Origin of the sequence: uncultured Tateyamaria sp., assembly GCF_947504105.1 — a bacterium.
GTDB lineage: Bacteria > Pseudomonadota > Alphaproteobacteria > Rhodobacterales > Rhodobacteraceae > Tateyamaria.
The window spans coordinates 1-50665 of the sequence record NZ_CANNGP010000033.1; the positions used below are offsets into that span (position 1 = coordinate 1).

General features: G+C 58.7%; 59 protein-coding genes and 3 pseudogenes. 25 read left to right on the forward strand and 37 right to left on the reverse strand.

Annotated elements, in window-relative coordinates:
- Positions 1-117, forward strand: a pseudogene (locus Q1A75_RS17340) (nicotinate-nucleotide diphosphorylase (carboxylating)); the annotation flags it as partial.
- 124 nt (positions 118-241) lie between these two features.
- Here Q1A75_RS17340 and Q1A75_RS17345 read toward each other — a convergent pair.
- The gene (locus Q1A75_RS17345) at positions 242-1645 is read right to left on the reverse strand and encodes a DUF4158 domain-containing protein (RefSeq protein ID WP_299555875.1); all 1404 of its coding nucleotides are present in this window, start codon (positions 1643-1645) and stop codon (positions 242-244) included.
- Between the two features lie 203 nt (positions 1646-1848).
- Between Q1A75_RS17345 and Q1A75_RS17350 the strand changes: the two genes are divergently transcribed.
- Positions 1849-4077, forward strand: coding sequence for a hypothetical protein (locus Q1A75_RS17350; protein ID WP_299555877.1), 2229 nt, complete (start codon positions 1849-1851; stop codon positions 4075-4077).
- A 147-nt stretch (positions 4078-4224) separates the two neighbouring features.
- Entirely contained in the window at positions 4225-4461 is a 237-nt protein-coding gene (locus tag Q1A75_RS17355; RefSeq protein ID WP_299555879.1) for a helix-turn-helix domain-containing protein, read from the forward strand.
- A 247-nt stretch (positions 4462-4708) separates the two neighbouring features.
- Here the strand turns inward: Q1A75_RS17355 and Q1A75_RS17360 are convergent.
- Positions 4709-5029: pseudogene (locus Q1A75_RS17360) on the reverse strand (lytic transglycosylase domain-containing protein); the annotation flags it as partial.
- Between the two features lie 666 nt (positions 5030-5695).
- Between Q1A75_RS17360 and Q1A75_RS17365 the strand changes: the two are divergent.
- Positions 5696-5842 (forward strand): annotated as a pseudogene (locus Q1A75_RS17365) (integrase core domain-containing protein); the annotation flags it as partial.
- 128 nt (positions 5843-5970) lie between these two features.
- Here the strand turns inward: Q1A75_RS17365 and Q1A75_RS17370 are convergent.
- On the reverse strand, positions 5971-6396 hold the full coding sequence (locus Q1A75_RS17370) for a hypothetical protein (protein WP_299548695.1): 426 nt from the start codon (positions 6394-6396) through the stop codon (positions 5971-5973).
- Between the two features lie 277 nt (positions 6397-6673).
- Between Q1A75_RS17370 and Q1A75_RS17375 the strand changes: the two genes are divergently transcribed.
- On the forward strand, positions 6674-7612 hold the full coding sequence (locus Q1A75_RS17375; protein ID WP_299548698.1) for a heme o synthase: 939 nt from the start codon (positions 6674-6676) through the stop codon (positions 7610-7612).
- Positions 7613-7657: 45 nt separating this feature from the next.
- Here Q1A75_RS17375 and Q1A75_RS17380 read toward each other — a convergent pair whose 3' ends face one another.
- The 16 genes from Q1A75_RS17380 to ffh all read right to left on the reverse strand — a co-directional run bounded on the left by Q1A75_RS17380 (position 7658) and on the right by ffh (position 19606).
- Entirely contained in the window at positions 7658-8008 is a 351-nt protein-coding gene (locus Q1A75_RS17380; RefSeq protein WP_299548701.1) for a cytochrome C oxidase subunit IV family protein, read from the reverse strand.
- Between the two features lie 9 nt (positions 8009-8017).
- Entirely contained in the window at positions 8018-8725 is a 708-nt protein-coding gene (locus tag Q1A75_RS17385; RefSeq protein ID WP_299548703.1) for a heme-copper oxidase subunit III family protein, read from the reverse strand.
- 9 nt (positions 8726-8734) lie between these two features.
- Positions 8735-9418: a hypothetical protein gene (locus Q1A75_RS17390; RefSeq protein WP_299548705.1), complete on the reverse strand. Its 684-nt coding sequence runs from the start codon at positions 9416-9418 to the stop codon at positions 8735-8737.
- Entirely contained in the window at positions 9415-11181 is a 1767-nt protein-coding gene (locus Q1A75_RS17395; protein WP_299548707.1) for a cbb3-type cytochrome c oxidase subunit I, read from the reverse strand. The genes Q1A75_RS17390 and Q1A75_RS17395 overlap by 4 nt, the downstream gene beginning before the upstream one ends.
- A 61-nt stretch (positions 11182-11242) precedes the next feature.
- Positions 11243-12073, reverse strand: coding sequence for a cytochrome c oxidase subunit II (locus Q1A75_RS17400; protein ID WP_299548709.1), 831 nt, complete (start codon positions 12071-12073; stop codon positions 11243-11245).
- Positions 12074-12306: 233 nt separating this feature from the next.
- On the reverse strand, positions 12307-13173 hold the full coding sequence (locus Q1A75_RS17405; RefSeq protein ID WP_299548711.1) for a DUF2189 domain-containing protein: 867 nt from the start codon (positions 13171-13173) through the stop codon (positions 12307-12309).
- Between the two features lie 514 nt (positions 13174-13687).
- On the reverse strand, positions 13688-14314 hold the full coding sequence (bluB, locus tag Q1A75_RS17410; RefSeq protein ID WP_299548713.1) for a 5,6-dimethylbenzimidazole synthase: 627 nt from the start codon (positions 14312-14314) through the stop codon (positions 13688-13690).
- Positions 14315-14329: 15 nt separating this feature from the next.
- Positions 14330-14734 (reverse strand): 30S ribosomal protein S16, encoded by a 405-nt coding sequence (rpsP, locus tag Q1A75_RS17415; protein ID WP_299548715.1) that lies wholly within the window; start codon positions 14732-14734, stop codon positions 14330-14332.
- A gap of 41 nt (positions 14735-14775) precedes the next feature.
- A complete protein-coding gene (locus Q1A75_RS17420; RefSeq protein ID WP_299548717.1) occupies positions 14776-15072 on the reverse strand; it encodes a chorismate mutase in 297 nt (98 codons plus the stop codon).
- The gene (locus Q1A75_RS17425) at positions 15065-15667 is read right to left on the reverse strand and encodes a GNAT family N-acetyltransferase (RefSeq protein ID WP_299548719.1); all 603 of its coding nucleotides are present in this window, start codon (positions 15665-15667) and stop codon (positions 15065-15067) included. Before Q1A75_RS17425 ends, Q1A75_RS17420 begins: the two co-directional genes overlap by 8 nt.
- On the reverse strand, positions 15667-16230 hold the full coding sequence (locus Q1A75_RS17430) for a GNAT family N-acetyltransferase (RefSeq protein ID WP_299548721.1): 564 nt from the start codon (positions 16228-16230) through the stop codon (positions 15667-15669). The genes Q1A75_RS17425 and Q1A75_RS17430 overlap by 1 nt, the downstream gene beginning before the upstream one ends.
- Positions 16227-16754 (reverse strand): GNAT family N-acetyltransferase, encoded by a 528-nt coding sequence (locus Q1A75_RS17435; protein WP_299548724.1) that lies wholly within the window; start codon positions 16752-16754, stop codon positions 16227-16229. Before Q1A75_RS17435 ends, Q1A75_RS17430 begins: the two co-directional genes overlap by 4 nt.
- Positions 16751-17272, reverse strand: coding sequence for a GNAT family N-acetyltransferase (locus tag Q1A75_RS17440; RefSeq protein ID WP_299548727.1), 522 nt, complete (start codon positions 17270-17272; stop codon positions 16751-16753). The genes Q1A75_RS17435 and Q1A75_RS17440 overlap by 4 nt, the downstream gene beginning before the upstream one ends.
- Positions 17269-17781, reverse strand: coding sequence for a GNAT family N-acetyltransferase (locus Q1A75_RS17445; RefSeq protein WP_299548730.1), 513 nt, complete (start codon positions 17779-17781; stop codon positions 17269-17271). The genes Q1A75_RS17440 and Q1A75_RS17445 overlap by 4 nt, the downstream gene beginning before the upstream one ends.
- Positions 17778-18110, reverse strand: coding sequence for an NIPSNAP family protein (locus Q1A75_RS17450; RefSeq protein WP_299548733.1), 333 nt, complete (start codon positions 18108-18110; stop codon positions 17778-17780). The genes Q1A75_RS17445 and Q1A75_RS17450 overlap by 4 nt, the downstream gene beginning before the upstream one ends.
- Complete coding sequence (ffh, locus tag Q1A75_RS17455) at positions 18107-19606, reverse strand: signal recognition particle protein (RefSeq protein ID WP_299548735.1); 1500 nt, start codon at positions 19604-19606, stop codon at positions 18107-18109. The genes Q1A75_RS17450 and ffh overlap by 4 nt, the downstream gene beginning before the upstream one ends.
- A 337-nt stretch (positions 19607-19943) precedes the next feature.
- On the opposite strand from ffh, the gene Q1A75_RS17460 reads away from it, so the two are divergent.
- Complete coding sequence (locus Q1A75_RS17460) at positions 19944-20396, forward strand: DUF2267 domain-containing protein (protein WP_299548738.1); 453 nt, start codon at positions 19944-19946, stop codon at positions 20394-20396.
- 66 nt (positions 20397-20462) lie between these two features.
- On the opposite strand, the gene Q1A75_RS17465 is transcribed toward Q1A75_RS17460, so the two are convergent.
- Entirely contained in the window at positions 20463-20861 is a 399-nt protein-coding gene (locus Q1A75_RS17465) for a cytochrome c (RefSeq protein WP_299548741.1), read from the reverse strand.
- Between the two features lie 116 nt (positions 20862-20977).
- Between Q1A75_RS17465 and Q1A75_RS17470 the strand changes: the two genes are divergently transcribed.
- The gene (locus tag Q1A75_RS17470) at positions 20978-21538 is read left to right on the forward strand and encodes a DinB family protein (protein WP_299548744.1); all 561 of its coding nucleotides are present in this window, start codon (positions 20978-20980) and stop codon (positions 21536-21538) included.
- Here the strand turns inward: Q1A75_RS17470 and Q1A75_RS17475 are convergent.
- Both Q1A75_RS17475 and Q1A75_RS17480 read right to left on the reverse strand, forming a co-directional pair.
- Positions 21535-21999 (reverse strand): hypothetical protein, encoded by a 465-nt coding sequence (locus tag Q1A75_RS17475; protein ID WP_299548747.1) that lies wholly within the window; start codon positions 21997-21999, stop codon positions 21535-21537. The two genes, Q1A75_RS17470 and Q1A75_RS17475, sit on opposite strands and share 4 nt — an antisense overlap.
- Positions 22000-22095: 96 nt before the next feature.
- Complete coding sequence (locus Q1A75_RS17480; RefSeq protein WP_299548750.1) at positions 22096-22668, reverse strand: NAD(P)H-dependent oxidoreductase; 573 nt, start codon at positions 22666-22668, stop codon at positions 22096-22098.
- 122 nt (positions 22669-22790) lie between these two features.
- Between Q1A75_RS17480 and Q1A75_RS17485 the strand changes: the two genes are divergently transcribed.
- Entirely contained in the window at positions 22791-23672 is an 882-nt protein-coding gene (locus tag Q1A75_RS17485) for a LysR family transcriptional regulator (protein ID WP_299548753.1), read from the forward strand.
- Positions 23669-24556, forward strand: a complete 888-nt coding sequence (locus tag Q1A75_RS17490; protein WP_299548831.1) for a DMT family transporter — start codon at positions 23669-23671, stop codon at positions 24554-24556. The genes Q1A75_RS17485 and Q1A75_RS17490 overlap by 4 nt, the downstream gene beginning before the upstream one ends.
- Before the next feature lie 91 nt (positions 24557-24647).
- Here the strand turns inward: Q1A75_RS17490 and Q1A75_RS17495 are convergent, their stop codons facing one another.
- Complete coding sequence (locus Q1A75_RS17495) at positions 24648-24953, reverse strand: hypothetical protein (RefSeq protein ID WP_299592605.1); 306 nt, start codon at positions 24951-24953, stop codon at positions 24648-24650.
- A gap of 541 nt (positions 24954-25494) precedes the next feature.
- Positions 25495-25830, reverse strand: coding sequence for a metalloregulator ArsR/SmtB family transcription factor (locus Q1A75_RS17500; RefSeq protein ID WP_189368186.1), 336 nt, complete (start codon positions 25828-25830; stop codon positions 25495-25497).
- Positions 25831-26185: 355 nt separating this feature from the next.
- Between Q1A75_RS17500 and Q1A75_RS17505 the strand changes: the two genes are divergently transcribed.
- The 6 genes from Q1A75_RS17505 to Q1A75_RS17530 all read left to right on the forward strand — a co-directional run bounded on the left by Q1A75_RS17505 (position 26186) and on the right by Q1A75_RS17530 (position 29899).
- Positions 26186-27088, forward strand: coding sequence for a LysR family transcriptional regulator (locus Q1A75_RS17505; RefSeq protein WP_299548758.1), 903 nt, complete (start codon positions 26186-26188; stop codon positions 27086-27088).
- Between the two features lie 186 nt (positions 27089-27274).
- On the forward strand, positions 27275-27610 hold the full coding sequence (locus Q1A75_RS17510) for an AtpZ/AtpI family protein (RefSeq protein ID WP_299548761.1): 336 nt from the start codon (positions 27275-27277) through the stop codon (positions 27608-27610).
- Between the two features lie 15 nt (positions 27611-27625).
- Complete coding sequence (locus Q1A75_RS17515; RefSeq protein WP_299548764.1) at positions 27626-28384, forward strand: F0F1 ATP synthase subunit A; 759 nt, start codon at positions 27626-27628, stop codon at positions 28382-28384.
- 62 nt (positions 28385-28446) lie between these two features.
- Positions 28447-28671 (forward strand): F0F1 ATP synthase subunit C, encoded by a 225-nt coding sequence (locus tag Q1A75_RS17520; RefSeq protein ID WP_015496525.1) that lies wholly within the window; start codon positions 28447-28449, stop codon positions 28669-28671.
- A 111-nt stretch (positions 28672-28782) separates the two neighbouring features.
- Positions 28783-29319 carry a F0F1 ATP synthase subunit B' gene (locus Q1A75_RS17525; RefSeq protein WP_299548767.1) on the forward strand — a complete coding sequence of 179 codons (537 nt, stop codon included), beginning with the start codon at positions 28783-28785 and terminating at the stop codon, positions 29317-29319.
- 4 nt (positions 29320-29323) lie between these two features.
- The gene (locus Q1A75_RS17530) at positions 29324-29899 is read left to right on the forward strand and encodes a F0F1 ATP synthase subunit B (RefSeq protein ID WP_299208166.1); all 576 of its coding nucleotides are present in this window, start codon (positions 29324-29326) and stop codon (positions 29897-29899) included.
- Positions 29900-30043: 144 nt separating this feature from the next.
- Here the strand turns inward: Q1A75_RS17530 and Q1A75_RS17535 are convergent, their stop codons facing one another.
- Positions 30044-30811 (reverse strand): FCD domain-containing protein, encoded by a 768-nt coding sequence (locus Q1A75_RS17535; protein ID WP_299548770.1) that lies wholly within the window; start codon positions 30809-30811, stop codon positions 30044-30046.
- A gap of 249 nt (positions 30812-31060) precedes the next feature.
- On the opposite strand from Q1A75_RS17535, the gene Q1A75_RS17540 reads away from it, so the two are divergent.
- Together Q1A75_RS17540 and smc are read left to right on the forward strand one after the other, a co-directional pair.
- The gene (locus Q1A75_RS17540) at positions 31061-31465 is read left to right on the forward strand and encodes a hypothetical protein (RefSeq protein ID WP_299548773.1); all 405 of its coding nucleotides are present in this window, start codon (positions 31061-31063) and stop codon (positions 31463-31465) included.
- Between the two features lie 128 nt (positions 31466-31593).
- Positions 31594-35049: a chromosome segregation protein SMC gene (gene smc, locus Q1A75_RS17545; protein WP_299548776.1), complete on the forward strand. Its 3456-nt coding sequence runs from the start codon at positions 31594-31596 to the stop codon at positions 35047-35049.
- A 298-nt stretch (positions 35050-35347) separates the two neighbouring features.
- Here the strand turns inward: smc and Q1A75_RS17550 are convergent, their stop codons facing one another.
- From Q1A75_RS17550 to cobD, 3 genes are read right to left on the reverse strand one after another with little or no spacing between them, the layout of a single operon-like run.
- The gene (locus tag Q1A75_RS17550) at positions 35348-36520 is read right to left on the reverse strand and encodes a lytic murein transglycosylase (RefSeq protein WP_299548779.1); all 1173 of its coding nucleotides are present in this window, start codon (positions 36518-36520) and stop codon (positions 35348-35350) included.
- Positions 36508-37428, reverse strand: a complete 921-nt coding sequence (gene cbiB, locus Q1A75_RS17555) for an adenosylcobinamide-phosphate synthase CbiB (RefSeq protein WP_299548782.1) — start codon at positions 37426-37428, stop codon at positions 36508-36510. Before cbiB ends, Q1A75_RS17550 begins: the two co-directional genes overlap by 13 nt.
- Positions 37425-38366 carry a threonine-phosphate decarboxylase CobD gene (cobD, locus tag Q1A75_RS17560; RefSeq protein ID WP_299548834.1) on the reverse strand — a complete coding sequence of 314 codons (942 nt, stop codon included), beginning with the start codon at positions 38364-38366 and terminating at the stop codon, positions 37425-37427. The genes cbiB and cobD overlap by 4 nt, the downstream gene beginning before the upstream one ends.
- A gap of 183 nt (positions 38367-38549) precedes the next feature.
- Between cobD and Q1A75_RS17565 the strand changes: the two genes are divergently transcribed.
- The gene (locus Q1A75_RS17565) at positions 38550-38909 is read left to right on the forward strand and encodes a response regulator (protein ID WP_299548785.1); all 360 of its coding nucleotides are present in this window, start codon (positions 38550-38552) and stop codon (positions 38907-38909) included.
- Here Q1A75_RS17565 and Q1A75_RS17570 read toward each other — a convergent pair.
- Positions 38902-39885 carry a glutathione S-transferase family protein gene (locus tag Q1A75_RS17570; protein WP_299548788.1) on the reverse strand — a complete coding sequence of 328 codons (984 nt, stop codon included), beginning with the start codon at positions 39883-39885 and terminating at the stop codon, positions 38902-38904. The genes Q1A75_RS17565 and Q1A75_RS17570 overlap by 8 nt on opposite strands.
- Before the next feature lie 222 nt (positions 39886-40107).
- Here Q1A75_RS17570 and Q1A75_RS17575 point away from each other — a divergent pair, with 222 nt between their 5' ends.
- Both Q1A75_RS17575 and Q1A75_RS17580 read left to right on the forward strand, forming a co-directional pair.
- Positions 40108-40464 (forward strand): hypothetical protein, encoded by a 357-nt coding sequence (locus Q1A75_RS17575; protein WP_299548791.1) that lies wholly within the window; start codon positions 40108-40110, stop codon positions 40462-40464.
- Between the two features lie 772 nt (positions 40465-41236).
- Positions 41237-42364: a Hint domain-containing protein gene (locus Q1A75_RS17580; protein ID WP_299548794.1), complete on the forward strand. Its 1128-nt coding sequence runs from the start codon at positions 41237-41239 to the stop codon at positions 42362-42364.
- 389 nt (positions 42365-42753) lie between these two features.
- Here Q1A75_RS17580 and Q1A75_RS17585 read toward each other — a convergent pair whose 3' ends face one another.
- Positions 42754-43923 (reverse strand): MalY/PatB family protein, encoded by a 1170-nt coding sequence (locus tag Q1A75_RS17585; RefSeq protein ID WP_299548797.1) that lies wholly within the window; start codon positions 43921-43923, stop codon positions 42754-42756.
- Between the two features lie 99 nt (positions 43924-44022).
- Here Q1A75_RS17585 and def (Q1A75_RS17590) point away from each other — a divergent pair, with 99 nt between their 5' ends.
- Genes def (Q1A75_RS17590) through Q1A75_RS17610 form a run of 5 tightly spaced genes read left to right on the forward strand, consistent with a single transcriptional unit; the run spans position 44023 to position 46684 of the window.
- On the forward strand, positions 44023-44541 hold the full coding sequence (gene def, locus Q1A75_RS17590) for a peptide deformylase (RefSeq protein ID WP_299548800.1): 519 nt from the start codon (positions 44023-44025) through the stop codon (positions 44539-44541).
- Positions 44538-45038, forward strand: coding sequence for a peptide deformylase (gene def / locus Q1A75_RS17595; protein WP_299548802.1), 501 nt, complete (start codon positions 44538-44540; stop codon positions 45036-45038). The genes def (Q1A75_RS17590) and def (Q1A75_RS17595) overlap by 4 nt, the downstream gene beginning before the upstream one ends.
- Positions 45035-45529 carry a peptide deformylase gene (gene def, locus Q1A75_RS17600; protein ID WP_299548806.1) on the forward strand — a complete coding sequence of 165 codons (495 nt, stop codon included), beginning with the start codon at positions 45035-45037 and terminating at the stop codon, positions 45527-45529. The genes def (Q1A75_RS17595) and def (Q1A75_RS17600) overlap by 4 nt, the downstream gene beginning before the upstream one ends.
- Position 45530: 1 nt before the next feature.
- Positions 45531-46436, forward strand: coding sequence for a methionyl-tRNA formyltransferase (gene fmt / locus Q1A75_RS17605; protein WP_299548808.1), 906 nt, complete (start codon positions 45531-45533; stop codon positions 46434-46436).
- A gap of 11 nt (positions 46437-46447) precedes the next feature.
- Complete coding sequence (locus Q1A75_RS17610; RefSeq protein WP_189368226.1) at positions 46448-46684, forward strand: hypothetical protein; 237 nt, start codon at positions 46448-46450, stop codon at positions 46682-46684.
- A 498-nt stretch (positions 46685-47182) separates the two neighbouring features.
- On the opposite strand, the gene Q1A75_RS17615 is transcribed toward Q1A75_RS17610, so the two are convergent.
- From Q1A75_RS17615 to Q1A75_RS17645, 7 genes are all read right to left on the reverse strand, one after another.
- Positions 47183-47491: a hypothetical protein gene (locus Q1A75_RS17615; protein ID WP_299548811.1), complete on the reverse strand. Its 309-nt coding sequence runs from the start codon at positions 47489-47491 to the stop codon at positions 47183-47185.
- 256 nt (positions 47492-47747) lie between these two features.
- On the reverse strand, positions 47748-48203 hold the full coding sequence (gene rnhA, locus Q1A75_RS17620; protein ID WP_299548814.1) for a ribonuclease HI: 456 nt from the start codon (positions 48201-48203) through the stop codon (positions 47748-47750).
- Positions 48196-48786 carry a class I SAM-dependent methyltransferase gene (locus tag Q1A75_RS17625; RefSeq protein ID WP_299548817.1) on the reverse strand — a complete coding sequence of 197 codons (591 nt, stop codon included), beginning with the start codon at positions 48784-48786 and terminating at the stop codon, positions 48196-48198. The genes rnhA and Q1A75_RS17625 overlap by 8 nt, the downstream gene beginning before the upstream one ends.
- Positions 48786-49235: a DUF3429 domain-containing protein gene (locus Q1A75_RS17630; protein WP_299548820.1), complete on the reverse strand. Its 450-nt coding sequence runs from the start codon at positions 49233-49235 to the stop codon at positions 48786-48788. Before Q1A75_RS17630 ends, Q1A75_RS17625 begins: the two co-directional genes overlap by 1 nt.
- A complete protein-coding gene (locus Q1A75_RS17635; protein WP_299548823.1) occupies positions 49232-49684 on the reverse strand; it encodes a YdeI/OmpD-associated family protein in 453 nt (150 codons plus the stop codon). The genes Q1A75_RS17630 and Q1A75_RS17635 overlap by 4 nt, the downstream gene beginning before the upstream one ends.
- On the reverse strand, positions 49681-50295 hold the full coding sequence (locus tag Q1A75_RS17640; protein WP_299548826.1) for a LysE family translocator: 615 nt from the start codon (positions 50293-50295) through the stop codon (positions 49681-49683). The genes Q1A75_RS17635 and Q1A75_RS17640 overlap by 4 nt, the downstream gene beginning before the upstream one ends.
- Positions 50296-50419: 124 nt before the next feature.
- Positions 50420-50665: hypothetical protein (locus Q1A75_RS17645; RefSeq protein WP_299592608.1), on the reverse strand; the 246-nt coding region annotated here is incomplete at its 5' end.

Sequence of the window (50665 nt, forward strand, 5' to 3'; positions counted from 1 at the left end):
AATGTGAAACTGGACCGGGTCGCCTCGATTGCGGCGACGGGTGTGGACTACATATCGTCCGGCGCGCTGACACATTCGGCGCGAGCCGTGGATCTGGGCTTGGACTTCCCAGAGTAAAACACATCCGCAGGTAATGTGGTTCAACATGGATGTTTGCAGTCGCGTCGCAAATAATGTGGTTACATTCGCAAGTAACTCGGTCCCAGCCATTCCGATAGATGCAGTTATTCTGGTCGGAAAATCACGATGTTTGCAGTTCAGAGCGATTATGAATGCAGTTCGCTACCCATAGCCGGTCCCTGTTGGTTTCCGGATTCCGCAAGTGGCCTCGCCATTTTGACTGCGGTTTCAGAAACGGCGATGACCGGCTTGGGATATCTTGCTTGTCGCGGATCACATCTGTCGCTGCAAGCAAGGGTTCCGTCACGCTGGCGCTGGCTATGTCCAAGGCCGCCAGCATTCGCGGGGCATAGAGCTTGAAGCGATGATAGCCTTTCTCGACATAGGCCAGTGCATCCGCCTTGACCGTTTTGCCAAGTGTTCCAGCCCTTGCGACGAGATTTTCCAGCACGCCCCAACCACAGGACGCATCCACAGCACCGGCGACAGCCGCTTCATCGCCTTTTGCCAGCAGTAATGTCGTGCCCAAAGTCTCGAACCCGGCCAAAGTCGCAGCGATCTCTGATTGCGCCTCGGCAACACGGGCATCGCAAATCTTCTTTGCTTCCCGCCAGATCGACCCCACGATCCGATCATGGGTTTCGACGACGGTATCTGCAATGGCAGCTGACCACTCCACGATGCAGGTGGCAAGGATGGCCAAACGGCGATCACTGGTGATGTCTCGAAGTCCATCCGTGAAATACCTTTCGCCTTGGCGGCGCAACTGCGCAACCCGGTGCGCCGGAATGTCGTCTAGGATTGCTGACGGCAACGCTATCCGTTGCAAAAATTCCAAACGGTCGAGCTGGCGGTTGAGATCGGCAGAGTTCTTGCCCACCTCGAACTGTCGCAACCAGATGAACCGGCTGACCCGCCCATCCACCTCTTCGATCAACAGGTTGTCGAGTTGGGTACGCATTTTCGCATCGAGACGAGCGGCAATGCGGGCCTCAATTCTACGTTCAGCGGCGACCAACGCATCTGCACAGTGGCGTTCGATGACCGAAGTTCCCGGCAGAATAATCTGCTGTCTGCGGCATTCTTCTACGAAGCCACGCACCAGAGCCTGACTGGATTGCGCGGCTTCAGCATTTCGGTCCAGCCAGCCCCGCATTTTCTTGGTGCGCTTGCCCGAAAACATCTTGTAACCATACATCTTGCGCAGAGCATCCAGATGTTCCCGGCGGGTCTTTTCCCGTGCGGCATATGGCAGGAGATCATCCGGTTTTAATCCGAGTTGTGCGGCCACAAAGCGGGAAACGGGTTCAGGAATGACTTCACCAGCTTTCAGCAAGCGACCCGGATACCGAAAGGCACAAAGCTGAAGCGCAAAGCCGAGCTGATTTTCAGGTCGCCGCCGGGTGCGGATGTGCTCGATGTCTTCATCATCCAAGGTGTAGTGCTTCAACAGCGAAGCTTCATCGGTAGGAAGATCGAAAAGCGCCGCGCGTTGTCGCGCAGTCAGAACCGCTCGGTGTGCCATCGGATTGTTCTTTCGGTCTTTGAAAGTAGAGCTTCGCGAAAAGCGCGCAGCCGGAACGCTGATCAAGGATTTGATGGCTCACTACAGCCTCTCAAAGGCCACCATCTATCGATATCTAGGCGCAGGAGAAAAATGAGGACCGGTCATCTTTTGTAAACTACAAAACACCAGCCACCACGGAAATCACGCTATAAAGAATATGTATGACTTTTTTAGTCAGGAAATGGTCTATGCACGTTATAACTGGTAGCGAGACTTATAAATTGACACGCATAGAAAACTCTCCACCACCAGCGCTAAATCAAGCGCATCCTTCATCTGTGGAAACAACGCACGAATGGTTGCGGCAGCCTCCTCCGGGTTCAAATCAAGGGGCATCATCTTCTCAAAACCTGGCGATTATGAATATTTTTAAGCGCCTTGAACGGTCAGGAACCCCACAGCATCAATTGGCACAAGCCACTCTGCATGAGTCAAGTACAGCGCAGTTAAATGTTACCGAAGCAGAAATTCAAGCGGCGTTGGAGGCTTATAGTCCCGGGTTAAACAGCGTTTTTTCTGCTCGCACCGCTGGACAGAGCTCTGCGCAAGATCAAATGGTGCCACCCGATGAGGCTAGTGGCATCACTGGAGTAACATCTCGCGAAGCGCTTGATCACGAAATTACACCAATGCAATCAAACCGTGTGGGGACCAGCACCCAAAATAGCACCTCACTATTTGTGCAAAATGTCGTCCAGGACATTCGGGCCACAACAAGCACTGGCACGCTTGCTTCCTTGTTTGGCGATGTTCAAGAAGCTGTTCGAAACTCGGTGAGCCCTGTGATCCGATCCGCTCAAACCATTGGTTCAGCCATAAAGCATTTGATCACTGACGAAATTCCAAAGGACTTCAAAAACGCAGGCCAGTACCACGCGGACTTCGCAATCTTAGAAAAACTTAGTGGCACTCTTTCTGGTGGCGATCCCGAGAATGGTGAAATTGTAACGTTGGAAACCACTGTAGATCGCCTCAGGACTGCGAAAGACAGACTGAACACACTGACCAACCGCAACCGAACCTTAAAGAACAAACTTTCAAAACATATCGATACAACTATTGATCAGCTGCAAAAGCTCAAAGCCAACAGAAACCGCACACCGCAGAGGATCGCTGGCGCTTTAATGGCCGCTACACTCATCCCGGTTGTATCAATTTACGCGTTTGATCAGGGCAAAAAATTGATTGGAAAAGAACCTTCGTTCCGGGGGCCTACAATCATGAATATGGTTGCTAAAGCCCCCCTCAGCGCCGCACGCTTGTGGAGTGCATCCAACTCACCAGCAGCACGAATGGATAGTCTATGGAATACGTTTCGGGATCGGCATGCTTTTGATCTTGTGAAAGCCGCTGTATTTGGAACCCTCAATCTGACAAACAACGAACCTCAACCCTTCGATAAAGAAACTGGAGAAGGCAGCGATGCAGCTGTAATTGGCTTGGCAACTAGCATGGGAGCTGCTCTCTTTGGGTTGTTGACTTACACACAAATGAAGGACGCTGCAGGACACGTTATCAATGCTGTTTTTCGAGGCAGCCAAGAGCCTGATGTAAAACAAGCTGCACAGAACCTATCTGACAGCGGCGCTAATTTATCAGAAGAAGACCGTCTGTCGGTACAAGAGGAGCGGCAGGCATTGCAAGACGTTGGTGGAATACTCAGAGATGTCAATGACTTAATGGGTTCCTTGTATGACAAAGCGGGCATATCCGAAGACGAAGCGAGTGGTGCGAGCAAAGTGCTTCGAGGTCGTATCGGTACTATCAAAACTAATACAACAAACGCATTGCAGACAATCGAAACGGTGCTTGGTCAACCTGTTGGCGAACGACCCGCAAACCAAGATGTTAGTGCAAAAATCGCCTATATGGCAACTGGACTGTCAATTTTGGTCACCAATGCAGCCGTTCAGTTAAACTCCGATCTGACCAATGCTCCTGGTGAATTTGCCAATGCAGCTGTTACGGCAGGCATCATGGGACTTGATGTTAAAAATCCAGATTTGGACCAAAGAGGTATGAGCGAAACCCTCGCCAATTGGGTAGGTTATCAAAGCCTTACTATGATTTTGAATGCGATCAACGGTGGTCAAGAAAGCGCCGAGAAAGGCTCTGGCTTTTTGAGAGATGCAGGTGTTGCAGCGGGAAGTGGCCTCGCAGTTGGACTATTTGGATCAACCGTCACGAGAATAGGGGCGGAGCTTCTGGACAAAATTGTTTCTGCGGTTCGCGCACAGATGCCAGAAATTGATGCCCATGCCGCCCTGGAAGCATTTGCGACCATGTCAAGGCAGCAACCAGTAACCATGCCGGTCGTGTTAACTCAACAAATCACGGACTTTGGCAACGCAGTGTCTCAACAATTCATCCACCGCGCCGCACATCAATGAAACGTTAGACCGATGTTAAAACCAGCTTTGTCTCATCTCGCATTTCTGGCGGCAATAGTTCTTTCTGAAAGAAGAGTAAATTCAGCGAAAATGCCAAAATTCAATGCCTAAAGGGGTTTTCTGCACTCAGCCCCACTCGACCCCAACATGCTCGGAGCCATCGGTCAGTTCGAAACCGAAATCCGCGCCGAGCGTCAAATGGACGGCATCAGAAAAGCAAAGGACAGAGGGGTGCGGTTCGGTAAGCAGCCTGCACTGAACAGCGAACAAATCACAGAACTGCGCGAAAGGCGGGCCCAGGGCACCCTGATCCGAGATCTTATAGTCCGCTACGGCCTCTCAAAGGCCACCATCTACCGATATCTGGCCGAGAACGAAGCCTGATACCCATTCCCGTATCCGCAATCGGGCTTAGCGCCCTATTTTGCACTCAGCCGCACTCGACCCCAAAATCAGTAAATTTTGGCCCCTCCCCTATCGGGGACCGCGCCCTAGGCTGCGGCCGGCAGGCGGCCTCCGCCCCGAGCCTCTACCCCCTGCCCTCCCTGCAGCCCAGGTGCGGTGCGCCCTGTCTCTCTGAGCCAGCGCGCGCCGCGGCCACATGGTCGTTCAGGGGCCAGAGTCTCTTCACAACATAGTTTTGTGTTTCTTTGAAGGGGGGAATACCGCCGTACTTTTGAACCGCTCCTGGACCCGCATTATAGGCAGCGAGGGCGAGTTCAATCGTACCGAACTTGTTGAGTTGTGTAAGAAAGTAGCGCGCGCCGCCATCGAGTTGAAGCTGTGGGTCTTCATAATAGGCTGGGTAGATCCCGAGATCTTTCGCTGTTCCGGGTATGATCTGTGTCAAACCAAATGCAGCCTTCGGGCTACGCGCTCCAATGCTGAAATTGCTTTCCTGCTTGATCAGTGACTGAAACCAAATCCGAAATTCTGTTGGATTGATGCCCGCAAGCGCCGTCAAGAGCGGACCAAGTGAGCCGATATCAACATTGAGGATGGTAGACGTGGGGCCTTTCCGCCAAAGCGCAGTGCGTTGACCCGGAAACTGGCCGCCGAGAAGGTACCCTGCGCAAAAGAAAGCAATAGCGTGCGCAAACCGATGTTAAGGCATCAATAAATCCGCCATATTTTTATAAATTATCATTTAATTACATATATTTAACCTGGTCACGGTTCAAATTTGGCATTTCTTTGAACATGCGCTCTTACCGGCGATTTGACAGTTGATGTTCAATCGCCTTCTAAGGGGCACAGCAGGTTCCGGAACCTTTCATACTTCATAGTCCCGACTTCAATGGATCGTCGGGTGACCGTGCAGGCCCTGCCTGCGCCATGAAAGGTAGCTGGCATGACCCAATCGCAATCCAAGATTCTGTTTCACAATCTGACTTTCCACGACGACCTGCCTAAGCGGCGCGATGTCGAGGCACGGCTCACGAAGTTTCTCAGAACCACCCGCGAGAAAGCGCAGCGCCGTGAGATCGAGGCTGGCCGCATGACAGACGACGACAGGGTCTATCCGTATGACTTGGTAGATGAGGCCGACATGACCCGCATCAAACGCCGAACGATGTGGTTTCTTGATCGCAAGCAAGCTTCAACGGGCATGCACCATCTGACTGAAGATGTTCGTGTCATCGCCGCATGGCGCACCGACTTCAACCACCACCGTCCGCACTCAAGCCTCGCTGGCCTGACACCCGCGGAATATGTTAACCGGTCAAAGAAAGACCAAAACCTGAACAGAGCTAACCTAAAATAGCGGACTCAAGGGGGAGCAGGTCAGTGGCAACAAACTCGCGATCACGGCCGAACAATTAATCAAATTGCAGGAGCCGATACAGGAAAAAGACCGACTCGATGGTAACATGGACCAAAGACAGAGTGATCTTATCCCGGCGTAGCAAAACCACAAAACTTAGTTTCAGTTCCTGAGACTCTTCCCCTCTGAAGAAGCAGGCGGGCCACTTCATTGCGGCCCGCCACGTTCCCGAGCTTCCCAACTGCCGAAGTTGCCGCTTTGGTAGGCAAGAAGGCCGGAGCCAATGATGGCACCCAGCACAGGAGCGGGGCTGATGGGTCGACAACACCAATCAACCCCTGTCTAGCCAAGGCGTCACGGCCCAGATCGAAGCTGGCGAGTTGATAGAGGTCCTTCGTGACTACACACCTCATCGACCGCGCCTTTGTCTGTACTTTCCAAAGCAGCTTAAAGAGATGACCAGCCTTCGAGTGCTCATCGACCGCTTTGCGATTAGTGCTTAAATCATAATACGGCTTTTTTCGCTTTTCAGACATTCGTGCGAACCGCAGCATGAGGTAAAAAGGGCTCTGAGCGAACCTTGGCCGCAATATGCACCAAGGACCGCACAGCCGGACTTAGTTGCCATTCGCCGCATTTGCGCCAGCGTCTGCTTGATGACGCTTCCCTATCGAGCGCTACCATCGAAGAACACTTTGGAATCAGCGCGGTGCATCGTCGCATCACTATCGAAAGCCCCCCATTTGGTTTGTGCTACGGACGACTGGATCAAGAAAATTGCCGCTGGGCCACTGATGCGTTAAGATGAAGTGCCTCGGGAGGAGCGATTAAATGCCGATCGCGGACGGCTTTTTTGCACGTACTGTGCTTAAGTTCAGGTTCAGTCGGGCGGCCCACTTCATCGCGCTTACAAAGCCAAGAGTCATGTCGCTTGCGATCTTCACGGCACTTGTCGGCATGGCTTTGGCCTCGGGGGATTTGTCTTTTGGCAGAGCTGTCATTTCGATTTCGGCGATCGCAATAGGTGCCGGCGCCGCCGGGGCGCTGAACATGTGGTATGACGCACCCATTGACGCAAAGATGGCACGGACTTCGAACCGGCCTTTGCCAGCTGGGGTGGTTTCGTCCACCGAAGCGCTCGTTTTCGGTATGGGACTCGCCACGATCTCCGTCATCGTGCTCGGCTTCTATGCCAACCCGCTTTCCGCAGGTCTGCTGGCGGCAACAATCATCTTTTACAGCGTCTTTTATACGATGTGGCTCAAGTTCGTTACTCCGCAAAACATCGTGATTGGTGGCGCTGCGGGCGCTTTGCCGCCGGTGATCGGATGGACCGCAATTTCGGGTTCGCTGGACTGGGAACCATGGCTGCTGTTTCTGATCATTTTCCTTTGGACGCCGCCACACTTTTGGGCTCTCGCCCTGCTCAAGTCGACCGATTATGCGGCCGCCCGGATACCGATGCTACCTGTTGTGGCGGGTGAGGCTGCGACCAAAAGACAGATTTTTGCCTACACTATTGTGCTTTCCCCCATTGGTGCTGCACCGTCGTTCGTGGGCATGGCGGGACCATTGTACGGCATACTTGCAACAGCGTTGGGCATTGAATTTCTGCGCCGCGCGTGGGTGCTCTTTCGAACACCGATTGATGTATCGCGCGCGCCGGCAAAGTCACTTTTTGTCTTCTCGATCATTTACCTTTACGCCGTCTTCACCGCACTTCTTGTCGACGCAGCCGTCCGATGGCTGTTGCGGTCCGGAGGCTTTTGAAGAGGAGACTGACGCCTCTGAACTTGTTGATCCGATCTGCCCGCCTCAGTGTCCGGAGAAAACGGATATCCGGGTTGCAAGGGTGTAGTCGGACTCGAAAGTCATGATCGCAAGGAAGGCCAAAACGGCCAGCGGCGGCAGCAGGATAGCATAGGCAAGGGCCAGCCGTTCCCACGCTATGTGCATGAAAACGGCAACGATCAGGCCCGCCTTCAAGAGCATGAAGACAATAATCAAGGACCACCGAGCCAACCCCTGCAAGCCAGCGTAGTCGACAAGATAAGAGAAGGCGCTGAGAACGAAGAGTAACCCCCAAACAAGGAAGTAGAGTTTGAGAGGATGTTGCTGCCCCTCGACGTGAGCTGTTGGTGGCTTAAGCGTTGTCGTGTCTGTCATGACCGTTCCTTACCAAAGATAGAAAAACGCAAAGATGAAGACCCAAACCAGATCAACGAAGTGCCAATAGAGCCCCATGATCTCGACCGCCTCATAGTCGCCGGCATCCGATTTTAGCCACGTTCGGCCGGGCCGGTCGAACTCACCTCTCCAGATCTTGGTCGCGATGATGATCAGGAACAGGACGCCGATCGAAACGTGTGTACCGTGGAAACCGGTTATCATGAAAAAACTGGCGCCGAACTGTTCTGCGCCGAAGGGGTTGCCCCAGGGGCGGACACCTTCCTGGATCAGCTTGGTCCATTCGAAAACCTGCATGCCGACAAAGGTCGCGCCCAGAAGTGCAGTAAGATACATGAGCCCGGCAGTCGCCTTGCGCGCGCGGGCATAACCGCACCTCACGGCCATCGCCATTGTCCCGCTTGATGAAATCAGGACGAAAGTCATTATCGCAATCAGAAGAAGTGGCAGGTCTGCGCCGCCCACATGCAATGAAAACACTTCGCTGGTATTGGGCCAGTCAGATTTGGTGGACATGCGGGCCGACATGTACCCGATCAGAAAGATGCTGAAGACGAACGTATCGCTTAGCAGAAAAATCCACATCATCGCCTTGCCCCAAGACACCCGCTTGAACGTGCGCTGGTCCGAGCTCCAGTCCCGTACAAACCCGTCGAGGCCTTCTGGGTGGTCCGTTTGCAAAGTGCTCTCAGCCATAGTGTTCCCTCACGTTAGAATGGTGCGACAGATGTCGAGCAACTGGTTGGCCAGTCCCATGAATAGAAGCAGCAGCCCAATCCACACGACCAGAAGGAAGTCCCAATATGTGGCACAAAGACCTACGTTGAATTTGGTCCGGACTGGGTCGCCTCCACTGCGCGCTATCAAAACACCAAGTGCGAGGATGCCGCCGAGGATATGCAGTCCATGCAGACCGCTCAGCATGTAGAAGAAGCTTGCTGCGGGGCCGGACGCAAGCCCATCTCCCACCACCTGCAACTCTCGCCACGCAAGGAGTTGTCCAACCAAAAAACCGCCGGTCGCCAATCCGGCAATGGTCGTGTCCCGCGTTAGCCGACGCGTATCGCTGCGACGTGTGGCCAGACGCAGGAAAATGCTCGCTATCACCAACAGCGCAGTATTGATCCAGACAACCGGTGGCAGGGTCAACGAGGGCCAGATTTCCAGATCCATCCGCATGATAAATGCGCTGCCGAAAAGGGCGAAAAGCGATCCGATCACAACAAGGAAGACGCCAAGCCCGAGACGCTCGACTGGAAAGCCGGACCTGCCTGCCGCTTCATCCATGGGTCCTGTTTCAAGCCAGGGCTTGGACATCACACCTTGTTGGAGCAGCCACCAGAGTGCCAGCGCAATGATCATTACCAAAAAGGCGAGTATTACGGTCATGTTGGTGCCGTTTGCTGCACCCACGGATCGTCCTGCGCAATGAAATCCTCGGGTGCGCCGGGCACGCTGTAGTCGTAGGCCCAGCGATACACGACGGGAAGTTCATCAGCCCAGTTGCCGTGGCGCGGAGGTGTTTGCGGTGTCTGCCATTCGAGCGATGCCGCACGCCAGGGATTGCCGCCAGCGTCCCGACCGTTACGTGCGCTCCATGCAATATTGAACAGAAACAGGATTTGCGCTGCGCCGACGATGAAGGCGGCAATGCTGATGAATGCGTTCAGACCGTCCACTGGCGTCGTGATGAATGCAGGATCACCAATCTCGGGGTAGCGCCGTGGCACACCGACCAGACCAACGTAATGCATCGGGAAAAAGATCGCGTAGGTTCCGATGAATGTGACCCAGAAATGGATTTGCCCCATGGCCTCGTTCAACATGCGACCGGTCATCAGGGGGTACCAGTGATAAATTGCGCCAAAAATGACCATCAGCGGCGCAACCCCCATCACCATATGAAAGTGCGCGACGACAAACATGGTGTCGGACAGCGGCACATCAACCACCACATTTCCGAGGAAGAGACCAGTGAGACCGCCGTTGACGAAAGTGACCACGAAACTGAGGGCAAAGAGCATGGGCAATGTCAGATGAATGTCACCGCGCCAAAGCGTCAACAGCCAATTGTAGACCTTGATCGCCGTTGGCACCGCGATGATCAGCGTCGTCGTGGCAAAGAAGAAACCGAAATACGGATGCATCCCCGAGACATACATGTGATGCGCCCAGACGATGAAGGACAGTGCACCGATGATAACAATGGCCCAGACCATCATCCGGTATCCGAACACATTCTTACGAGCATGTACGCTGATCAGGTCCGACACGATACCAAAGGCCGGGAGTGCCACGATGTAGACTTCGGGGTGACCGAAGAACCAGAACAGATGCTGGAACACGATCGGGCTACCGCCTCCGTAAGACAGCTGCTCACCCATTTCGACAAGCGTTGGCATAAAGAAACTTGTGCTAAGCAGGCGGTCGAATAACATCATCACACAAGCAACAAACAAGGCCGGAAATGCGAGCAATGCCATTACCGTCGCGGTGAAGATGCCCCAAACTGTCAGCGGCATCCGCATCAAGGTCATGCCACGGGTCCGTGCCTGAAGAACTGTCACGACGTAGTTCAGACCGCCCATCGTGAAGCCGATAATAAAGAGGATCAGTGAAAGCAGCATCAGAATGATACCTGCATCCTGTCCACCCGGTGTCCCGCTCAGGATCGCTTGTGGTGGGTAAAGCGTCCAGCCCGCCCCCGTGGGGCCGCCGGGCACAAAGAAGCTCGCGACCAGCACCAGAACGGCCAAAAGGTAAACCCAGTAGCTCAGCATGTTCACGAAAGGGAACACCATGTCACGGGCCCCGACCATTAGCGGGATCAGGTAGTTGCCAAAGCCGCCAAGAAAGATCGCGGTCAGCAGGTAGATCACCATGATCATCCCGTGCATAGTGATGAACTGATAATAGGCCTCGGCCGAGAATGAAAAAACGTCCGGAAACCCCAGTTGCAGGCGCACCAGCCAGGACAGGACCAAGGCCACCAACCCTATCGCGATCGCAGTGGCTGAGTACTGGATTGCGATGTATTTCGCATCTTGCGAGAACACCCACCGCCCGATCCACGTGTGCGGATGCGGTGGATGGACGTCCGGCACTTCTGCCGGCGGGACCTGTTCATCGGGCCGATAGGGGATATTGGCCATTTATGCTCCTCCTAGCCGAAACGGCTTGGCTTGTCGGGCGGCGGAGCAACTTTGAAAGTTTCTATTGTTCAGGGTCGCTGCTCGCGGTCCTAACCCTTCTTTCCTCCCAAAGCTCTGCAAAGGTTCGCTGCTCCTGCAGCCAGGCTTGATACTCTGTCTCCTCTTGGATTTGCACGTAGCCGCGCATGTGGCCGTGACCGACACCGCACAGTTCTGCACATAAAACCTCGAACTCACCGATCCGCGTCGGCGTGAACCAGAAGTAGGTGACCATCCCGGGCACCATATCCATCTTGGCGCGAAACTCGGGCACGTAGAAATTGTGAAGAACATCGACCGACCGAAGAACCATCTTCACCGGTTTCCCAATCGGAAGGTACAAATCGTCTGATTCAATGATGATATCGTCCTGCCCAAAGCGGTCGAATGGACTGATCCCGAGAGGATTATCCGGACCGACCAAGGCCGCATCCGACGTCCCCAGACGGCCATCCTCACCAGGCAAGCGAAAACTCCACGACCATTGCTGCGCAAAAACCTCAACTTCGGTGGCATCATCCGGAACGGTCACAAACTGCTTCCAGACGACAAGGCCCGGGGCCAGCATCGCGGCCACTCCCAACCCTGTGACCACGGTCAGCCAAATCTCCAGTCGCCTGTTTTCCGGCTCGAACGCGGCGACCCGCCCCGGTTCGTGACGAAACCGCCAAACACAATACGCCATGAATAGGATGACGGCCGTTAATACAAACCCGGTGATCCAGAAGGTGATAACGAGGGTCGCGTCGATATATTCCCAGTTTGACGCAATAGGGGTCCACCACCATGGGCTAAGCAGGTGGAACAGGATTGACCCTACAACTACGACAACCAGAGCGATTACGACGACCATGACGCGCCTTTCCTCAGCTCAACCGCGCACAGGCACATAAGCCATCTGTCGCGACTGTTGCGCCAAATTGTATCACAAATCGTGAATTCGGGGTACCTCAGAAGTAAGGCGCTGAAATAAATGAGAAAAGATGCGTCGTGTTGAGGCGTTCGCGGCCATATCGGCGATCCGTGCCAACCTTCCTAGATGAACTTCCCAAAGTCACCATTTGGCGGTTTTCCTGAGCGTTCAGCCTATTGGGCTACCGCCCGTCGATATAGGTGCCACGTCGCATGTCCGAGGATCGGGAAAGCGAAGATAAGCCCAAGAAACAATGGTATCGTCCCTATGGCAAGGAATGTCGCCACAATAAGCCCCCATACCGCCACGGTCACCGGGTTCTTTCGCGTCAGTTCCAACGACGTTGCGATTGCGACGGGGACACCAACATGGCGGTGCAATGCCAGCGGTATCGAGACAACGGTCATTGCAAGCGTAGCTGCCGCAAAGACAAACCCCGCTGCGCAACCGACGATCAGCATCGTCCACCCAGGACCGGTCGTGAAGACATCCACAAAGAACGTCCGTGCGGAAGCAGGTGCCTCTGGCCCCAAGGTCAAGCTAAAGATCAGATAAGCTGTCAACATCCAGGCTATGAACATTAACACCAGACCAAGACCTATCGTGAGCACGGCTGCTATGGCCGGTGATCCCATGACACCAAGAGCGGCGCGAAAGCCTGCCGGCTCTCCTTTTTCTCGGCAACGGCTCATCTCGTATAGACCAACGGCGGCAATCGGTCCCAGCAACGCAAAACCTGACATCAGCGGGAACAGTAAAGGCAGTAGTTCGCGCTGGAAGGCGAAGGTTGCAAGGCAGAGCCCGACAATGGGATAGAGAATAACGATGAAAAGCACATCCGTGCGAAGCGCCCCAAAGTCTTCCGCTCCTTTCCTGAGCGCAACCCGTAGATCTTCGATGCTTATCTGGTTCACTGTTGGGTGTGCTTGCGGATCACCCCCAATTTCATGAGCCGCATCCTGGGTATAATGTGAAGCATTGCCGAGAACGTGCAGCGCCCAAGAAAGGGGATTTCCGATTGTTTTGATTGGCTTCACCATTTGCAGACCCCTCCTCTCGAGAGTAGGTAGGCGCCGACCGATCAAATCGTACGCCGGTCGAACACCGGTTACTTACATGATACCATGATGCGACCGATCGGCACACCCAAATTTCCACGATGTCGTTGGATCCGCTCAAACCGAACCTCATTCAGTCGCCAAAACCGCCACTCTCCCGGACAAAATTTCAGTAGATCTGACAGCACACTGTATAATCAAACACATGCTAATGATGTCCTCAGTTGATGCAAATTCTTGGCAAACGTTTTGAGGTACCACGCTGCTCCGTCCACATCGACACTGTTCGACTGAGGAGGCTTGGCGTGGCTGCTTCCTGAATGGTGAACCCGATATTCCGGCCCTGATCTGATACGCCGATGTTGGGTTTCTGATCCTTTTAGAGCGCTCACGCGCCTTGCACCTGTTTTGTTAGGTGCCTGGCAACTAGGCGAAAGTCATCACCAGAAACAGTGTTTGATGTGCGAAAACCCTTGGCCCGTACAGACCTGGCTGGTCAGCGCGTCTCTATGATCAGGTCGTGCCGGTGTTCCCATCCGACGCGTTCGAGTTCGGGCGTGTCGGATTGTTCCTCGGGCCAGCCGACGCACATATAGGCGACCAGAGACCAACCCTTGGGTACGCTGAGATCGTGGCACAATTGGACGGGATCAAGGATCGACACCCAGCCCATTCCCAAGCCTTCTGATCGGGCCGCGAGCCACATGAGTGTGACGGCCCCCACCACGGAATAGCGTCGCATTTCGGGCATGGTGCCTGCGCCAAGGCCGTGGCCTTGTTCCGTGCTGTCGTTGCAGAAAATAGCAAGATGTTCTGGTGCTTCGGCCATGCCGGACAGTTTGAGTTGGCTGTAGCTGGCGGCCTGTTCGCCATCGTACCCGGCCAGCGCTTGCGCGTTGGCGGCTTTGTAGTTCTCAAGCGCTGCGGCGCGGGCCGTTTCGCTTTGCACGCGGATGATGCGCCAGGGTTCGGACAGGCCCACGGAAGGGGCCAGCCGAAATGTGTCGAGGCAGCGCATCAGCACTGCCTCGTCCACGGGATCGGTGCGGAAGCGGCGCACATCGCGCCGCCACGCCATCAGGTTCAGAAGCTGGCTGCGAAACTCATCTGGAAATGTGTCCACAGCGCCAACCCCTGATTACTCTGCTGTTTCTTCGGCCGGTGCTTCTTCGGCAGGCGCTTCTTCAGCAGGTGCTGCGGCAGCTTCAGCAGCCTTGGCGGCTTTCTCTTCCGCGCGCTCTTTGGCCTTGGCGCCGGGCTCACCCTTGTTGGGGTTGTTGCGTTCTTTTTTCTCAAGCACGCCTGCGGCTTCCAGCATGCGGCTGATGCGGTCGGTGGGCTGTGCGCCCTCACCCAGCCAGTACTGAATGCGTTCCATGTTCATTTTCACGCGCTCTTCGCTGTCTTTGGGCAGCAGGGGGTTATATGTGCCCAGCTTTTCGATGTAGCGGCCGTCGCGTGGCATGCGGCTGTCGGCCGCCACGATGCGGTAGAAGGGACGCTTTTTCGAGCCACCACGGGCAAGACGGATTTTCATGGCCATTGTTGTTTCTCCTTTGAATGGCGTTTCAGGCTACCAGCCTGTTATTCTTGGTGTTTCTTGTGGTGCTGAATGACTTCAGCGATGATGAAGTTCAGGAACTTCTTGGCGAATTCGGGGTCCAGATCGGCCCGGTTCGCCAAATCTTCGAGCCGAGCGATCTGCGCGGCTTCGCGCGTGGGATCGGAGGGCAGAAGGTCGTGTGTGGCCTTGAGTTTCCCCACGGCCTGCGTGTGTTTGAACCGCTCGCCCAGGGTGTAGACGAGGATGGCATCGAGCCGGTCGATGCTGGCGCGGTGGTCGGCCAGCACTTCGGCGGCCTTGGAAATGGCATCAGTCAAGCGCCCATCCTTTCGGTTTGAACATCGGGTCGGCGTAGTGGCCGATTTCCATTTCGATCCCGTGCGCCAGTTGGCTGCCATCAAGCGCTGCGGGTGTGGGGTGGCGGTAGACGGCGTCAGAGCCGTCGATGGTTTGCGCGTCCTTGTCTTTGACCGCGCCCAACCGTTCGGCCAACCGGATGCTGTCGAGGTTCATTGGGTCGATATAGCTGACCGCACCGTCCCAACCGCCCGCGTAGTAGTGCGCGCGTACGGCATGCGTGGCTTCAAGCGCATAGCCCTTGCCCGCCTTGTCGGGCCAGATGATCCAGGCGATTTCCCGTTCGGGCCAGCCCGCAGGCTGCCAGCCCCCGGCCATGCCATAGGTATCATCCGTATCCTTGTCGTGGATCATCCACATGCCGAAGCCGCGGATGTCCCAGTGCCCGATCTCGGCAGCATAGAGCATCCATGCCTCGTAGGGGTTCAATGGCCCCCCCATGAAGCGGGAGCGGTAGGAGGCGAAGGTCGCCTTGAAGTTCGGATAATCCTCGGGCTGTGGGCCGCGCAGGACCAGCCGCCGGGTTTCGATGGTTGGGATAGAGGTGTGGGACATCACATCACCTCTCGCACATAACGGTAGATCAGCGTCGTTTCGCCATCTTCCGTGATCTCGCCATCGGGCAAGCCGCCGAGGCGTTGCGCCAGTTTGATCGAACGTGCGTTGGCGGGGTCGATGTAGCTGACCAGTGTGGACCAACCGAGTGTATCGAAGGCGTGGGTGAGGGCAGCTTGGGCAGCTTCAAAACCGATGCCCATGCCTTCGGCTTTTTCGGTGAGCATAAAGCCCAGTTCCGGTTCCTGATCGCCCGCTTCAAACCCCAGCAAGACAAAGCCGGAAATGTCGCCGGCATGGCCGATGGTCCAGAGACCGTGTCCGTGCAAGAGCCACGTGGAGGTCATCTGGGAGAAGTCGGTCCATGCGTCTTCGCGGCTCATCGGGCCGCCGATGTGCTCGCCACGGCCCGAGCAGGCGATCTGCGCATATGTGTCGAAATCGGTCACGCGGGGCGCGCGCAGCAGCAGCCGGTCGGTCGACAGCGTGGGCAGATGGCCTTGCAGAGCGATGGCAAACAGGGCTGCTGGCCCGTTGCGCGGTGTTTCGCAGGGAAGGGTCATGCCCGCCCCTCCGGTCCCGGGTGGCGCCACAGCTGCATGGGGCCGTGGCGTTCGTGGGTGAAATCGCTGTCATACGTGGCGCCCAGGCGTTCAGCCACGCGGCGCGACCCTTCGTTGTCAATTGCGATCAGGCTTGTGAGTGTCGTCCATCCCAGCGTGTTGTAGGCGTAGCTGCGGGCTGCGATTGCGGCTTCGGTCGCATAACCTTTGCCCGTTGCGCCATCAAACAAGTCCCAACCCAGTTCACGCTCGGGGAAGCCTTCGGGGTGCCAGAGACCAACGATGCCCAAGGGGGTGTTTGTTGTTTTTTCGATCAGGGTCCAACGGCCAAAGCCGCGCAGCACCCAATGCCCTGCTTCCAGCGCCAGTGCGCGCCAGCTAAGCTCGCGGCTTTGCGGTCCGCCGACGAAACTGGAACGAGGCGAGGCATAGAATGCGGCCAGCGCATCAAAGTCCGACAGCTCGGGCGCACGCAGGATCAGGCGCTCGGTCTCGAGCGTGGGGGCGGAGAACGTAACGGTCATGCCGCGGGCCCCGGGTGGCGGTAGACATAGGCCTCTTTGCCCGGCTCTTCGGCGGTGTCATCGCGTACAGCACCGAGGCGTTCGGCAAGGGCGACCGAGGCGTCGTTGCCATGGGCGATGTAGCTGACGATGGTGTCCCATTTCAGCGTTGTCCAAGCGTGGTCGATACAGGCGGTTGCCGCTTCGAATGCAATGCCTTTGCCTTCGTGCTTGGCGTCGAAGAGGCCCCAGCCGACTTCTTTTTCGGGCCATGTGTTTGGATACCAGTGGCCGACGATGCCAAGGGGTGTGTCGTCATTGTGGAACGTGACCACGAACATGCCAAAGTCGTTCATCACCCAGTGGCCTATTTCGGTGCAGAAGAAGTTCCAACCTTGTCGGTCGGTCATGGGGCCGCCCACGAATTGGGAGCGGTCGGTTTTGTAGAAGTCGATGAAGGGTTGCGCGTCCTGCGGTTGTGGCGCGCGCAGGGTCAGCCGTTCAGTTGTAAGGGTTGGGGTGCCGGTGAGGGTGATCATGCGCCCCTCCGGTGACGGAAGACCGCCGTTTCTGCGGGCGTTTCGCCGTCGGGTAGGGGGGCGTCTGGGTCGTGCGTTGCACCGAGCTTGGCGGCGAGGGCCTCGGACCGGGTGTTGCCGGGCGTGATGTAGCTGACGACGCTTTGTGCGTCGGTGTTGGTCCAATACCAGTTCCGGGCGGCGCGGGCGGCTTCGGTGGCGAACCCTTTGCCTTCCGCCGCGCCTGTCAGGGTCCAGCCGAGTTCCGGCTCAGGGAAGCGGTCGGGATGCGAGATACCGACGTCGCCCATGAACGCACCAGTGTTGCGATCTGTGATCATCCAAACGCCAAAGCCGTCGAGCGGCCAGCTGGCAAGGTTCATGGCAAAGAGCCGCCACGCGGCGGCGCGGTCAAAGGGGCCACCCATGAACACGGCGCGGTCCGAGGCGAGCATGTCAGCGAACGCGTCGAAATCGTCGCGCCGCGCGCCGCGCAGGATCAGCCGGTCTGTGGTGACGGTCGGGATCATAGGCCCAGTTCCTCGACCGTTGCGCCTTTGAGCAGGGGCTTGGTGAAGGAGCGATCGTAGCGGCGGATGCACTTGGCTTCTGTCGCGAACTTGTAGGCCTTGAGACAATCGGGATCGTCCCACATGGCCGCGCGGTAGGCTTCGTAGTCGGCAAGCGAGGCAAAGGAAAAGTGGCAATAGGCGATGTCGTTCGGGCCCTCATAGGGCATGTGATAGCCGTGATGGGTGCCGCCCATTTCCGGGATCTTCTTCAGCCAGAACCGCGCATAGATCTCGAAGGCGTCGAGCTTGTCGGGGTTAATTTCGTATCGGACGGTGCAGGAGATCATTTCTTCTTCCCGAACCCGCTGAGACCCGGGGGCAGGGGCATACCGCCGCCAAGGCCCGGCAGACCGCCGGGCATCTTGCCGCCAAGCTGTTTGGCTGCCGCCTCAAGCTGGGCCTGATCCATGTTGCCCATGTCAGGCATGCCGCCGCCTTTGCCCATCATGGCCTGCATGGCTTTCTTCATCATGCCGCCTTTGCCCTTGCCGAGCTTTTTCATCATGTCCGACATCTGGCGGTGCATCTTGAGCAGCTTATTGAGGTCGCTGACCTGCATGCCTGAGCCTGCAGCGATGCGTTTCTTGCGGGACGCTTGCAGGATCTGCGGCGCGGCGCGTTCCTTTTTCGTCATGGACTGGATCATGGCGATCTGCTGCTTGAGGATCTTGTCGTCAAAGCCCGCGTCCTGCACCTGTTTGGCCATTTTGCCCATGCCGGGCATCATACCCATCATGCCTTCCATGCCGCCCATCTTGATCATCTGTTCAAGCTGCATCTTCAGGTCGTTCATGTTGAACTGACCTTTGGCCATGCGCTTCATCATCTTTTCGGCCTGTTCGGCCTCGATGGTTTCCTGCGCTTTTTCGACAAGGCTGACGATGTCGCCCATGCCGAGGATGCGGCCCGCGATGCGTTCCGGCTCGAAGGTTTCGAGGGCGTCCATCTTTTCGCCCAAGCCGACGAACTTGATGGGCTTGCCAGTGACGGCGCGCATCGACAGGGCGGCACCACCGCGCCCGTCGCCGTCCATCCGGGTGAGCACAACGCCCGAGATGCCGATGCGGTCATCGAAGTTCTGGGCGGTGTTCACCGCATCCTGACCGGTCAGGCCGTCCACCACGAGGATGGTTTCGCGGGGTGTTGCGACGTCGCGGACTTGTTCAACCTGCGTCATCAACTCTTCGTCGATGGAGAGGCGACCGGCGGTGTCGAGCATGTAGACGTCGTAGCCGCCCATGCTGGCCTGGGTCTTGGCCCGTTTGGCGATCTGGACGGGGTTCTCGCCCTTCACAATCGGCAGGGTGTCGACGCCGATCTGCGCGCCGAGGATTGCCAGCTGTTCCATGGCCGCGGGGCGGTTCACGTCGAGCGACGCCATAAGCACGCGCTTGCCATCGCGTTCGGTCAGGCGTTTGGCCAGCTTGGCGGTCGTTGTCGTCTTACCGCCGCCCTGCAGGCCGACCATCAGGATCGGGGCAGGGGGGCTGTCGATTTTCAGAGCGCCGGGGTCACCCTCGCCCTTGAGCGTGTCGATCAGCGCGTCGTGCACGATCTTGACGACTTGCTGGCCGGGGGTGACGGATTTGGTGACGGCCTGGCCTGTTGCCTGTTCCTGCACGGCCTTGACGAAGTCACGGGCGACGGGCAGCGACACGTCCGCTTCCAGCAGGGCCACGCGCACCTCGCGCAGGGCGGTTTTGACGTCTTCCTCGGACAGTGCACCCTGTTTGGTCAGCCGGTCGAAGACACCGGAGAGGCGTTCGGAGAGATTTTCAAACATGGGCCATCATCCTTTCGACCGTTGACGTTTGCCTGACAGGTAAGTGCAGGCGGTGCAGACCCCAAGGAAATGGCCCAAACGAAAAGCACCCCCGTGGGCGCAACGCGCTGACGGAGGGCGATCCCGGGATATCCCAAGGGACCGGAAGCTTACGAACTTCCGGGTGTTGTGGGGGGCAATAGGCCCCGCGCGCGGTTGAGTCAAGCATTGCAACATCGGGCAGGCCATGGTTGCGCACAAGGGCGCGCCCGCCCTTCCCGACATCGACAGTTTGGGCTTGGCTTCGCTACACTGTTCAACGTCTAAACATGCTGCGGGGTCGAATTTGTCAATGCCAATGCCGTGGACATACAGGCACGCCTCAAAAGAGTGGCGCGCTTTTCTGAATGATGTGAAGGAGCGCATGTCGCTTGCTTCGGACAACATGGCGTACACTGCCGTGGACGGAGTGCTGCAGGTGTTTCGACGCCGCTTGACCGCACAGCAGGGTCTTTTGTTCGCCGGTGTTCTGCCCAGTGTGCTGCGCGCAATCTTCGTTCAGGGGTGGGACATCACTGTGCCTCCCTTTCCGTTCCCAGAGCGTTCAGATTTGATTGAAGAGGTCAAGCAGGTCCGGCCACACCACAATCTGACGCCGAACAATGCGATCGACGCAACGGCGTGGGCCATCCGGCGGTGCACCAGCGCAAGGGATTTCAACCGTGTCCTGGAGCGATTGCCCGTCGGTTCGGTTGCCTTTTGGCATGTCGATGTGGATGACCCGGCCGAGTTGGAACAACGGATCATTTGACTAGGGCTTAGCCTTTTGCCGTCAGGTGAGCACGATGTCGCGCTCAACAGGTGCCCGGCACGCAATCTATTCCTGAATGCTCTGCAAATAGGCCATCAGGTCCACGATGGGTTTGCTTGTCAGGATGGGCTGGCCGGTTTCGGCCTTGATGGCCGTATCATCGCCTTCGAAGTACCAGCCATAGACCGGCATGGGCGAGCCGTGGCTGACCAGAGGATCGCGCCCATCGATACGCGATACCACCCGTATAACCGGAAAGGTTCCGTCGTTGCGGGTCGCAAGGTCCCGCAGGCTGGGCGGCTGGAGAAGCAGGGCAGGGCGCATCGGACCATTGCCGCGCGCCTCGACCCCGTGGCAGGTTGCGCAGTGGCGCTGGTATAGCGTGGCGCCGGTGCTTATGTCCTGACCCATGGCGGTAAGCGGGGCGCTGCATATCAGGGCGAAGGTGGCGATGATGTGTTTCATGGTCCGTCTCCTGTCTGGTACGCATCACACGATAGGGGCCGCCTCAAACCGCGCTGTGATCTTGATCAAATCCTGGCAGATTCTCCCCAAGCAGAACCGGAAAGGGACATTGCCCAATGACACCTCTCTTTGCGCCGCAAGCCTACAACAACGCCTGGTCCAATTATCGCTTGCACCGCGCATGCGCGGGCCTGAATGCCGAAGAGCTGGCGGCGCCACGCCCATCTTTCTTCGGGTCGATCATCGCCACGCTCAATCACATTCTGAGTGTTGACCTGTTTTACGTTTCTGCGCTGGAAGGTGCGTGTGTCGGCCCATCCGCTTTTGTCGAGGAGGTGCCGCATCCCGATATGTCCGTCTTGCGGGCAGCGCAGCGCGATGTGGATCGCCGCCTGATCTCATTGACGGAGGATGCAATCCTGCCGGACCCGTCACGCCTTGTGCAGATGCCCCGTGATCGCGGCGTACAGGCAGAGCGGTTCGATCGCACCTTTCTGCACCTGATCCAGCACCAGATCCATCACCGGGGGCAGGTACATGCCCTTTTGAGCATGACGCCTGTGCCGCCGCCGCAGCTTGATGAGTTTTACATGGCTTGGGACGACGACGCCCAAAGACGTGCCCCGGATCTGACCGATATGGGGTTTAGTGACGCAGACATTTGGGGTGGCCGTTAAGCGGAGCGCCGATATGCGCTGAGCCAATCGTTGATCGCACGTGCCGACCGGCGGGGGCCGTTGCCAGACATGTAGGCTTCGACCAATGGGTAGGGTGCGGTGGCATCATGGAAGGTCAGGGTTGGACGTGCGGTGTCCGAGAAATCGTCAATTTCGACCTTGCGCACCGCATCCAACCTGTACTTAGCATTCTGATACTTGAAGAGCGTACGGCGCTGGACTGTTACCGTACCCGCATTGGCGTCAAAGATGACCTGATCGCGTTTGACGGCCATTGCGAAGATGCCGAGCGGTACTCCTGCCCCCAGCAGCACGGTTAACAGCCCACTCGTTTCGCCCGCTGCCATCACCGCAAGGCCAGCCGCCGCACAGGCGATGATGCAGATGATCAGCCCACCCCCAAGTATCCACGGCGCGTGGGCCAGGATCAGTTGGCTGGGCATGTTGCGCACGACAGTCATATTGCGACGCTATCTTCGCACCTGCGCACCATGCAACGGTGAACCCGCCCCACGGGTCGATCCGCGAGACGGTTTTCCACCGTGCCGATCTGTCCGTCAGGCGGCGAGTTTTGCGATCTCTGCTTTGGCGTTCCTTACTGCTTCTTCTCCGTTAGCCATGACACGATCCGCAGCGATTACTTCGACATCGTGGATGCCGGTAAAACCCAGTACGTGTTTCAGGTAGCCCGTGGCAAAGTCGACCTCGCTTCCGACGGATGTGCCGCCGGTTGCCACGGCGATGATCGCGCGTTTGCCGTCCAACAGGCCGACGGGTCCGGTTTTGCTGTATTTGAAGGTCAGGTCGGCACGGGCGATCAGGTCGATCCACGCCTTCAATGCGGCGGGGGCGCCAAAGTTGTAAACCGGCATGCCGATGACGATGGTGTCAGCGGCTTTCAATTCGTCCACGAGGCTGTCCGACAGCGCCAACGTGTCGCGCTGTGCCGCGTCGCGGTCATCAGCCGGCGTGAAGTTGGCGTTGATCCAGGTTTCGTTGATCTGAGGCAGCGCTTCGGTCAGGTCCCGGCGGATCACGTCGCCGCCGAGTTTCGATACGATGTCGGAGGTCAGGTCACGTGTCACGGAGCCTTGGGTGCAGGCGGAACTGTCGATGTGCAGGATGGTCATGGTCGGGTCCTCGGTGTGGGAATTGACTGCGGTGTGCCGGTAGAATTGGGCCTTGCAAATTCGAACGCAATTCCTAAGACTCAACAGCATCTGTTGGGATTTGCACAAAGAGCTTTTGGCCTATGGACAATTGGGATGAGATCAAGACCGCCTATCAGGTTGCCCGGATGGGCACGGTCAGCGGGGCGGCTGAAGTTCTGGGCGTGCACCACGCGACTGTTATCCGCCACATCGATGCGCTCGAGGGGCGTTTGGGGGTGAAGCTGTTTCAGCGCCACGCCCGGGGCTATACCCCGACCGAGGCGGGGGATGATCTGTTCCGCGTAGCACAGGCCACGGATGACCAGTTCAGTCAGTTGGTCGGTCGGATCAAGGGGCGCGGGACCGAAGTGTCGGGCGAGCTGGTCGTCACCTCACTGGTCACCATGGCGCCACGCATGGCGCCGGTGTTGACCGAGTTCCAGCAGAAGCATCCGGACGTTGTCGTACGCTACCTGACCGGTGAACGGCTGTTTCGCCTTGAATATGGTGAGGCCCATGTGGCCATCCGGGCAGGGAACGCACCGGATCAGCCGGACAATGTTGTGCAGCCCTTTGTGCGCCAGTCCATGGGTCTTTATGCGACCAAGACATACATCGCTGAACATGGGCACCCGGAGGATATTGCGACGACCAAGGGCCACCGCTTTGTCAGCCACGACTCTGCAGACAACCGCGCGCCTTTCCACAAATGGCTACGCAGTCAGGTGGCCGAAGATGATATCACCTTCCGCTCGACCGATGTGCGTGCCTTAGAGCAGGCGGTTTTGGCCGGTGCGGGTATTGGGTTCTTGTCTGTGATGGAGGCGCGGGCAAATCCCGACTTGGTTGAAATCGTGACCCCGCGCGAGGATTGGTCATCGCCCCTTTGGCTTGTGACTCACGTGGATCTGCATCGTACGAACAAGGTGCAGGCGTTCCTGACCTTCCTCAAGGAAAAGTCCAAGGGGTGGCACGTCTTGTGAGCGCAGGTTTGCGCGGTCATGCGGCCATGCTGCTGTTTTCGGCGCTGGTCGCCGGATCCTTTTCGCTGGGTGCCATGGCTGCGAATGAAATTGCACCGGCTGCCCTGAATGCGGCCCGGTTCTGGATCGCGGCCCTCGTCATCGGTGTGGCAGTTGTGGTGCGGGGCGGGGTGCCGCGCACAGCCCTACAAGCGCCGTGGCGCTACGCCATGTTGGGTGGGCTGTTCGCGATCTACTTCGTGCTCATGTTCGAGGGTTTGAAGACGGCCGCGCCGGTCAGTGCGGCTGCTGTCTTTACGCTCACCCCGGTCATGTCGGGCGTCTTTGGTTATGTATTGCTGCGACAGATCACAACACCCCGCATGGCGCTGGGCCTTGCAGTTGGGGCTTCAGGCGCGCTTTGGGTGATTTTCCGTGCCGACCTGTCCGCCTTTTTGGCATTTGAGGTCGGTCGTGGTGAAATCATCTATTTCGTCGGTTGCGTCAGCCACGCGATCTACACACCCATGGTGCGCAAGATGAACCGGGGCGAGCCTGCCGTTGTGTTCACCTTTGGGATGCTCATTGCCGGGGCCGTTCTGCTGACGTTGTGGGGCTGGCGCGATCTGGTAGCGACGCCGTGGACCGATCTGCCCGGTATTGTCTGGGTCACACTGATCTATGTGTCGATCTTTGCCTCTGCCGCCACCTTTGTGCTTTTACAGTTTGCCACCCTGCGCCTGCCATCGGCCAAGGTCATGGCCTATACCTACCTCACCCCCAGTTGGGTGATCCTGTGGGAGGTGGCGCTGGGCAACGGCGTGCCGCCGGGCATCGTTTGGGTTGGCGTGGGCCTGACCATTGTAGCACTGTCGCTTCTCCTCCGGGATGAAGAGCGCGCATAAAGAAACCCGTTTTCGGACAGCGTCCTGCGGAGTGCGTCCAATGACAATGGCGCAGGCGTTTCACCTGACAGCGGGCGCTCACGCGGATCGATCAGGACCGGTTTGGGGCCAGCGAACTTTGCATCTGAGTAGACAGGTATGACAGCATCTCACGCCGATTACCGCGCATCAAAATGGTGGCGCGTGCGTCCGACCGAATGGCAAATGGCGCGAGGTGAAACGCGGATTCATTTGAACCCACAATGTATCGTGCGGCGCGAATGACGCCGAGCTGAACTTCCAGATGGTACTCTTGCGGATGAAAGATGAAGTAGCCCGCGTTCTCCATCATCGCGGTCGACCAGCTGATGGTCACGTTTATGACGGCGCCGCGAAAGATAGAGCTTCTCCGGGCCATCCACGTCGATTCGGGCACACCTCTTTTTGATATAGGCGCGGAATTCCGGCGTGTCGCTCAGCCAGGGGCCATGCCCAAACCCCGGAGTTGGCAACACCAACCTGTCGATCCGGGTCGGCGTCCCTATCACACTCACGGGCAGTCCGTCGCGAAAAACGGTTTGCAAAGGGGCCAGAACGCTTTGTAGCATGGACTCCATGTGCATTTGTACCCGTGTCGGAACGACCAGGCCGTCGGGCGCGGTATCGAGGTGATCCAATGCTCACAAGCGTACAAGGCTTTCCAACATGAAGTGCCCGAATTGGGAATGTCCAAGCCCGGCATAGACATGTGTGCTTGGTAGATGATCTGTTGCAGGCTCCAAACGCGACGCGGCACTCACCCGCCCCCCGCGACAAACGGGCCTGCGACAAGGGCAGAAATGCCCCGCGTCGGTGGAACACGCCGTGTGGCGTCCTGTCGTCTTCAACAGTATTAGGCATGATAACTGCACTCCGCACCATTCGAAGGCGTGCGGGCGGTAGCGCGTCCGTGACATCGGTCAGAGCGGGTCACCCTCTGACAACTCTGCGGCCAGGAACCGTTCGAACGCATCCATGTTCACGGGCTCGAACTGGCCAAATCCCTGCATCCACACCGAGGCCCCGCGCATTGCGTCGGGGTCCAGTTTGCACCATTTCACGCGCCCGCGCTTTTCCTGTTGGATCAACCCGGCGCGTGTCAGGATCGTCAGGTGCTTGGAGATCGCAGCAAGCGACATCTCGAACGGTTCGGCCACGTCGGTGACGGCCATGTCATCCTCGAGTAACATCGTCAGGATCGCCCGCCGCGTGGGGTCGGCGAGTGCGGAAAAGACGGTGTCGAGCGGATCGGCCATGGCCTGTCATACCGGGCGCCGAGGCCAAGGGGAAGCGATCAGAGGTATGGGTGTCTGCTTTCACGCGACGGCCAGCGGTGTGACATGAGCGCGCGTTGATGCGCTGTGAGCCCGATGTCACGCGCGATCTGGTCAGTCATCGGGGGCAACGCGGTACCCTTGGTTGGTTTGATCTTGCGCCTGGATTGCATGAAATTCGCACAAGTGGAGAGTGCGCGCAAAAGCGCGTTTTGATGGATGGTGAGCATGAGAAGCCTCGTGTGTTGGGGAATGCTTGCAGTTTGCCCGAAGTTCGGCATTGCCACAAACAGAGTTCCCTGACATCACTTGTGCAGTTTTTGCACAGGTGAGCGAAATGGCCCGCACATTGCCCCCGCTAAACGCGTTGCGCGCCTTCGAAGCGGCCGCCCGCCACGAAAGTTTCAGCCGTGCGGCAGAAGAATTGGGCGTGAGCCATTCTGCGATCAGCCGCCATGTGCGGGGTCTGGAGGCGCGGCTGGGGGTCCAGTTGTTCCGGGATGCGTCGCGTGGTGTCACGCTGACGGCTGAAGGTGGTCACTACATGCAGCGGATCCGTCCGGCCTTTGATGTGATTGCGGAAGCGACCGAGGGCTTGGCAGACACGCCAGCGGGGCGCGTGGTGGTCAACAGTGAACCGCTTTTCGCAACCAAGGTGATCGCGCCGCTGCTGCGAAAGCTTCAAAACGATCTGCCGGAGATCGAGTTGCGTCTGATCGCTTCGGATCAATTGGCGGATTTGGATAGGTTCGAGGCGGATATGGCCATCCGCTTTGCCCACAAGGGTGTCCTGGATGTGCCATCGGACTTGATCAGCGATGCAAAGCTGTTTCCCTACGCCGCCCCGGGGCTAGTTCCCGACAATCGCATCCGCGTCGAACATTTGGGTCGGTATCAACTGTTCAGAGATCGGCACGAACTTGTCTGGACGAAATGGTGCGCGATTGCCGGGTTTGATCCCGCCCTTGTCAACGAGGGGGAGTGGCGTGCGCGCATGCCGCTTGCGTTCGAAGCGGCGATACACGGTGCCGGTCTTTATATGGGGTCGGCGGATTGTGCGGCTGTGGAGGTTGTATCCGAGCGTTTGGTGCGCCTGTCGGATGTCGGGTTTCGGTTGGGGGCGTTCCATCTGCTGACCAGTGGACAAGCGGGGCGGCGCAAGGCCGTCCGATCCGTGCGCACATGGCTGCTGGATCATACACGAGCGCTGCGCTCGGATGAAAATCAACCAGATGGTTGAATGACGGAATTGGCTCAATTTGCCGGTTTCAGAGGGTGCGGCGGGTTGTCTTGTGTCGATAGGTGCCGAGAAATGTACAATTAAAACAATGGCTAAGGCGGTGATTTCTGCGCACCTGTGCTGCGTTGACTCACGTCGCCCCGCGCCATATCCAACCTTCGAACCAAATGACGGGATGAAAGGCGCGTGACCGACCCCGAAGACGCAGACCGACTGAAGGCCCTGAGCGCCAAAATCGACGCTGCTAAGGAAGAGCACGCCCCGAAACCTCGTACACCGGATCATCACTCTCAGGCCCAGTTGGCCTGGCGCATGGTGATTGAGCTAGTGGCCGGTCTGGGGATCGGGTTTGGCATGGGATACGGGTTGGACGCACTGTTTGGCACCTCTCCGTTTCTCATGATCATATTTATTTTTCTGGGCTTCGCGGCCGGTGTCAAAACAATGATGCGCAGTGCGAAAGAGGTTCAGAGCATGCGAGAGGCCGAAGAGGCCGACAAGGATGACGCCCCGCGGGGCTAGGACGGAGAAAGCCGGATGGCAGACGAAGCGCACGGTGAAGGTAGTGGACTTTCATTCCACCCGATGGATCAGTTCGAAGTCAAACCGTTGTTCGGTGGTGGCTATGACGTGCATTGGTACACCATCACCAACGTGACGCTGTGGCTGGCCCTTGCGATCCTTGCGATCATCGGCCTGATGGTTCTGACCACGTCCAAGCGCGCCACTGTTCCGGGCCGCGGCCAATCCATTGCCGAACTGATGTATGGCTTTGTCTACAAGATGGTCGAGGATGTGACCGGCAAGGACGGGATCAAGTATTTTCCCTACATCATGACGCTGTTCATGTTCATCCTCTGTGCCAACTTCCTTGGCCTGATCCCGATGTCGTTCACGACCACGTCGCATATCGCCGTCACCGCAATCCTTGGTTTTGGTGTGTTCTTCGCCGTCACCATACTGGGGTTTGTCAAAAACGGCGCTTCGTTCCTCGGGCTATTCTGGGTTTCCAGCGCGCCGCTGCCACTGCGCCCGGTCCTCGCAATCATCGAGATCATTTCGTACTTCGTGCGCCCCGTCAGCCACTCCATTCGTCTTGCTGGCAACATGATGGCGGGCCACGCAGTTCTGAAAGTGTTCGCTGGCTTTGCCCAAGTCGCAGCTATCGCGCCTGTCGCCATCATTGGCGTTATGGCGATCTACGGGCTCGAAGTGCTGGTGTCGGCCATCCAGGCCTACGTCTTCACAATCCTCACATGCGTGTATCTCAAGGACGCATTGCACCCGCATCACTAATGAATGGCGGGGCTGATCCCGCCGGACACATCTACTAACTTCCAATCGTAAGGAGAATTCTCATGGAAGGTGAACTCGCACACATCGGCGCAGGCCTGGCAGCAATCGGTTCCGGCGCAGCCGCTATCGGTGTGGGCCACGTCGCTGGCAACTTCCTCGCTGGCGCCCTGCGCAACCCATCGGCAGCCGCCGGTCAGACCGCGACCCTGTTCATCGGCATCGCCTTTGCAGAAGCCCTGGGGATCTTCTCGTTCCTCGTCGCTCTGCTGCTGATGTTCGCCGTCTAAGCTTCTCTGGCGACATTCCTTACGGTCGGGCGGCGTGATACAGTCACGCTGCCCGATGTATGGCTCGCAATTCGGCCCTGATCGCAGGGCTACCTCAGGGGAACGACTGTTATGGCAGAAAATACAAATGCTGCAGGTGAGGTGGCGATTGGCGCGCCTCCGGGTATGCCGCAGCTGAACGTGGGAACTTTCGACAACCAGGTGTTCTGGTTGCTTGTGACCCTCGTCGTTATCTATTTCGTGCTGTCGCGCGTGGCCCTGCCGCGGATCGCGGCCATCCTTGCCGAACGGCAGGGGACCATTACGAATGACATCGCCGCGGCCGAAGATCTGAAGGCCAAGGCGGAGTCTGCCGAGGCGGCCTATGACAAGGCACTGGCCGACGCACGTGCCGAAGCGCAACGCATCGCGGGCGAGACCAAGGCGGCCATCCAAGCCGATCTGGACGTCGCCATCGAAAAGGCGGACGCAGAGATTGCTGCCAAGGCGGCCGAGAGCGAAAAGGCGATTGCCGACATTCGCGCCGGAGCTCAGGACGCCGTCAAAGTGGTGGCCAAGGACGCGGCCAAGGACATCGTGGCCCTCATGGGTGGCAAGGCCGATGCCAAGTCCATCACGGCAGCCGTCACAGCCCGGATGAAAGGTTAAGACCATGCGTTATCTCACCCTGACATCGCTGGCCGTTCTGGCTGCTGGTCCGGCCATGGCCGCATCGAAAAACCCGTTCTCGGCAGATTTCTGGAAGCTGAGCAACACGGACTTCATCGTTCTGGTTGCCTTCATCCTGTTCATCGCCGTCCTGTTCTACTTCAAGGTGCCCGGCATGATCTCGAAAATGCTGGACGACCGCGCAAGCGGCATCCAGTCCGAGATCAATGAAGCCCGCGCCCTGCGTGAAGAAGCACAGACTTTGCTGGCGTCATACGAGCGCAAGCAAAAGGAAGTGCAGGGACAGGCGGACAAGATTGTCGAACAGGCCAAGAAGGACGCGGAAGCTGCCGCCGAACAAGCGCGTGCGGACCTGAAAGTGTCCATCGAGCGCCGCCTTGCTGCAGCGACGGATCAGATTGCTTCTGCCGAAGCTGGTGCCGTCAAAGAGGTGCGTGACACCGCTGCTGTGGTCGCTGTCCAAGCGGCCCGTGACGTGATCGCCAAGCAGATGACGGCAACGGACGGCAACAAGCTGATCGACGACGCCATTGCCGAGGTAGACGCACGTCTGCACTGACGGGTCGACACCGCAACCAATTAAAAACCCCGGGCAAATGCACCGGGGTTTTTTGTTTCTTCTGACTGGAAATACGACGGGGAGGCGCGCGAGCAGCGGGGCAGAGCCCCCAAAGATGTAGTCGCGCGCAGCGCGTCCTTTGGATTACGTTCCGGTTTCGTGATCCAGCCGTTGGCGTGCAATCTCTTCGTTGTGTTCGGCCTTTTGCTGATCGCGGAGCGCCCGCTCAACATAGTCCAGATGGGCATGCACAGCCGACCGCGCGGCGTCCGGGTCGCGGCCCTGTAGGGCCTCGTTGATCTGGCGGTGCTGGTCCAGTAGGGCTTGCCGCGTCGTGCGTTGCTTGAACATGACCTGCCGGTTGTAGAACACACCGTCCCGGAGCAGCTGGTACATCGACCGCATCATGTGGAGCATGATGACGTTGTGGCTGGCTTCGATGATCGCCATGTGGAACTGCGCATCAAGCTGCGCCTCTTCCTCTCCGTTGCGCTTGGGATGGGCGGCTTCCATCTTTTCAAAGACCTTCTGCACAACGGCCAAGTCAGTGTCCGAGGCGAGCCGAGCGGCGCGTTCTGCCGCCAGACCTTCCATGTCCCGGCGGAAGCTGAGGTAGTCGAACACAGCCTCGTCATGGCGGGCGAAAAGCTCGGTCAAAGCAGGGGCAAAGGCCGATCCCAGAACGTCTGCCACATAGACGCCTGCGCCCGGTTTTGCCACCAACAGGCCCGTCTCTTGCAAGGTTCCGATGGCGTCGCGCAGGGAGGGGCGAGAGACACCCATGCGCTCGGCCAGCTCGCGTTCGGGGGGCAGGCGTTCGCCGGGCCGCAGGATGCCGCGCAGGATCAATTGCTCGATCTGCCGGATCACGGCGGCGGAGAGTTTGTCGGGTTGGACGGGGCGAAAGGGCATGAGGACTCCGGTCGAATTGGTAAAATCATATGACCAATGGCCTGGGGGTGCAATTGCGTGAATGTGCCCTGAGTCGGTGCTCGCATTTACCTTGCTTTCATGGAGATTACCGCCGAAAGCAGGGTGTCACCCCCCGTGCAGCATCCGTACACCCCCTGTACACCCCCAACGGACGCAGAAGCGGTGGTTAACGCAACGCACGCTGATGCGTTAATCCATTCTTAACCGTAGGCCTGCTCATGTACGCAAATGCGTTGGATACCGCCCTTCCTGATGGCGTTGGCCGCCTGCAACACGCCCGGTCCCCATTTTCGCGGCCTGCCCGCCACGACGGTCACTGTTGACGGATCAACCTTTGATGTGCGTGTCCGGGGGCGTCTGGCCGAGGCGCTGCGCACCAACATGGAATATGCCCCGCGCTTTGGCCCGATCCGCCAACGCGCAGCCATGGCGATGGAGATTGTGAGCGGCTGTAAGGTCAAGGAAGTGCGGGGCGATCAGGCGCTGGCCACTGGCATCCTGGATTGCGGCAAGGGTGGCCCACCGATTGATCGGCTGAAGCCACAAGGCGAATACAGCTGTTACACGCTGGACAGCTATGTCAGTCCAGCGACGCATGAACTCGTTCTGGACGTGGATTGCACCGTGATCTGAGGTCGCAAACCGCAATATCTTGTGGATAACCTGCGGCTTCCCGCACATTCTGGGGTGTTGGCGTTGACAGGGCTGCGGAACACCGTCCACGATGCCAGTCCAGTAAGACTCAGGCCAGAGGTGCGCGCTTGCGCTTTTCGAAACTCAGACTGACGGGCTTTAAGTCCTTTGTGGATCCCACCGATCTGATCATCGCGGATGGGCTGACCGGTGTTGTGGGTCCGAATGGGTGCGGCAAGTCGAACCTGCTGGAAGCGCTGCGCTGGGTGATGGGTGAAAACCGCCCCACCGCGATGCGCGGCGGCGGGATGGAAGACGTGATCTTTGCCGGGGCGGCCACGCGACCCGCCCGCAACTTCGCCGAGGTCAGCCTGCATATCGACAACTCCGAGCGTCTGGCCCCGGCGGGATTCAACGATCAGGATGTGCTTGAGATCGTGCGCCGGATCACGCGGGACGTGGGCAGCGCCTACAAGACCAACGGCAAGGATGTGCGGGCGCGCGATGTGCAGATGCTGTTTGCCGATGCCTCTACGGGCGCGCATTCGCCTGCGCTGGTGCGGCAGGGGCAGATTGCCGAACTGATCAACGCCAAGCCGAAGAACCGACGCCGGATTCTGGAAGAGGCAGCGGGCATTTCGGGCCTGTATCAGCGGCGACATGAAGCCGAGTTGAAGCTGAAGGGCGCTGAACAGAACCTGGCCCGCGTTGATGATGTGACTGAACAGTTGGCGGCGCAATTGTCCCAACTGGCGCGGCAGGCACGACAGGCGGCGCGCTATCGCGAGATTGGCGACAGTCTGCGCAAGGCCGAGGGGCAGTTGCTGTATCGTCGCTGGCGCGAAGCGGATGATGCGCGCGCGGCTGCAGATGAGGAGTTGAAGGGCCGGACAACTGCGGCGGCGCAAGCCCAGGGAGCTGTGCAGGTGTCGGCCAAGGCGCGGGCTGCGGCCGAGGATGCCCTGCCACCCTTGCGCGAGGAAGACGCGATTGCGGCTGCCGTGTTGCAGCGTCTGGCCGTCCAGCGCGATACGCTGTCCGATCAGGAGCAGCAGGCGGAGCAGGCGATTGAGACCCTTGAGGGGCGCATTGCCCAACTGGCCCGCGACATCGAACGCGAAGGTGGGTTGAACAAGGACGCGGGCGAGACCATCGAACGACTTGAGTGGGAAGCAGCCGAGATTGCCAAGGCGAGCGAGGGTCACGACGGCTTGCTGGCGGCGGCTGCTGAGGCTGCGCGCGAGGCCGGGCAGGTGCTGCAAGCCCGCGAGGGCGATCAGTCTGACAAGACTGAGGATGTGGCGCGTTTGGCGGCCCGCCACGGGTCTGCCCAGCGTTTGCTGGAGGACAGCCGTAAGGTTGAGACGAAGTCAGAGGCCGAGGCCGAGAAGGCGCGTGCCGCCGTGGCGACCAGCGGCGCGGCGCTGGACAAGGCTGGCGTGGATTTCGAGGCTGCACAGGTTGCAGCGACCGACGCCGAGGCCACGGCCAAACGTGCTGACGCTGCGTTGATTTCTGCCGAGGAAGCGCGGGCCGAAACACAGTCGCGCGAGGCGGATGCACGGGCCGAGCGGTCCGAGGCCGAGGGCGAGATGAATGCTCTGCGCGCCGAGGCGGGTGCGCTAGCCAAGCTGGTGGAGCGGGACACGGCCGAGGGTGGTCAGATCCTGGACCGCTTGCAAGTGCAACAAGGGTTCGAAAAGGCGCTTGGCGCGGCTTTGGCGGATGATCTGCGTGCGCCAGAGGTCGATGCAGATGGTCCGTCGGGGTGGGCGGTGTTGCCCCCGTACGATACTGATCAGCCCTTGCCGGACGGTGTCACGGCCCTGACCCAGCACGTGTCGGTGCCGGATGTTCTGGTCCGTCGGATGTCGCAGATCGGGTTGGTTGAGGCGGACGATGCGGCCCGTTTGCAGCCCTTATTGAAGCCCGGTCAGCGGCTCGTGTCGCAGGAAGGCGATGTGTGGCGCTGGGATGGGTTCCGTGCCTGGGCCGAGGATGCGCCAAGTGCGGCGGCCCTGCGCCTGCAGCAGTTGAACCGGCTGGAAGAGTTGAAGCAGTCGCTGGAGCGCGCCACGTCCCGCGCCGATGGGGCGCGGCAGGCGCATGAGGCGTTGACGGCCCGCATGGCCGAGTTGACCGAGGCCGATAAGCAGGCCCGTAATGCCCGTCGTGAGGCCGATCGGATGGTGGCGGATGCCGCCCGTGCCCTGAGCCGGGCCGAGGCTGATCGCAATCTGGCAGAGGGGCGGTTGGAGTCTCTTGGTCTTGCGGTGACCCGCCATGAAGAGGATGCGATGGCCGCCCGTGCCCGCGTGTCCGAGGCCGAGGCGGCGCTGGCTGACTTGCCTGATCTTGAGCTGGCGCGGGCCGAGGTTGAGGACCTGCGCATGACCGTCGAGGCGGCCCGCATCACCATGATGTCGCGCCGGTCGGCCCATGATGATCTGCGCCGCACAGGCGAGGCGCGTGTGAAGCGCGCGCAAGAGATCACCAAGGAAGTGAGCGGCTGGAAGCATCGCTTGGAGACGGCGGAGCGGCGCACTGCGGAGCTGGTGGACCGAAAGGTCACGTCGGAGGCCGATCTGAAGACGGCGCAGGCGGCGCCTGCCGAGTTGGCCGCCAAGCGTGAGGCGCTGAGCGAAGAGATTGCGCGGGCCGAGGCCCGCAAGGCAGAGGCCGCCAACGCGTTGTCCGAGGGTGAGGGCGTGTTGCGCGATGCGACGCTTGCCGAGCGTGAAGCCGAGCGGTTGGCCTCCGAGGCGCGCGAGGCGCGGGCGCGGTCCGAGGCGCGGGCGGAAGCGGCGCGCGAGACCGTATCCTATGCCGCCGAGCGGATTGCTGAAGAGCAGCAGATGACACCTAATCAGTTGCTGACTGCGCTGGATGTTACACCTGATCAGATGTCGGGTGCGGAGGCGTTGGAGACCGAGGTGGGGCGCCTGAAGCGTCAGCGCGATGCGCTGGGTGCGGTGAACCTGCGGGCCGAGGAAGACGCCAAGGAGGTGCAGGAAGAGCATGATACGCTTGTCAGTGAAAAGGCCGATTTGGAAGAGGCCATCAAGACCCTGCGCAGCGGCATTGCCAGCCTGAACCGCGAGGGGCGCGAGCGGTTGCTGACCGCCTTTGAGCAGGTGAATTCGAACTTTTCGTTGCTCTTTACCCACCTGTTTGGTGGCGGTGAGGCGAACCTGGTCATGGTCGAAAGCGAGGACCCGCTGGAGGCTGGCCTTGAGATCATGTGTCAGCCGCCCGGCAAGAAGCTGTCGACGCTGAGCCTGCTGTCGGGTGGGGAACAGACGCTGACGGCCATGGCGTTGATCTTTGCCGTGTTCCTGGCGAACCCGGCGCCGATCTGTGTGCTGGACGAGGTGGACGCGCCGCTGGACGACGCGAACGTGACGCGTTTCTGCGACCTGCTGGACGAGATGTGCCGCCGGACCGATACGCGGTTCCTGATCATCACGCACCATGCCGTGACGATGGCGCGGATGGATCGGTTGTTCGGTGTGACCATGGCCGAGCAGGGGGTCAGCCAGCTGGTGTCGGTGGACCTGAAGAAAGCCGAGACGCTTGTTGCGTAGGGCAAGATGTGCGTCACGCTAATTCAACTTTGAGTTAATCTTTCGCTCTTACCTCAGACGTGCGGTCCCAAATGGGCCGCGCAAGTAGGTGAGTACTCTGTCAGAAAACAACTATCGAAAGTGGATGGTTGTAATCGCGCTGGTGACGCTGGCCGTTATGATTATCGGGCTGTGACCTGAAAAGAGTGACCCGGTAGAGTAGCCGCTCTGCCAGGTCTGTTATTCGGTGAGTACCTGAACAACAACTATCGATGGTTAGAATATACGCCGAAACTTACCAAATTACAAACGTCCGCAGTTATAGGCGGTTGAGCAACGCCTGCGTTGGCCAGGCATCGGCCGGCAGGCCCAGCCGCGTCTGTTCGGCTTGAACAGCGGCCCGCGTTCCGGCGCCTAGAATGCCATCGATCTTACCTACGTTGTGCCCGCGTGCCTGCAATTTGGTTTGTAAGCGTTTCATCTGATCAGCCCCAAGCCCAGGCTCGGGGTTGCCTGCGTCATAGACCTGCGCCCCGCCCAGCCGTGTTGCGAAATAGGCGGCGGTCAGGACATATGTGAATGACTGGTTCCACTCGAAATACACATCGAAGTTGGGATAGGCGAGGAAGGCAGGTCCCTTGCGTCCTTGTGGTAGGATCAGGGAGGCCGGCAGGTTCGAGAGCGCGCCGCTGCGCGCCTCCACGCCAAGGGCCTGCCAGCGTGCCACGCTTTGCGGTTTGCCCGCCCCGCTCAGGCTCCAATCCATATCGGCGGGCACGGTGACTTCCTGTAGCCATGGTTCACCCGCGCGCCAGCCGAAATGCTTAAGCATCTTGCCGCCGGAAAGCAGGGCATCTGGAGCAGATGATTTCAGACGCACGGCCCCGTCGCCATCGCCATCCACGCCATTTTCGATGATGTCGGCGGGTAGCATTTGCACCATGCCAATCTCACCTGCCCAGGCACCGGTCGTGCGTTGCGGGTCAAAATCCCCCTGCGCAAACAACTCCATCCCTGCGAATACCTGTGGGCGGAACAGTTCTGGCCTGCGACAGTCATGTGCGAGTGTGACGAGCGCGTTGGCGGTGTTGAAATCGCCCTGAAACGCGCCGTAATCCGTCTCGAAGGCCCAGAAGGCCAGAAGGACGTTGCGGTCCACGCCATAGTCGCGCTCGACCCGGTCAAACACAGAATCCCATTGCCGCGCCTTGGCCTTGCCAGCGTTGATGCGGTTTTGCGAAATCAGGCGACGGGAAAAATCGATGAATGGGCGTTGGAATACGCCTTGGGCACGGTCGGCGCGCAGGACCGCCGGGTCCTGACGCACAGAGGCGAGAAAACGATCCGCTGTTTCGGCGGATATGCCGCGCGACACTGCTTCGGATTTCAGGTTGTCCTTGAAGGCCGAGAAGTTGCCGCCGCAACTCGCCAATGCCAGCCCTGGTAAGGCGGCCACCGCGGCCGCGGCCAAGACCTGTTTCAAAATACGCATATGAAAAACCCTAAAAGACCAAGAATACCGACAACCAGACCCCAAGTTTTCCACACGATAGATATGGCGCTGTCAATGTCGGTCGGGTTCAGGTCGCGTCGACCGCGGCCATTCACCCATGCCAAGTCTTCGACCTGTCCGTGGTAGCTGCGCGGTCCCGCCAGCGCGACGTCCATGCCGTGGCCCATGGCGGCCTCGGGCCAGCCCGCGTTCGGGGATCGGTGCAGGCGCGCGTCCGATCTGATCATGTGCCATTGCGACACGGCACCACCGACAAGAGCGATCAGCGCGCCCGTCAGTCGTGCGGGTATCCAGTTCAGCACATCGTCCAGACGTGCGGCAGCCCAGCCGAATTCTGCATGGCGCGGGGTGAGGTAGCCCACCATGCTGTCCGCCGTGTTGACCACCTTGTAGATCAGGATGCCGGGCACACCCGCAATCAGAAACCAGAAGGCCGGGGCGATCACGCCATCGCTGAAATTCTCGGACAGGCTTTCGATCCCGGCGCGTGTGACTTGCGAGGATGAAGACGTGCTGACATCGCGGCTGACGATCATGCGGATGGCGCGGCGGCCTTCTTCGACCGACTGGCGCAATCCGTTGGCAACGGCGGTTACATGCGAAACGAGCGACCGGTGTGCCAGCAGAATGGCGGTGACGATCACTTCGGCAAGCCAGCCGAGTTGGCTGATGGCCCAGCCGGTTGCCGCAGCGACGATGACAATAAGCGCGATGGCCAGAGCACCTTTGACCCTCGCGCCGGGTTCGGTATTCCACCGTTTGTCCAATGCGCCAATTGTCCGCCCCATCAGAACTGCCGGATGCGGCACGCGAGACCAGAGCCAGCGCGGTTCGCCCGCAATGGCGTCGAGGCACAGTGCAAGCGCAAGGATGACGAGGCTATTCAAAGCGCCGCCTCGACCCGCTGCCAGTCCTTCGCTGCGGGCAGGCCCAGGCGCAGCCAGCGCGTGCTGTAGGGAAAGATGCGGCTCCAGATATGGGCTTGCGCCAAGCGCTGTTGAAAGGCGGCTGCGTCGCCGACGTCGTAAAGCCGGAACAGGGATGTACCACCGACCAGATCGGCCCCGCGCGCCGCCATCAGCGTGTCGAGCCGGTGCGCGTCTGTTGCCAGTCTGGTTCGGGTGTCGGTAGCCCACTTTTTATCCTCGAGTGCCAGTGCCCCGACATCGAGCGCGATGCCGGACACAGGCCACGGGCCCAGCATATCCGTGAGGCGTGCAATGAGTGCTGGATCCCCAATCACGAAGCCAAGCCGCAGGCCAGCAAGCCCCCAGAACTTGCCAAAGCTTTTGAGGATGAGTGTTCCGGGCTGCGCTGCTTGTGCAATGAGGCTGGACTGAGGGGTGACGTCGCAAAAGCTTTCGTCGATCACCGTCAGCTTGGCGTTTGCATCTTTGACGGCCCACATATGCCCGTCGGGATTGTTCGGATGCACCAGAACGCAGGCGTCGGCCTGTCCATCGTTGGATAGGGTCCAACCGTGGTTTGTGAAACTGGCCGCGTGTTCGTTGTAGGTGGGTGTCTGGATGCGCGCCGTACCCGGCGGCGCAAGACGAGGGATTTGTGCAATGATGGAGGATGCACCGGGCGTGGCCAGTACCCCTGCGGCACGCGGCACCGACCAGAACCGATGGGCGGCCGTTGTCAGTCGCGTGGCTGCTGCCGTATCGGGCAATGCGGTCCAGGCATCGGGTGTGATTGGCGGCACCGGGTATGCGTGCGGATTAATGCCGGTTGACAAGTCGACCCAATCTTCGCGGTGCCCACCATACTGTTTGATCGCATCATCAAGGCCTCCCCCGTGATCTCTTTTCCGCAGCAAAATGCAAGCCTCCTATGTCGTTTACGTCCGTTTCGGCGACATCCAGCTTGCAAAAAGCGGAATGCCGCGCAGTTTTCAAGGGAATGTGAATGCGTTAACGAATTATCGGAAACGTTAACTGATTGTTAAGACAATCTTGCCCAGTAGTTTACAGGCGGGGCCGCGTTGGGGTGGCTCGGAGTGAATATGAATGTATTGATTGTAGAGAGTCGGCCTGAGCTGGGGGTGTTGTGGAAACGACATCTTGAGCGTCAAGGCGCCGTTGTGTCTCTGGTTCGGGGGCAGGATGAGGCTGTCGAATACCTGTCAGAACATGCGGCAGACATCATCGTGATGGATCTTGTTCTTGGAGACGGGAGTGCATTGGCGGTGTCCGATTTCGCGAGCTACCGCCATCCCAATGCGCGCGTCATCTTCGTGACCGATACCTCCTTTTTTTCGGACGGGTCGATCTTCAACCATTCCAGCAATGCCTGCGCCTTTGTCCCCGCGGGGACACCGCCAGAGGATCTGGCGGCGATGGTTGAGCATTACGGGGTCAGCTGACCGCGTCGCGCCCGTGGGGTGCCGCAAAATCGATGACGGCGTTGATGGGTACGATCCGGTGCGGATTGATGCTTTCGTGGCTGTAGTGATAGTGGCGCACGATGTGGTCCATGTTCACGGTCCCCGCCACGCCCGGGACCTGATACAGTTCGCGCGTGTAGGCCCAGAGGTTGGGGTAATCCATCAGCCGCTTGCGGTTGCATTTGAAGTGCAGGTGATAGACCGGATCGAACCGCACCAACGTGGTAAAGAGCCGCCAGTCGGCCTCGGTGATCTGGTTGCCCATCAGATAGCGTGACGTGGACAGACGACCCTCCAACCAGTCGAGCGTATCAAAAAGGGGGTGCACGGCATCGTCATATGCCTCTTGCGTGGTGGCAAAGCCCGACTTGTAGACACCGTTGTTGAGCGTGTCGTAGATGCGGTCATTCACGGGGGCCATGGCATCCCGCAGGTCTTCGGGCCAATAGTCGTCGCTGTTGCCGGTGATACCGTCGAACGCGGAATTGAACATGCGGATGATTTCGGAGCTTTCGTTGCTCACGATGGTTTCGCGCTGTTTGTCCCACAAGATTGGTACGGTGACACGGCCCGAAAACTGTGGATCAGCCTTGGTATAGATGTCGCGGGCAAAGGGCAGGCTGTAGAGACGATCGCCGGTGGCGCCCTTGTCGTCCGTTTCGAACGTCCAGCCATCGGACATCATGTCGGGGTGCACGGCCGAGACACCGATGTGATCCGTCAGACCCTTGAGGTTGCGGAAGATCAGGGCCCGATGTGCCCATGGGCAGGCATATGAGACGTAGAGGTGATAGCGTCCGCTTTCAGCTTTGAAGCCGTCAGACCCCGATGGGCCCGCGCCGCCATCGGCGGTGATCCAGTTGCGAAACTTGGCCTGACTGCGCTGGAATTTCCCGCCGCTTGATTTCGTGTCGTACCACTGGTCGTGCCAGACACCGTCCACCAATAGACCCATGTTGTTTCTCCTGCTTGTGCCGGGTTTGATGTAGCGGTCGCGGGATTGCCCGCAAAGCGTTGGACGCGCGCATTGCGCCTGCGTCTGTGCACACACATATGAAAAAACCGGAGTCACAGGAAAGCCACATCCTGAAAGACTCGTGGGATGTCATTGGAATTTAACTGGAACGACTCATTTTCGAGTCATCTTCTGGCGTGGGGAGCGAAAGGAAAGACTGCCATGTCGACATTCGTACCGAAGGAAGTGCAAGCCGGCCTCGACAGTGCGCGCTTGCAGTCGTTGAAAGCGGCATCGCGGTTACGCCTTGCTGCCGACGGTGTGACGTACCCGGTTCTGCGCATGTGGAAGACCGGGTTTTCCATGCAGGCGGATGCAGCGCCACATCTGCGTGGCTATGTCGACCTGTATGACGGGGCGATCCATTTGTTCCAATGCCTGATCGTGGCGTCCGATGAAGAGGCGGGCGAGATGCGGTATGAGTTCAAGCGCCTGACGGCGGTGGCCGAGAAACCGGCGCTTGATTTCGTACGGGCCGAGGATGCGCCGGTGGCGTTGCTGACCCGGCGGGTGGACTGATCGTGAACATCTTAACGCGCCATACGTTGGGCAGAGGGTGGCGAAACTGCACAGTTTTCGTTTGAAACTGCGCGTTTTCCTGCTGGGTAATCGGGCCGGAAATGGTCCCTTTTAGGCGATTTGCACAGTTTGACCGTCAAACTGCACATTTTTGTTGTGATGACGTCGGTAACGGTCTGTTCAAGAACGTTAAGCGTTAACGACTTGCGTTAAAACTTGCAGACGCGCGATATACGATGTCCTGCAGGGGCATGGCCTGTGGGACGGTCGCTGTACGGGACGAAACCGGCATCTGATGGGGCTGGAAAGTTGACTGCCGTCAGCCCAATGCCGTCAAGTATCCACCTGGTCCTTGCCAGCTTTGTGAAAAGCATCCAGGGCATTAAGCGCCTTTTCCGAGGTCACCCGCACATAGTTCCGTATGTCTCTTGAAAACTCAGGCATTAACTCTTCGAATACAGCAGCATCCTGAACGGATATAACAACCGGAGCCTCACAATCGTTTCCGAACTCGTTTTTCTCTTCCTCGGTAAAGAGTATCGCAAAAAACCAGATCCGATGCGGGCACTTCGGTGATCTTTGTTCTTTCTTTCACGGGTTTCAGTGCGTCAAACAGCGCTTCATGTGTGGCTTTGGGCATCAAATATGCTGGCATATTTCGGATCTTCCATTGTTTCCTGTCGCGATACAATCGTGCTTGATTATTTACACAACTAGTACACGAATCGTGTTAACCAAGACTATTATTGTGTAAGTCTGGGGGGCTTTTTAAATGCCATTGGTTTTGGATTGGGCGGCGATCAGGGCGCCCTCAGCGGAAGACGTTGTCGTCACGGACGGAACTGATTCCGTCACTGTTGATATCGACTCGGACAATCCGATTGGACGCGGTGACTGGATTTTAAACCGGGGGGCCGGTGGACACATTTCCGCAGCAAGCAGCTTTACAACCGATCCAAGGACATCAACCTTTGTGTTCGATTCAGCGGTTGAAAATCTGAGCTTCGAAATCTTTGATGTCGATGCGGTTGGCACACAATTTCAAGACACGGTTCAAGTACTTGCGTTTGATGAAGACGGCAATCCGATCCCGATAACGTTTTCCGATCTGGAATCGTATCATGTGTTGGATGACGCAAATACGGTTAGGGCTACCGGCGCATCAAACGGGGGCTATAACACAACTGGCGCACCCGACTCCGTAACCGTCACAATCGATCAGCCCATTGTACGTTTGGAAGTGTCTTTCCTCAGGGCTCCGGGTACGTCCCGAACGGGTCAGGTTGGGATAAGCGACATCACCTTTGATGTTGTATGCTTTGCGCAGGGTATGCAAATCCTGACAAATCGTGGGCAAGTCGCCGTTGAAAATCTTAACGTTGGCGACCTTGTTGTTACGCGGGATAACGGCTGCCAAAAGGTGCGTTGGATCGGTCGCAAAGAATTGTCGCGTTCGGATCTGGAGGTGCATCCGCACATCGCCCCAATTCGCATTTCTGCAGGAGCTCTTGGACCCAACAACCCGGAAGTTGATTTGGTTGTCTCGCCACAACACAGAGTGCTGGTGATGGATATTCAAGCTGAGCTATTGTTCGGTTCCTCTGAATTGCTTGCTCCGGCCAAGGGTCTGCTGGCACGCGATGGGGTCGCCGAGGTGGAGGACGCAGAGTCCGTGTGCTATTACCACATCCTGTTTGATCAACACGAAGTCGTTAACGCCCAAGGTGCATGGACAGAGAGTTTCCACCCGGGATCCTTTGGCTTGGGTGCTTTGGACGAAAAGCCACGCGCGGAATTGCTCACGATTTTCCCTGAGTTGAATGTGTCAGCAGGAAGTTACGGTCCGGCAGCAAGGCGGCTGCTTACTGTTAAGGAAAGCGAAATGCTCGTCAACGGGTAACTCTTCGGCCCCTCTATCAGCAAATTCCAGTTGTTGCGCAGAGCACCTTTGGCAAACCCGCTGGGGCTTTGCCAAAGCAATGGGTAAGGATGTCGGGATTTGGGAGATTCCGCCGGAAGCTCTGGAAAAGACGTTTCGAAGCTTGGGGTCTTCGGACCAAGTTGTGGTGTCCTATTCTTGGATGACCCTTCGCATAATCGATGGTGAGACAGATACAGCGATAAACCGCATCGCGGCACAACCTCACTTGAAACCTGAGTTGCGGCACTCTGCGGTTTATCAGGCAAGCTAGAAGAACAGACATTCTCTGCATTCCAACCAATGTGCAAATTGGGCTCAGAGTGGCCATTGGTTCCGCACATGGCGTAGCGCGCTTGCGGCTTCAATCCCTACTGCAAATCCCCGAACGCTTCCGCCAACCGCTCCACCGCTTCCTGCACCCGTGCGCGGGGCGTGGCGACGTTGAACCGCAGCCAGCTGTCACCGCCTTGCCCAAAGGTCGGGCCGTGGTTGACCGCGATGCAGGCGTCTTTTTCGACCCGTTTGGTGAACTCTTCGCGCGTCATGCCGGTGCCGTCGAAATCGACCCATGAGAGATATGTGGCTTCCAAAGGCATGGAATAGAGGCCGGGGATCGCGTTCACCGCCTCGTCAAACAGTTTCCGGTTGCCGTCGAGATAGGCGACCAGTTCGTCCGTCCACGCCGCCCCTTCGGGTGAGTAGGCCGCCGTGGCCATGAACAGCCCGAACGAGTTGGGCGATATACCCAGCGCCGCCATGCGTTGCGCGAACCTGGCCCGCAGGTCCGGATCGGCGATGATCACGTTGCCCGAATGCGAGCCTGCGATGTTGAATGTCTTGGTCGTGGCCGTCATCATGATCAGCCGATCCTCGACCCCCGGAATGTGCGACATCGGGATGTGCTTGTGGCCGGGCATGACAAGGTCGTGGTGGATTTCGTCCGACACGAGGATCAGTTTGTGCCGCTTGGCAAAGGCCGCGACGCCCTCCAGTTCCTCGCGCGTCCAGACGCGCCCGCCGGGGTTGTGAGGAGAGCAGAGGATCAGCATGGTTTCGGACCCGTCCAGCTGCGCGTCCCATGCATCGAAATCCATGGTGTACCGCCCGTCCGTCATGGGCATCTCGCACTCAACCACGCGGCGGTTGTTGGCCGTGATGACCCGGGCAAAGGCATGGTACACGGGTGTCATGAGGACGACCCCATCGCCGGGCTGCGTGAACGTGTCCACACACATGGCTGTGCCGTTGACGAGCCCATGCGTGGTAAAGATCTGGTCCGCATGCACTGTCCAGTTGTGCCGGTCTTTCATCCACCACTGGATGGCCTCGCGGTATTTGCTGTCGTCCCCGAAATAGCCGATGATTCCGTGGTCGAGTTGTGACTGCACCGCGTCGAGCACGCCTTGTGGCGGGCGGAAGTCCATGTCGGCTACCCACATGGCCAGCCCGCGGTCGCCATCGACGCCATAGATCTTCTCCATCATGTCCCATTTCACGCAATGGCTGCCGCGGCGGTCGATGATGGTGTCAAAGCTCATGGGGGGTCTCCGGTTCTGATTTGGGCGCAGGCTAGCGTGCGCGTGGGCAGGCGCAAGGGGACATTGCGATGCCCGGGGTGTTGGCTTACATGCAGGGGCATGAAACGACCCATCCTTTTGCACCCCGATCCACGCCTGAAGAAGACGGCGGACGCCGTGTCCGATCTGTCGGATGAGCTGCGTCGTCTGGCCGATGACATGTTGGAAACCATGTATGACGCGCCGGGGATTGGGCTGGCCGCCCCGCAAGTGGGTGTGCTGACCCGGCTGATCGTGCTGGATTGCGTCAAGGAGGAGGGAGAGGCCCCCCGTCCCTTGATCATGTTCAACCCCGAGGTTCTTGCGTCGTCCGATGAGCTGAACACTTATGAAGAGGGATGCTTGTCCATCCCCGAGCAATTTGCGGATGTAACCCGCCCGGCTGAGGTTGAGGTCCGGTGGATCGACCGTGACGGAAAAGAGCGTGTCGAGGGCATGGATGGCCTTTGGGCCACCTGCGTGCAGCACGAGATAGACCACCTCGACGGCAAGTTGTTCATCGACTACCTCAAGCCCCTCAAGCGCCAGTTGATCACCCGCAAGATGCAGAAGTTGAAGCGGGAACGTGCCCGCGTATGAGCCTGCGCGAGATCCTGACCTGGCCGCATCCGCTTTTGCAGGCGGTCTGTCCCCCGGTTGAGGCTGTGACGCCCGAGGTGCTGGCCCTGGCCGAGGATATGCTGGACACAATGTATGCCGCGCCCGGTCGCGGTTTGGCCGCTCGGCAGATCGGCGAGCTGGCGCGCCTGTTCGTGATGGACGTGACGTGGAAAGACGGGGAGCGTAGCCCGGTCGTCTGCATCAACCCGGATATCCTGGAGCGCGGGGAAGAGTTGGCCAGCATGGGCGAGGGTTGCTTGTCGATCCCGGGTGTCACGGCACAAGTGGAGCGCCCGACCTCAGTCCGCATGGTGTGGACCGATCTGGATGGCGTCGTTCAGGAGCAGTGGCTGACGGGCTTTGCTGCCCTGTGTGCCCAGCACGAATTGGACCATCTGGATGGTATCGTGACGCTGGACCGGGTGGACGACGCCCAACGCAGTACAATTCTGGATGCCTATGAGGCGCAAGTATGACGGTTCGCCCTTTTGTCCCATGGCCTGACGTGCGGCTTCGGACGGCGGCTGCGGATGTGCCCGAGATTACCGACGACGTGCGCGGGATTTGGGCAGACATGGTCGAGGCGATGGACGCGATGCCGGGTGTTGGCCTTGCTGCCCCACAGATCGGGGTGATGCTGCGCCTTGCCGTGGTGGATGCCACGCAAGATCGCAGCCGCCGTATCCTGTTGGCCAATCCCGAAGTGCTGGAGGCCGATGCGGAGATTGTGAAGGGCACGGAAGCGAGCCCGAACCTGCCTGGCGTTTCGGCCGAGGTCCCACGGCCCAAGACTGTCACCGTGCGTTTTCTGAATGCCGATGGCATCATTGATCGCCGGACGTTCGAGGGGTTGGAAGCGCGCAGTGTGCAGCACCAGATCGACCATCTGGCCGGGCGGATGTATTTCGACAATCTGGGGCGGGTGAAACGGGACATGCTGATCCGCAAGGCAAGAAAGGCCAGGTGACATGCGCGTGATCTTTATGGGAACGCCAGACTTCTCGGTCTCTGCCCTTGATGCGTTACATGTGGCGGGCCACGAAATTGCCTGTGTTTATACCCAGCCGCCACGACCGGCGGGACGGGGGAAAAAGGACCGGCCCAGTCCGGTGCAAGCGCGCGCCGAGGTCATGGGCCTGGATGTGCGTCATCCGGTGTCGCTGCGCAATGCCGAGGCACAGGAGGCCTTTGCGGCGCTGAACGCGGATATCGCTGTTGTGGTCGCCTATGGCCTGATCCTGCCGCAACCCGTCCTTGATGCGCCGACTCATGGCTGCCTGAACATCCATGCGAGCCTGTTGCCGCGCTGGCGTGGGGCCGCGCCCATTCACCGGGCGATCATGGCGGGTGATACCGAGACGGGCGTGTGTATCATGCAGATGGAAGCGGGGCTGGATACCGGGCCGGTGCTGATGCGCGAGGCAACACCGATTGGGGCGACCGAAACCACCGCGCAGCTGCATGACAGGCTTGCCGGTATCGGGGCTGCGTTGGTTGTGCGGACCCTCGACCAGTTGCCCGCCCTGACCGCAAAGCCACAGCCCGACGTGGGCGTGACCTATGCCACGAAGATCGACAAGGCCGAGGCGGCCATCGACTGGACGCAGGATGCGGCAGAGGTGGATCGTAAGATCCGGGGCCTGTCGCCCTTTCCCGGGGCGTGGTTCGAACATGACGGCATGCGGATCAAGGTGCTGGGGTCAGTGTTGGTTGAAGGTGCAGGTGCGGCTGGTGCGACCCTTGACGATGCCCTGACCATTGCCTGTGGCCGTGGTGCCGTGCGCCTGACCCGCTTGCAACGGGCGGGCAAAGGCGCGCAGGATGCCGAAATGTTCCTGCGCGGCATGCCGCTGTCCAAAGGGACCCAATTGTAGGAGAGCCGCCCATGTTTCCCACCCTGATCGGCACCGTCGTGATTGCGGGCATTGTTGGCTACATCTCGGAAAAGTCGCGATTTACCCATAACGGGATCGTGCAGTCCATCATCATCTGTATCGGTGGCGCTTTCCTGTTCTATTTCGTGCGGCTGATGTTTGGATTTGGTTTTTCGAGCCCAGGGCTGAACGCGATCGTATCGTCCATTGGTGCACTGATCATCGTCCCGACCCATTGGCGCAAGTGATGCCGCCCCCGGCGATGGCCTGACAAGGGGTCAGTGCTTGGGACTGTCGGCGCCATGCCGCGTTGTCCTGAAATTCGGACCAAGATGGCTGGATGGATGTGCCGAACGGAAGTTGGGCCCCACGTGACTGGATGGCTTTGCGGCGCGCACGCCGCTGGTGAACCGGTTTGCCCTGCTGTTTGGCGCCGGGCGTTGGATCAGTTTTGGTTGCGTCACGATACTGGTTGTGCCGGTTGTCGTGTTGTCGGCACTGGCTGAAAGTGTCGAGCACAAGAACGCCAAACCGATCACGCTGCAAAGATGTTGTTTGGGATTTGACATGTCATGCCTTCTGACGGGGTGCGGCAGCGGTGCCCTGCTACAAGATAGTGCTTCAGGTCGAGCGACCCAAGCCGGTCCGACCTTCAGACCGTGTTTGCGAAGGCGGCAAAGGCAAACGACCCGCCATGAGGGAAGAGGCGGGCCGTCGAGATGGGCGTGTAACGAGCTGCCGTGTGATCAGAAGAATTTCTTGATCAGCACCTTTTTCTTGAACTTCGTTTTTGGGCTTACGTATTTTTTCTTCTTCACGCCGTGGTACTTGTGGCCGTGGTGGTACTTGTGGCCGCCATGGTATTTGTAGCCGTGGTGAAACTTGTGCTTTTTCACCTTTACCTTGAAGTTGGCGTCAAACACCTGTGCGGCTTCGGTGTCGGCCGAGGCGCTGGCCCAGACGGCTTGCGCATTTGCCGGTGCAAAGCTGGTCATGGTGACGGCGGTTGCGATGGCAACAATCAGAAGCGGGGTTTTGGTGGCTTTCAGTGTCATGATCTCTTCTCCTTTGCATTTCGGCGCTTGGCCGTTCGTCTTGGGAAAGAGATAGAGGACTGGGGCTGTAACAATAAGGGACCGTTCGGTCACAAACTGTCATGGATATGGCAGGGTGAAGTGAGGACCAGCCGTGGTGAGGGTGAGATAATATATTTTTAACAGATGGTTAGCCGATAAACTACCTGTAACATTTGATGTAAAAATCACATGGCTGGTGTCTGTTTGAGGCGGATCGGGAGGAAATGCCCCTACGTCATTTGCCCTTGAAGGGGGCCATGCCTGCGCGTGCCAGCTCGTCCGCGCGCTCATTTTCAGGGTGTCCGGCATGCCCCTTGACCCATTCCCAAGTCACATCGTGCCGGGCCTGTGCTGCATCCAGCCGTTGCCACAGGTCGACATTGGCCACGGGTTTCTTGGCCGCGTTCTTCCACCCGTTCCGCTTCCAGCCATGGATCCAGCTGGTGATCCCGTTTTTGACGTAGTTGCTGTCAGTGACCACCGTGATGGTGGATGGTTTGCCCAGGGCTTCGAGGGCGGAGATGGCGGCCATCAATTCCATCTTGTTGTTGGTGGTTTGCGCCTCTCCACCTTTCAATTCGCGTTCCTTGACGATCCTGTCGCCGTCCATGGCCCGCAACAGGGCCCCCCAACCGCCGGGCCCAGGATTTCCGGAGCAGGCCCCGTCGGTATACGCAAAAAGCTCAGGCATGGGCCTGGACCACGATGAAGGGGGCGATTTCGCCAGACAGTCCGGCCTCTTCCCCTGTGCGGGCGTAGGTGAGGGTGAAGCCCGTGCTGGTGAGCAGGTCGTTGAGATCGGGTTCGGTCATATAGGAGTAGAGCCTGCCGATGCTATCCCGCGCTTCCCCGGTGCCGAGTTTGGTGCCGAAGTGGAAGATGCCCTTTGGTTTCAGGGCGCGGTGGATGGCCGCGAACTGGTCGGGCCATTTGGAAAGCGGTGTGTGTAGCATCGAGAAGTTGGCCCAGATGCCGTCGAACGTGTCTGACTGCGTGAGGTTGTCGTATCCTGCTTGTCTTGCGTTGACGCCTGTGTGTGCGCTGGCCAGTTCCAGCATTTCGGGCACGGGGTCCCATGCATGCGCTGCCAGACCAGCCTGTGCCATTGCGGCGGCGGCAAAGCCCGGGCCACACCCGATGTCCAGAACGGTGCCGCCCTTGGGCACGGCCGAAATGAACCTTTGAACCATCGGATTTGCATCAGTTTCATTGACCATCTTGGCATAGTCGGTGGCCTTGTCCGCATAGACCTGCAGGGTTTCCCGATCGCTCATCAGATCACCGTAATCGCAAGGCAGGCCACGACGATGGCCGTCAGGAGCAGTCTCAGTCTCATCCACCACCGCGGTGTCAGACCCCAGCGGAAAAAGGCGAAGTCCAGCATGAGCAGGCCCGCGAAGCCGAAGATCAGGTTCAATCCCGCGCTGGTGGGACCGCCGCCCGTCATGAAGAAGGCCCAAAGCGCCGGGATCACGGACAAGACGTAGCCCGTGGCTGCCTGTGCCCCGTTTGCCTTGGTGGCAAAGCCCCACAACACGCCCGACATGAATGACAGGATGACCGAGCCGTAAAACAGCTGGACATATGGTCCGACGAAACGGGGGCCCAATGCTTGTGAGCCCCATGCTGCAAGTCCGTCATTCAGAACGGTCACGGCGCCCCACACAAATGGGACAAGGCCAGCCAGACCAAGGGCAAGGGGGACGCGGGGGATTCTTGTCATAGCTCGCTGATCAGCTTCTGAATGCGTTTGGCCCGGGTGTCGGTCCTTTTGGCCGTGTTGACAAGATGCAATCTGGAGCGCTGCTGGCCCGGTGTCAAAGCGTCCCATGTTTCGGCGCGTCCGGCACTGCGGAGGGCCAGCAGAACGTCGTCGGGCATATCAACCAGATTTGGGTCGACGGGGCGCACACGCGCCTCGAAGGGTTGACCAACCTCAAGCCCGCTGTCGCGCAGAAATGTCTTGCCTGTGTAGACAAAGAGGCCGTTGATCACCGGCGCTTTCGTCACCGCAAGGTTGATTGGGAAATCACCGAACTCGCCCTCGATCCGCCTGGTTTTGGGCGGCAAGGCCGCAGTCACTGTGTCTGGCAGACGTAGGACCGTGTACGTGTTCTTCCCCCGCTCCATCGGTTCGATGACACCCTCGAACCAAAGCCAGTCGTCACTCATGCACGTTCCAGAGCCAGTCGGCCTGCGAGTGCCGCAAAGACGGCGGCAAAGCTGCGCGAGAGCCAGCGCATGACCACCTCGGACCCAAGGATCCACTGCCGGGCGGCGGCAGCAAAGGTGCCGTAGAGCACGAACACGGCAAAGGTCATCGCCATGAACACCAGGCCAAGTGTCGTCATCTCGAACGTTGCTGTGGCGGCGTTGCCCGACAGGAACGGGGGCAGCAGCGCGAGGAAGAAAATCGACAGTTTCGGGTTCAGGATGTCGATCAACGCGCCCCGCCGCGCGATGCGCCAGCCTGCGTCGGCGCTGCGCTGTGACGCGATGTTCAGTGCACCGCCGCTGCGCAAGCTGCCCCATGCCAGCCACAGCAGATACGCGACACCTGCAAACTTCACGATGTTAAACAGAAGGGCCGAGGTGTGCAGGATCGCGGCCAGTCCCAACGTTGCCGCCGCGAGGTGTGGTACGATGCCGAAGGTACATCCCAGCGCCGCCCACAGCGCGGCCCGGCGCCCTTGGCCAAGGCCCAAGGCGAGGGTGTAGATCACGCCAGTACCTGGGGCGATGACGACGACGAGGGCGGTCAAGAAAAACTGGAGAGAGAGCATGGAAACCTTCGAGTTGGGACAGGCGAAGGCTAGGGTGAAGGGGCGGATTTGGCAATCTATACGCGTGGGGACAGGCCCTTCGGTGGCGTTACGGGATGTTTAGCTGTTTGTGATTTGTGCTTGGTCACAAAAGGTTGGTTGTCGCGCGGTGAGGATGCGCGATTTTAACCATGCGAAAGCCAGGCTGCTTGCCGAAGGTGGCCGGGTCCTTCGCGCTGGACCATTTTATTGTCAATGCGTGCGATAGCTTTGTTGGACGAAGCTGACTATGGGATTTCTGGGTCGAGTGTCTGCAGAGGTGGTCGCGGAATTTCGGACCGGTCGTTAAGGTGGATCGCATGATGAAAGTGACGATCCAGAATGAAGAAAC

Coding starts and splice junctions, on each gene's coding strand:
- Q1A75_RS17345 (WP_299555875.1), bottom strand. CDS start 1,645: ATGGCACACCGAGCGGTTCTGACTGCGCGACAACGCGCGGCGCTTTTC.
- Q1A75_RS17350 (WP_299555877.1), top strand. CDS start 1,849: ATGACTTTTTTAGTCAGGAAATGGTCTATGCACGTTATAACTGGTAGC.
- Q1A75_RS17355 (WP_299555879.1), top strand. CDS start 4,225: ATGCTCGGAGCCATCGGTCAGTTCGAAACCGAAATCCGCGCCGAGCGT.
- Q1A75_RS17370 (WP_299548695.1), bottom strand. CDS start 6,396: ATGCTGCGGTTCGCACGAATGTCTGAAAAGCGAAAAAAGCCGTATTAT.
- Q1A75_RS17375 (WP_299548698.1), top strand. CDS start 6,674: ATGCCGATCGCGGACGGCTTTTTTGCACGTACTGTGCTTAAGTTCAGG.
- Q1A75_RS17380 (WP_299548701.1), bottom strand. CDS start 8,008: ATGACAGACACGACAACGCTTAAGCCACCAACAGCTCACGTCGAGGGG.
- Q1A75_RS17385 (WP_299548703.1), bottom strand. CDS start 8,725: ATGGCTGAGAGCACTTTGCAAACGGACCACCCAGAAGGCCTCGACGGG.
- Q1A75_RS17390 (WP_299548705.1), bottom strand. CDS start 9,418: ATGACCGTAATACTCGCCTTTTTGGTAATGATCATTGCGCTGGCACTC.
- Q1A75_RS17395 (WP_299548707.1), bottom strand. CDS start 11,181: ATGGCCAATATCCCCTATCGGCCCGATGAACAGGTCCCGCCGGCAGAA.
- Q1A75_RS17400 (WP_299548709.1), bottom strand. CDS start 12,073: ATGGTCGTCGTAATCGCTCTGGTTGTCGTAGTTGTAGGGTCAATCCTG.
- Q1A75_RS17405 (WP_299548711.1), bottom strand. CDS start 13,173: ATGGTGAAGCCAATCAAAACAATCGGAAATCCCCTTTCTTGGGCGCTG.
- rpsP (WP_299548715.1), bottom strand. CDS start 14,734: ATGGCCATGAAAATCCGTCTTGCCCGTGGTGGCTCGAAAAAGCGTCCC.
- Q1A75_RS17425 (WP_299548719.1), bottom strand. CDS start 15,667: ATGTCCCACACCTCTATCCCAACCATCGAAACCCGGCGGCTGGTCCTG.
- Q1A75_RS17430 (WP_299548721.1), bottom strand. CDS start 16,230: ATGACCCTTCCCTGCGAAACACCGCGCAACGGGCCAGCAGCCCTGTTT.
- Q1A75_RS17435 (WP_299548724.1), bottom strand. CDS start 16,754: ATGACCGTTACGTTCTCCGCCCCCACGCTCGAGACCGAGCGCCTGATC.
- Q1A75_RS17440 (WP_299548727.1), bottom strand. CDS start 17,272: ATGATCACCCTCACCGGCACCCCAACCCTTACAACTGAACGGCTGACC.
- Q1A75_RS17445 (WP_299548730.1), bottom strand. CDS start 17,781: ATGATCCCGACCGTCACCACAGACCGGCTGATCCTGCGCGGCGCGCGG.
- Q1A75_RS17450 (WP_299548733.1), bottom strand. CDS start 18,110: ATGATCTCCTGCACCGTCCGATACGAAATTAACCCCGACAAGCTCGAC.
- ffh (WP_299548735.1), bottom strand. CDS start 19,606: ATGTTTGAAAATCTCTCCGAACGCCTCTCCGGTGTCTTCGACCGGCTG.
- Q1A75_RS17460 (WP_299548738.1), top strand. CDS start 19,944: ATGCCGTGGACATACAGGCACGCCTCAAAAGAGTGGCGCGCTTTTCTG.
- Q1A75_RS17465 (WP_299548741.1), bottom strand. CDS start 20,861: ATGAAACACATCATCGCCACCTTCGCCCTGATATGCAGCGCCCCGCTT.
- Q1A75_RS17470 (WP_299548744.1), top strand. CDS start 20,978: ATGACACCTCTCTTTGCGCCGCAAGCCTACAACAACGCCTGGTCCAAT.
- Q1A75_RS17475 (WP_299548747.1), bottom strand. CDS start 21,999: ATGACTGTCGTGCGCAACATGCCCAGCCAACTGATCCTGGCCCACGCG.
- Q1A75_RS17480 (WP_299548750.1), bottom strand. CDS start 22,668: ATGACCATCCTGCACATCGACAGTTCCGCCTGCACCCAAGGCTCCGTG.
- Q1A75_RS17485 (WP_299548753.1), top strand. CDS start 22,791: ATGGACAATTGGGATGAGATCAAGACCGCCTATCAGGTTGCCCGGATG.
- Q1A75_RS17495 (WP_299592605.1), bottom strand. CDS start 24,953: ATGGCCCGGAGAAGCTCTATCTTTCGCGGCGCCGTCATAAACGTGACC.
- Q1A75_RS17500 (WP_189368186.1), bottom strand. CDS start 25,830: ATGGCCGATCCGCTCGACACCGTCTTTTCCGCACTCGCCGACCCCACG.
- Q1A75_RS17505 (WP_299548758.1), top strand. CDS start 26,186: ATGGCCCGCACATTGCCCCCGCTAAACGCGTTGCGCGCCTTCGAAGCG.
- Q1A75_RS17515 (WP_299548764.1), top strand. CDS start 27,626: ATGGCAGACGAAGCGCACGGTGAAGGTAGTGGACTTTCATTCCACCCG.
- Q1A75_RS17520 (WP_015496525.1), top strand. CDS start 28,447: ATGGAAGGTGAACTCGCACACATCGGCGCAGGCCTGGCAGCAATCGGT.
- Q1A75_RS17525 (WP_299548767.1), top strand. CDS start 28,783: ATGGCAGAAAATACAAATGCTGCAGGTGAGGTGGCGATTGGCGCGCCT.
- Q1A75_RS17530 (WP_299208166.1), top strand. CDS start 29,324: ATGCGTTATCTCACCCTGACATCGCTGGCCGTTCTGGCTGCTGGTCCG.
- Q1A75_RS17535 (WP_299548770.1), bottom strand. CDS start 30,811: ATGCCCTTTCGCCCCGTCCAACCCGACAAACTCTCCGCCGCCGTGATC.
- Q1A75_RS17540 (WP_299548773.1), top strand. CDS start 31,061: ATGCGTTGGATACCGCCCTTCCTGATGGCGTTGGCCGCCTGCAACACG.
- Q1A75_RS17550 (WP_299548779.1), bottom strand. CDS start 36,520: ATGCGTATTTTGAAACAGGTCTTGGCCGCGGCCGCGGTGGCCGCCTTA.
- Q1A75_RS17565 (WP_299548785.1), top strand. CDS start 38,550: ATGAATGTATTGATTGTAGAGAGTCGGCCTGAGCTGGGGGTGTTGTGG.
- Q1A75_RS17570 (WP_299548788.1), bottom strand. CDS start 39,885: ATGGGTCTATTGGTGGACGGTGTCTGGCACGACCAGTGGTACGACACG.
- Q1A75_RS17575 (WP_299548791.1), top strand. CDS start 40,108: ATGTCGACATTCGTACCGAAGGAAGTGCAAGCCGGCCTCGACAGTGCG.
- Q1A75_RS17580 (WP_299548794.1), top strand. CDS start 41,237: ATGCCATTGGTTTTGGATTGGGCGGCGATCAGGGCGCCCTCAGCGGAA.
- Q1A75_RS17585 (WP_299548797.1), bottom strand. CDS start 43,923: ATGAGCTTTGACACCATCATCGACCGCCGCGGCAGCCATTGCGTGAAA.
- def (WP_299548800.1), top strand. CDS start 44,023: ATGAAACGACCCATCCTTTTGCACCCCGATCCACGCCTGAAGAAGACG.
- def (WP_299548802.1), top strand. CDS start 44,538: ATGAGCCTGCGCGAGATCCTGACCTGGCCGCATCCGCTTTTGCAGGCG.
- def (WP_299548806.1), top strand. CDS start 45,035: ATGACGGTTCGCCCTTTTGTCCCATGGCCTGACGTGCGGCTTCGGACG.
- fmt (WP_299548808.1), top strand. CDS start 45,531: ATGCGCGTGATCTTTATGGGAACGCCAGACTTCTCGGTCTCTGCCCTT.
- Q1A75_RS17610 (WP_189368226.1), top strand. CDS start 46,448: ATGTTTCCCACCCTGATCGGCACCGTCGTGATTGCGGGCATTGTTGGC.
- Q1A75_RS17615 (WP_299548811.1), bottom strand. CDS start 47,491: ATGACACTGAAAGCCACCAAAACCCCGCTTCTGATTGTTGCCATCGCA.
- rnhA (WP_299548814.1), bottom strand. CDS start 48,203: ATGCCTGAGCTTTTTGCGTATACCGACGGGGCCTGCTCCGGAAATCCT.
- Q1A75_RS17625 (WP_299548817.1), bottom strand. CDS start 48,786: ATGAGCGATCGGGAAACCCTGCAGGTCTATGCGGACAAGGCCACCGAC.
- Q1A75_RS17630 (WP_299548820.1), bottom strand. CDS start 49,235: ATGACAAGAATCCCCCGCGTCCCCCTTGCCCTTGGTCTGGCTGGCCTT.
- Q1A75_RS17635 (WP_299548823.1), bottom strand. CDS start 49,684: ATGAGTGACGACTGGCTTTGGTTCGAGGGTGTCATCGAACCGATGGAG.
- Q1A75_RS17640 (WP_299548826.1), bottom strand. CDS start 50,295: ATGCTCTCTCTCCAGTTTTTCTTGACCGCCCTCGTCGTCGTCATCGCC.